Annotated in this window: 58 protein-coding genes (2 of these 58 running past the window's edge); 22 read left to right on the top strand and 36 right to left on the bottom strand. The window is 34.2% G+C overall.

The features are described from left to right. The 4 genes from BM239_RS05980 to xrtF all read right to left on the bottom strand — a co-directional run. On the bottom strand, positions 1-425 hold the 5' portion of the coding sequence (locus tag BM239_RS05980; protein ID WP_092206695.1) for a heavy-metal-associated domain-containing protein. The gene continues 295 nt to the left of window position 1, outside the view; 425 of the gene's 720 nt are visible here — the first part of the coding sequence; the start codon lies at positions 423-425; its stop codon lies beyond the left edge, outside the window. A gap of 101 nt (positions 426-526) precedes the next feature. Beyond that, entirely contained in the window at positions 527-928 is a 402-nt protein-coding gene (locus tag BM239_RS05975; RefSeq protein WP_245758196.1) for an HYC_CC_PP family protein, read from the bottom strand. 58 nt (positions 929-986) lie between these two features. Further along, complete coding sequence (locus BM239_RS05970) at positions 987-1,415, bottom strand: exosortase F system-associated membrane protein (RefSeq protein WP_092206693.1); 429 nt, start codon at positions 1,413-1,415, stop codon at positions 987-989. Further along, positions 1,412-1,960, bottom strand: a complete 549-nt coding sequence (xrtF, locus tag BM239_RS05965; protein ID WP_092206692.1) for an exosortase family protein XrtF — start codon at positions 1,958-1,960, stop codon at positions 1,412-1,414. The genes BM239_RS05970 and xrtF overlap by 4 nt, the downstream gene beginning before the upstream one ends. Before the next feature lie 94 nt (positions 1,961-2,054). On the opposite strand from xrtF, the gene BM239_RS05960 reads away from it, so the two are divergent. The 7 genes from BM239_RS05960 to rodA all read left to right on the top strand — a co-directional run bounded on the left by BM239_RS05960 (position 2,055) and on the right by rodA (position 9,875). Next, positions 2,055-2,510, top strand: coding sequence for a GAF domain-containing protein (locus BM239_RS05960; protein WP_092206691.1), 456 nt, complete (start codon positions 2,055-2,057; stop codon positions 2,508-2,510). Positions 2,511-2,622: 112 nt separating this feature from the next. Beyond that, entirely contained in the window at positions 2,623-4,155 is a 1,533-nt protein-coding gene (purH, locus tag BM239_RS05955) for a bifunctional phosphoribosylaminoimidazolecarboxamide formyltransferase/IMP cyclohydrolase (protein WP_092206690.1), read from the top strand. A 143-nt stretch (positions 4,156-4,298) separates the two neighbouring features. Further along, positions 4,299-5,327, top strand: a complete 1,029-nt coding sequence (locus BM239_RS05950; RefSeq protein WP_066248546.1) for a rod shape-determining protein — start codon at positions 4,299-4,301, stop codon at positions 5,325-5,327. Positions 5,328-5,338: 11 nt separating this feature from the next. Then, positions 5,339-6,166, top strand: coding sequence for a rod shape-determining protein MreC (mreC, locus tag BM239_RS05945; RefSeq protein WP_092206689.1), 828 nt, complete (start codon positions 5,339-5,341; stop codon positions 6,164-6,166). Further along, on the top strand, positions 6,156-6,659 hold the full coding sequence (locus BM239_RS05940) for a rod shape-determining protein MreD (protein ID WP_092206688.1): 504 nt from the start codon (positions 6,156-6,158) through the stop codon (positions 6,657-6,659). Before mreC ends, BM239_RS05940 begins: the two co-directional genes overlap by 11 nt. Then, positions 6,659-8,590 carry a penicillin-binding protein 2 gene (gene mrdA, locus BM239_RS05935; RefSeq protein ID WP_092206687.1) on the top strand — a complete coding sequence of 644 codons (1,932 nt, stop codon included), beginning with the start codon at positions 6,659-6,661 and terminating at the stop codon, positions 8,588-8,590. Before BM239_RS05940 ends, mrdA begins: the two co-directional genes overlap by 1 nt. Positions 8,591-8,597: 7 nt before the next feature. Then, positions 8,598-9,875, top strand: a complete 1,278-nt coding sequence (gene rodA / locus BM239_RS05930; RefSeq protein WP_092206686.1) for a rod shape-determining protein RodA — start codon at positions 8,598-8,600, stop codon at positions 9,873-9,875. A gap of 14 nt (positions 9,876-9,889) precedes the next feature. On the opposite strand, the gene BM239_RS05925 is transcribed toward rodA, so the two are convergent. The 11 genes from BM239_RS05925 to BM239_RS05875 form a co-directional block, all read right to left on the bottom strand. Then, a complete protein-coding gene (locus tag BM239_RS05925) occupies positions 9,890-11,182 on the bottom strand; it encodes a BatD family protein (RefSeq protein WP_092206685.1) in 1,293 nt (430 codons plus the stop codon). Between the two features lie 47 nt (positions 11,183-11,229). Then, a complete protein-coding gene (locus tag BM239_RS05920) occupies positions 11,230-12,981 on the bottom strand; it encodes a VWA domain-containing protein (protein ID WP_092206684.1) in 1,752 nt (583 codons plus the stop codon). Then, positions 12,978-13,973: a vWA domain-containing protein gene (locus BM239_RS05915; RefSeq protein ID WP_092206683.1), complete on the bottom strand. Its 996-nt coding sequence runs from the start codon at positions 13,971-13,973 to the stop codon at positions 12,978-12,980. Before BM239_RS05915 ends, BM239_RS05920 begins: the two co-directional genes overlap by 4 nt. Beyond that, positions 13,966-14,475, bottom strand: a complete 510-nt coding sequence (locus BM239_RS05910) for a DUF4381 domain-containing protein (protein WP_143094895.1) — start codon at positions 14,473-14,475, stop codon at positions 13,966-13,968. Before BM239_RS05910 ends, BM239_RS05915 begins: the two co-directional genes overlap by 8 nt. Before the next feature lie 5 nt (positions 14,476-14,480). Further along, complete coding sequence (locus tag BM239_RS05905; RefSeq protein ID WP_092206682.1) at positions 14,481-15,413, bottom strand: DUF58 domain-containing protein; 933 nt, start codon at positions 15,411-15,413, stop codon at positions 14,481-14,483. A gap of 19 nt (positions 15,414-15,432) precedes the next feature. After that, complete coding sequence (locus tag BM239_RS05900; protein WP_092206681.1) at positions 15,433-16,401, bottom strand: AAA family ATPase; 969 nt, start codon at positions 16,399-16,401, stop codon at positions 15,433-15,435. Positions 16,402-16,481: 80 nt separating this feature from the next. Next, on the bottom strand, positions 16,482-17,465 hold the full coding sequence (locus BM239_RS05895; protein ID WP_092206680.1) for a SphA family protein: 984 nt from the start codon (positions 17,463-17,465) through the stop codon (positions 16,482-16,484). A gap of 29 nt (positions 17,466-17,494) precedes the next feature. Beyond that, the gene (locus BM239_RS05890) at positions 17,495-18,925 is read right to left on the bottom strand and encodes an arylsulfatase (RefSeq protein WP_092206679.1); all 1,431 of its coding nucleotides are present in this window, start codon (positions 18,923-18,925) and stop codon (positions 17,495-17,497) included. 12 nt (positions 18,926-18,937) lie between these two features. Beyond that, positions 18,938-19,594 (bottom strand): hypothetical protein, encoded by a 657-nt coding sequence (locus BM239_RS05885; RefSeq protein ID WP_092206678.1) that lies wholly within the window; start codon positions 19,592-19,594, stop codon positions 18,938-18,940. 50 nt (positions 19,595-19,644) lie between these two features. Continuing rightward, positions 19,645-21,102: an MltF family protein gene (locus tag BM239_RS05880; RefSeq protein ID WP_092206677.1), complete on the bottom strand. Its 1,458-nt coding sequence runs from the start codon at positions 21,100-21,102 to the stop codon at positions 19,645-19,647. Positions 21,103-21,449: 347 nt separating this feature from the next. Continuing rightward, positions 21,450-22,964 (bottom strand): arylsulfatase, encoded by a 1,515-nt coding sequence (locus BM239_RS05875; RefSeq protein ID WP_092206676.1) that lies wholly within the window; start codon positions 22,962-22,964, stop codon positions 21,450-21,452. Between the two features lie 307 nt (positions 22,965-23,271). Between BM239_RS05875 and BM239_RS05870 the strand changes: the two genes are divergently transcribed. The 10 genes from BM239_RS05870 to aqpZ all read left to right on the top strand — a co-directional run bounded on the left by BM239_RS05870 (position 23,272) and on the right by aqpZ (position 31,888). Continuing rightward, positions 23,272-23,994, top strand: coding sequence for a DUF2092 domain-containing protein (locus BM239_RS05870; RefSeq protein WP_092206675.1), 723 nt, complete (start codon positions 23,272-23,274; stop codon positions 23,992-23,994). A gap of 25 nt (positions 23,995-24,019) precedes the next feature. Further along, entirely contained in the window at positions 24,020-25,081 is a 1,062-nt protein-coding gene (locus tag BM239_RS05865; protein WP_092206799.1) for a DUF6515 family protein, read from the top strand. A gap of 175 nt (positions 25,082-25,256) precedes the next feature. Continuing rightward, positions 25,257-26,048: a neuromedin U gene (locus tag BM239_RS05860; protein ID WP_092206674.1), complete on the top strand. Its 792-nt coding sequence runs from the start codon at positions 25,257-25,259 to the stop codon at positions 26,046-26,048. 94 nt (positions 26,049-26,142) lie between these two features. Further along, positions 26,143-26,595 carry an ion channel gene (locus tag BM239_RS05855; RefSeq protein WP_092206673.1) on the top strand — a complete coding sequence of 151 codons (453 nt, stop codon included), beginning with the start codon at positions 26,143-26,145 and terminating at the stop codon, positions 26,593-26,595. 95 nt (positions 26,596-26,690) lie between these two features. Next, positions 26,691-27,494: a hypothetical protein gene (locus BM239_RS05850; protein ID WP_092206672.1), complete on the top strand. Its 804-nt coding sequence runs from the start codon at positions 26,691-26,693 to the stop codon at positions 27,492-27,494. Between the two features lie 36 nt (positions 27,495-27,530). Next, a complete protein-coding gene (locus BM239_RS05845; RefSeq protein ID WP_092206671.1) occupies positions 27,531-28,073 on the top strand; it encodes a porin family protein in 543 nt (180 codons plus the stop codon). 18 nt (positions 28,074-28,091) lie between these two features. Beyond that, entirely contained in the window at positions 28,092-29,126 is a 1,035-nt protein-coding gene (locus BM239_RS05840) for an HAD family hydrolase (protein ID WP_092206670.1), read from the top strand. 59 nt (positions 29,127-29,185) lie between these two features. Next, complete coding sequence (locus BM239_RS05835; RefSeq protein WP_092206669.1) at positions 29,186-29,992, top strand: DUF2490 domain-containing protein; 807 nt, start codon at positions 29,186-29,188, stop codon at positions 29,990-29,992. A 20-nt stretch (positions 29,993-30,012) separates the two neighbouring features. Further along, positions 30,013-31,086 (top strand): formylglycine-generating enzyme family protein, encoded by a 1,074-nt coding sequence (locus tag BM239_RS05830; protein ID WP_092206668.1) that lies wholly within the window; start codon positions 30,013-30,015, stop codon positions 31,084-31,086. A 112-nt stretch (positions 31,087-31,198) separates the two neighbouring features. Further along, positions 31,199-31,888, top strand: coding sequence for an aquaporin Z (gene aqpZ, locus BM239_RS05825; RefSeq protein ID WP_092206667.1), 690 nt, complete (start codon positions 31,199-31,201; stop codon positions 31,886-31,888). 144 nt (positions 31,889-32,032) lie between these two features. Here aqpZ and gldC read toward each other — a convergent pair whose 3' ends face one another. Further along, positions 32,033-32,365 (bottom strand): gliding motility protein GldC, encoded by a 333-nt coding sequence (gene gldC, locus BM239_RS05820; RefSeq protein ID WP_092206666.1) that lies wholly within the window; start codon positions 32,363-32,365, stop codon positions 32,033-32,035. Continuing rightward, positions 32,358-33,323 carry a gliding motility lipoprotein GldB gene (gldB, locus tag BM239_RS05815; protein ID WP_092206665.1) on the bottom strand — a complete coding sequence of 322 codons (966 nt, stop codon included), beginning with the start codon at positions 33,321-33,323 and terminating at the stop codon, positions 32,358-32,360. Before gldB ends, gldC begins: the two co-directional genes overlap by 8 nt. 93 nt (positions 33,324-33,416) lie before the next feature. Between gldB and nadE the strand changes: the two genes are divergently transcribed. Further along, on the top strand, positions 33,417-34,205 hold the full coding sequence (nadE, locus tag BM239_RS05810) for an NAD(+) synthase (protein ID WP_092206664.1): 789 nt from the start codon (positions 33,417-33,419) through the stop codon (positions 34,203-34,205). A gap of 93 nt (positions 34,206-34,298) precedes the next feature. Next, the gene (locus tag BM239_RS05805) at positions 34,299-34,925 is read left to right on the top strand and encodes a response regulator (protein ID WP_092206663.1); all 627 of its coding nucleotides are present in this window, start codon (positions 34,299-34,301) and stop codon (positions 34,923-34,925) included. Here the strand turns inward: BM239_RS05805 and dnaG are convergent. Continuing rightward, entirely contained in the window at positions 34,920-36,881 is a 1,962-nt protein-coding gene (gene dnaG / locus BM239_RS05800; protein ID WP_092206662.1) for a DNA primase, read from the bottom strand. The genes BM239_RS05805 and dnaG overlap by 6 nt on opposite strands. Positions 36,882-37,010: 129 nt before the next feature. Here dnaG and BM239_RS05795 point away from each other — a divergent pair, with 129 nt between their 5' ends. Continuing rightward, positions 37,011-38,840, top strand: coding sequence for a Xaa-Pro dipeptidyl-peptidase (locus tag BM239_RS05795; protein WP_092206798.1), 1,830 nt, complete (start codon positions 37,011-37,013; stop codon positions 38,838-38,840). Positions 38,841-38,902: 62 nt separating this feature from the next. Here the strand turns inward: BM239_RS05795 and BM239_RS05790 are convergent, their stop codons facing one another. The 6 genes from BM239_RS05790 to BM239_RS15395 form a co-directional block, all read right to left on the bottom strand. After that, positions 38,903-39,982, bottom strand: a complete 1,080-nt coding sequence (locus BM239_RS05790) for a hypothetical protein (protein WP_092206661.1) — start codon at positions 39,980-39,982, stop codon at positions 38,903-38,905. A gap of 28 nt (positions 39,983-40,010) precedes the next feature. Next, positions 40,011-40,778 (bottom strand): hypothetical protein, encoded by a 768-nt coding sequence (locus BM239_RS05785; RefSeq protein ID WP_092206660.1) that lies wholly within the window; start codon positions 40,776-40,778, stop codon positions 40,011-40,013. Further along, a complete protein-coding gene (locus BM239_RS05780; protein WP_245758194.1) occupies positions 40,765-41,346 on the bottom strand; it encodes an RNA polymerase sigma factor in 582 nt (193 codons plus the stop codon). The genes BM239_RS05785 and BM239_RS05780 overlap by 14 nt, the downstream gene beginning before the upstream one ends. Positions 41,347-41,407: 61 nt before the next feature. Continuing rightward, positions 41,408-42,385, bottom strand: coding sequence for a polyprenyl synthetase family protein (locus tag BM239_RS05775; RefSeq protein ID WP_092206659.1), 978 nt, complete (start codon positions 42,383-42,385; stop codon positions 41,408-41,410). Positions 42,386-42,450: 65 nt separating this feature from the next. Next, entirely contained in the window at positions 42,451-45,054 is a 2,604-nt protein-coding gene (locus BM239_RS05770) for an alkaline phosphatase family protein (protein WP_092206658.1), read from the bottom strand. Next, positions 45,047-45,208 carry a hypothetical protein gene (locus tag BM239_RS15395; protein WP_177208984.1) on the bottom strand — a complete coding sequence of 54 codons (162 nt, stop codon included), beginning with the start codon at positions 45,206-45,208 and terminating at the stop codon, positions 45,047-45,049. Before BM239_RS15395 ends, BM239_RS05770 begins: the two co-directional genes overlap by 8 nt. Positions 45,209-45,326: 118 nt before the next feature. On the opposite strand from BM239_RS15395, the gene BM239_RS05765 reads away from it, so the two are divergent. After that, the gene (locus BM239_RS05765) at positions 45,327-46,151 is read left to right on the top strand and encodes a T9SS type A sorting domain-containing protein (RefSeq protein ID WP_092206657.1); all 825 of its coding nucleotides are present in this window, start codon (positions 45,327-45,329) and stop codon (positions 46,149-46,151) included. Between the two features lie 59 nt (positions 46,152-46,210). Here BM239_RS05765 and rlmN read toward each other — a convergent pair whose 3' ends face one another. From rlmN to BM239_RS05715, 10 genes are all read right to left on the bottom strand, one after another. Then, positions 46,211-47,251, bottom strand: a complete 1,041-nt coding sequence (gene rlmN, locus BM239_RS05760; RefSeq protein WP_092206656.1) for a dual-specificity RNA methyltransferase RlmN — start codon at positions 47,249-47,251, stop codon at positions 46,211-46,213. A gap of 66 nt (positions 47,252-47,317) precedes the next feature. Beyond that, entirely contained in the window at positions 47,318-48,367 is a 1,050-nt protein-coding gene (queA, locus tag BM239_RS05755) for a tRNA preQ1(34) S-adenosylmethionine ribosyltransferase-isomerase QueA (RefSeq protein WP_092206655.1), read from the bottom strand. A gap of 101 nt (positions 48,368-48,468) precedes the next feature. After that, the gene (locus BM239_RS05750; RefSeq protein WP_092206654.1) at positions 48,469-49,698 is read right to left on the bottom strand and encodes a 3-phosphoshikimate 1-carboxyvinyltransferase; all 1,230 of its coding nucleotides are present in this window, start codon (positions 49,696-49,698) and stop codon (positions 48,469-48,471) included. Positions 49,699-49,701: 3 nt separating this feature from the next. Continuing rightward, the gene (locus tag BM239_RS05745; RefSeq protein WP_092206653.1) at positions 49,702-50,028 is read right to left on the bottom strand and encodes a nucleotide pyrophosphohydrolase; all 327 of its coding nucleotides are present in this window, start codon (positions 50,026-50,028) and stop codon (positions 49,702-49,704) included. Further along, complete coding sequence (dtd, locus tag BM239_RS05740) at positions 50,028-50,480, bottom strand: D-aminoacyl-tRNA deacylase (protein ID WP_092206652.1); 453 nt, start codon at positions 50,478-50,480, stop codon at positions 50,028-50,030. Before dtd ends, BM239_RS05745 begins: the two co-directional genes overlap by 1 nt. 26 nt (positions 50,481-50,506) lie before the next feature. Beyond that, positions 50,507-51,457: a ribosome small subunit-dependent GTPase A gene (gene rsgA, locus BM239_RS05735; RefSeq protein ID WP_092206651.1), complete on the bottom strand. Its 951-nt coding sequence runs from the start codon at positions 51,455-51,457 to the stop codon at positions 50,507-50,509. A gap of 60 nt (positions 51,458-51,517) precedes the next feature. Next, positions 51,518-52,600, bottom strand: coding sequence for a bifunctional 3-deoxy-7-phosphoheptulonate synthase/chorismate mutase type II (locus BM239_RS05730; RefSeq protein ID WP_092206650.1), 1,083 nt, complete (start codon positions 52,598-52,600; stop codon positions 51,518-51,520). Positions 52,601-52,674: 74 nt separating this feature from the next. Continuing rightward, positions 52,675-53,526, bottom strand: a complete 852-nt coding sequence (locus tag BM239_RS05725; protein ID WP_092206649.1) for a prephenate dehydrogenase — start codon at positions 53,524-53,526, stop codon at positions 52,675-52,677. Positions 53,527-53,530: 4 nt separating this feature from the next. Beyond that, on the bottom strand, positions 53,531-54,673 hold the full coding sequence (locus BM239_RS05720; RefSeq protein ID WP_092206648.1) for a pyridoxal phosphate-dependent aminotransferase: 1,143 nt from the start codon (positions 54,671-54,673) through the stop codon (positions 53,531-53,533). Further along, the gene (locus BM239_RS05715) at positions 54,673-55,497 is read right to left on the bottom strand and encodes a prephenate dehydratase (protein WP_092206647.1); all 825 of its coding nucleotides are present in this window, start codon (positions 55,495-55,497) and stop codon (positions 54,673-54,675) included. The genes BM239_RS05720 and BM239_RS05715 overlap by 1 nt, the downstream gene beginning before the upstream one ends. Before the next feature lie 311 nt (positions 55,498-55,808). On the opposite strand from BM239_RS05715, the gene gldA reads away from it, so the two are divergent. Next, on the top strand, positions 55,809-56,708 hold the full coding sequence (gene gldA, locus BM239_RS05710) for a gliding motility-associated ABC transporter ATP-binding subunit GldA (protein ID WP_092206796.1): 900 nt from the start codon (positions 55,809-55,811) through the stop codon (positions 56,706-56,708). 2 nt (positions 56,709-56,710) lie between these two features. Here the strand turns inward: gldA and BM239_RS05705 are convergent, their stop codons facing one another. Together BM239_RS05705 and BM239_RS05700 are read right to left on the bottom strand one after the other, a co-directional pair. Next, positions 56,711-57,460 carry a head GIN domain-containing protein gene (locus BM239_RS05705; RefSeq protein WP_092206646.1) on the bottom strand — a complete coding sequence of 250 codons (750 nt, stop codon included), beginning with the start codon at positions 57,458-57,460 and terminating at the stop codon, positions 56,711-56,713. 3 nt (positions 57,461-57,463) lie between these two features. After that, positions 57,464-57,671, bottom strand: partial view of an acyloxyacyl hydrolase gene (locus tag BM239_RS05700; RefSeq protein ID WP_092206645.1) — the 3' portion only. Its footprint extends 884 nt past the window's final position; only the last 208 of its 1,092 coding nucleotides appear in the window; the start codon falls outside the window, past its right edge; its stop codon occupies positions 57,464-57,466.

Genomic DNA, 57,671 nt, shown 5'->3' with positions numbered 1-57,671 from the left:
TTGAAAGATTCTGGAAAACCTTTTAAGTCTAGTAATTTAAAAAAACTAAAAACCACATAAAATAAACCCATAAAATCCAACATAAAACTGGACCAGTTTAAAGGATTATAGTTTAAAAGGATAGCGGCAATTGTTATGTAAGCAAAAATTAAGAACAAAGGGAAAAGTTGTTTTAATTCCGATTTATTTTCACTTTGTGCTGATTGAAAAACGTTGTTCTCTTGTTTTTCTGAAATGGTGTACTTTTTTGGAAGCGCTTCTTGTAAGGTAGTAACTTCCACATGTTTACTCATGGTAATTATAACTTCTTGAGCTTCTAAATCTACAAGAACACTTTGAATAGCATTCAGTTTCAAAAGAGCTTCTTCAACTGTTTTTTTACAGCTGTTACAAGTCATACCAGTAACGGTATATGTATGTTTCATGATTTTTTATTTTTAAAATTTTAACGAAATATCCAGTACATTCACATCTTACAAAACATGAAGTACTAACTAACTGGCATTTAAAATGCGACGTTAAAAAATCAAATAATAAAAACTTGATCTAAAATCTGGCGATTGAAAATCAAGTTTGGAGGGGAATAATTTTTATGTGGAATTACTAATTCTGGAAGCCCTTCAAATAAATTCAAATAAGAATAAGACATCGCAGTTAAAAACAACTGCTGATCAAAATCTAAATCTTGAAATGTCTTAACTGTCAGTTCATCTTGACCCTTAATAACATCTAAAACATCTTCACAACAATCCATTTTAGAAGGTGCTTCTTGACTCTCTGAAGCACATTTTTCAACACTATTAAAAACAGCAGCATCCATTAAAACATCGCCGCAGAAATGCTTTTCAACTGTAAACGAAACAGTTGAAAACAAGACCAATAATGCCATGCTTACTGAAAAAAGCTTATATAATAGTGTTTTTATCACGTTGCAAATTTACAAAAAATGATGATGATATAATAATTTTTAAAACAGGATTAACAATTTAAAGATTCTTCTTATGATAGAAAAATGCCGGAATAAGTAATAATAAAATTAAGGGTTGAATTAAAAAACGACGGATATTAAAAAACAGGTAATAATCATCCTGTTTTGGGTTAATCACAAAATATAAAAATAATAACATGAGGACGACATAAGCTACGCCATAAATTAAAGCTGAAAACTTAATGATACTGACATCTTTAAAAATGGCAAATAAAATACCCAGAGATAAAACAGTATTGATTAGAAATCGCAAACTTGTAAAAGCGGTCAGTTTAAAAACTTCACGTCTTGGAGAATCCATATAAAGATAATCGTTCTGAAAAAATGCTAAAAATGGATCATAGAACAACTGCTGTTCAAATACACGAATTAACACTAACAATGTAACTAAAACTACAATGGTTAAATATGTTAATACTTTACTCATTTTTTGGAAGCTAATTTAGAAAACCGATTAACCCAAACCACCCAAAGCAAGCAAACCATACCATAAATTATAGCTGGAAAAATAACCGTGTGTAACACATCTTTTCGCCACGGATAATGATATAAACCAACAGAAAGAATAACGACACGAACCAAATTTGCAACATATATTAATACGCTTCCAGCCAAAATATAAATAACAGTTGTTTTAAAACGTCCTGAAAATGCTAGAATAAATGCCATAAATAGAATGATTACACTTACGGAATTACAGCCTTCTATAACACGTGCTACATATTTCTCATTGATAATAAGTTTCATCGAGGCTTCGTTTGGATGTGGTAAAACCTGCGCCTCATATCCCAATGTTTGCAACAAATCCGCACTCTGTAGTGCTACCAAATGGGTCATATAATCTGGATAATAAACCTCACCCGTTGATAATTGCAAATAAAATTTATACCCAAACGTCATAACTGCATAAACCAACAAAAAAGTAAGAATAAACCTAATCACAGACTTGTATTTGAGCACTAATTTTTTCACTATACCTTTTTTGTTATTTCCGTGTTAAAGTTATACAAATTGACACGTATAAATCATTGCAAATTAAATACTTTTGCGAAAACTATAAAAACGAATGACACTCCAAGAACTAAAACCTGCTGTTACTGAAATTATTCAACAAACAGAATTATCTGTAGATAACAGATTACTAGCTATTTGCGCACTTTTAGAAAAAGAAATCTCCTATTACAACTGGGTTGGTTTTTACTTTAAAAATGGTGATAAAAGCGAATTGAAACTAGGTCCTTATGTTGGCGAACCTACCAGTCATACCATTATTCCTTTTGGAAAAGGCATTTGTGGCCAAGTAGCAATTAGCAATCAAAATTTTGTAGTCCCAGATGTGTCTGCTCAGGACAATTACATTGCATGTAGTCTGACCGTTAAGGCTGAAATTGTTGTTCCCATTTTTGTAAATAATCAAAACATAGGTCAAATAGATATTGACTCTAACACACCAGATCCATTCACCGACATGGACGAACGTTTTTTAGAGTTTGTCTGTAAAAAAGTAGCTACCATATTGTAACTGTTAATAACTTCTTTTTTAAGTTGAAAAACAGTCGTGTTTTAGTTTAAAACGTGACTGTTTTTTTTAATGTAATTCCCTACTTTTGCAAGCATAAAACAACACAACACAAATGAGTACAACTAAAACTATTAAATCGGCATTAATTTCTGTTTTCAGTAAAGACGGATTGGCACCAATTGTAAAAACATTACACGAACAAAACGTTACTATTTATTCCACAGGAGGCACTGAAAAATTTATAAAGGACTTAGGTATTCCTGTTGTTCCTGTAGAAGATGTAACCTCCTATCCTTCCATTCTTGGTGGCCGTGTAAAAACATTACATCCTAAAGTTTTTGGTGGAATTCTAAACAGACAGAACAATGAAAGTGATGTTGCAGAACTAGCAGAGTTTGCTATTCCACAAATAGATTTAGTTATTGTTGATTTATATCCTTTTGAAAAAACGGTAGCTTCTGGTGCGGAAAATCAGGATATTATTGAAAAAATAGATATTGGTGGCATTTCACTTATACGTGCAGCAGCTAAAAATTATGCCGATGTAGTTTGTGTGGCTTCCGTAAATGATTATGGCGAATTTTTAGAGTTACTCCAAACCCAAAAAGGAAACACAACGGAAGCTGACAGAAAACGTTTTGCGGCAAAATCTTTCAATGTGTCATCTCATTACGATTCGGCTATTTTTAATTATTTCAACCAAGATCAAAGCATTCCAAGTTTTAAATTAAGTGAAAATAATGGTCAGGTTCTTCGTTATGGCGAAAACCCGCACCAAAAAGGATTTTTCTTTGGTGATTTTGATGCTATGTTTACCAAGCTTCACGGCAAAGAATTAAGCTACAACAACTTATTAGATGTGGACGCAGCTGTGAATTTGATGAATGAATTTAAAGGCGAAGCACCTACATTTGCTATTCTAAAACACAACAATGCCTGCGGTTTTGCGCAAAGAAACACCGTAAAAGAAGCATATGCAGATGCTTTAGCAGGTGATCCTGTTTCAGCATTTGGAGGTATATTAATTTGCAATACCGAAATTGACGAAGCAACCGCAAATGACATTCATAATTTATTCTGTGAAGTAGTCATAGCGCCTTCTTTTTCTGAATCAGCCTTGGAAATTTTAAAAGGGAAAAAGAACCGCATATTATTAATACAGAATGATATTGAACTACCCAAAACAACTGTAAGAACCTGTTTAAATGGCATCTTGGTTCAGGAGCGCGATGGTTTAACTGATACTATTGAAAATTTAACCTATGCTACCAACAATAAACCAAGCGAAAGTGAGTTAGAAGACCTAATATTTGCATCAAAAATTTGCAAGCACACCAAATCTAACACCATCGTATTGGCAAAAAACAAGCAATTATGTGCTAGTGGCACTGGACAAACCAGTCGTGTAGACGCTTTAAATCAAGCCATACATAAAGCACAGTCTTTTAATTTCGATTTAAAAGGAGCTGTTATGGCTAGTGATGCCTTTTTTCCGTTTCCTGACTGTGTAGAAATTGCTGATAATGCAGGAATTTCAGCTGTTATTCAACCAGGTGGCTCCATAAAAGATCAGTTAAGTGTGGATTATTGCAATGCGAATGATGTGTCCATGGTTATGACCGGAACACGTCATTTTAAACATTAATTTTTCACTTTTAAAGTTTTATAGCACGAAAAATTGAATTAAAGTTAAAATCACTCTAAAGGAAAACCAAAGATAATAATTGCATAACTTTTATTACATTTACAAGATTTGATTAACAAACCTCAAATAAACGACTCAAGCACATGGGATTTTTTGACTTCTTAACCGAAGAAATAGCCATAGATTTAGGAACTGCAAACACCCTAATTATTCACAACGACAAAGTTGTTGTGGATAGCCCGTCTATTGTTGCACGCGATAGAATTTCTGGAAAAATAATTGCTGTTGGAAAAGAAGCCAGCTTAATGCAAGGAAAAACTCATGAAAATATTAAAACCATAAGGCCATTAAAAGATGGTGTTATTGCAGATTTTGATGCCAGTGAGCAAATGATTAGTTTGTTTATTAAAAACATTCCAGCTCTAAAGAAAAAATTATTCCCACCTTCGTTACGTATGGTTGTTTGTATTCCCTCTGGAATTACAGAAGTAGAGATGCGTGCTGTTAAGGAATCGTGTGAGCGTGTAAACGGGAAAGAAGTGTATTTAATTCATGAACCAATGGCAGCAGCTATTGGTATTGGCGTAGATATTATGCAGCCAAAAGGAAACATGATTGTAGATATTGGAGGTGGTACTACAGAAATTGCTGTTATTGCTTTAGGTGGAATTGTTTGTGATAAATCTGTTAAAATTGCTGGTGATGTTTTTACCAATGACATAATTTATTACATGCGTACCCAACACAATTTATATGTTGGTGAACGCACTGCTGAAAAAATTAAAATCCAGATTGGTGCTGCCACCGAAGATTTAGAGTTACCTCCAGAAGACATGAGTGTTCAGGGTCGTGACTTACTTACTGGTAAACCTAAACAGGTTCAAATTTCATATCGTGAAATTGCTAAAGCTCTAGATAAATCCATTTTACGTATCGAAGATGCAGTTATGGAAACGCTATCTCAAACACCTCCCGAATTAGCTGCCGATATCTATAACACAGGTATTTATTTAGCAGGTGGTGGATCAATGCTTCGCGGATTGGATAAGCGTTTATCGCAAAAAACAGATTTACCCGTTTATATTGCTGAAGACCCTTTACGTGCAGTAGTTCGCGGAACTGGAATAACGCTTAAGAATTTGTCAAAGTTTAAAAGTGTCTTGATAAAATAGCATACTAAATCATGCAACAAATCATTAAATTCTTTTTAAGAAACAAAACTTTTTTGTTGTATTTTTTGTTGCTCTTTATGGCTATAATTTTTACAATCCAGTCCCACTCATACCATAAAAGTAAGTTTATTAATTCGGCTAATTTTGTTACTGGAGGTGTTTACAATTCCGCCAATAACTTAACCGTTTATTTTAATTTGGAATCGCAAAACTTAATGTTGCAAGAAGAAAATGCACGTTTAAATTCACTGATCCACACACCTAATGACACAATAAACTCTAGTTTCATAACCGATAGTATCTATGGTGGTATTAATTATAAATTTACACCAGCTAGAGTTATTAAAAACAGTTATTCGGTAAAGAACAATGTCCTGCTTATCAATCGCGGAAAACGGGATAGTATAAAACAAGATTTTGGCGTTATTACGCCTAAAGGAATTTTAGGAATAGTAGATCAAACAAGCCATAAATTTGCCACCGTTTTATCTATTTTAAATACTAATATTAAAATTAGTGCCCAATTAAAAAACACCAATCATTTTGGATCCTTAATGTGGGATACCCAACGACCACAGATAGTTCAGTTAAATGAAATTTCAAAAATAGCACCTTTAAAAAAAGGAGATACTATTGTAACATCGGGACGCTCGGTAATTTTCCCTAAAGGCATTCCCGTTGGAACTATTGAAGATTACAGACTAGATTCTGCAGAAAATTTTTACACCATTGATGTGAAACTTTTTAACGACATGACTAACATTGAATATGTATATATTATTGAAAATGTTGATAAATCTGAAATAAACAGTCTCTTAAAAACTACCAATGAAAATTAACGTCATATCCTATAGCGTTCAGTTTATTGTGCTAATTTTGGCGCAAGTTTTGGTTTTAAATCATATTAATTTTTTAGGATATATTAACCCATACTTATATGTTATTTTCGTGCTGTTATTTCCCGTAAATAACAACCGACTCATTTTCCTTTTATTAAGCTTCGCTTTAGGGTTGACTATAGATTTATTTTCAGATTCGGGTGGCATTCATGCGGCAGCAGCATTAACAATAGCGTTTATAAGACCTGTAGTACTTAAATTCTGTTTTGGATCTGTTTACGAACATCACACCATTAAGTTTAAAAACGTGGATTTTGGTGCAAAAGTTATTTATTTTGTCATTTTAGTACTCATTCACCATTTTATTCTATTCGCATTAGAAATTTTTAACCTAAAAGACATAATTTTGGTGCTTCAAAAAACGTTATTTTCAAGTATATTCACTATTATACTTTGTTTAATAGCAACCATTTTATTCAGTAGAAAAACTTAATGCGACAATTTTTACTCTTTTTCATAATCATTCTGGTAGGTCTCACATTTATTGGTAGGCTTTTCTATTTACAAATTTATTCTGCAGAAGCACACGACATATTAAATGATAACGCTATAAGAAAGGTATACGATTACCCAAAACGTGGATTTGTTTATGATAGGAACAACAAACTGTTAGTAGGAAATCAACCATCTTATGATGTGATGGTAATTCCAAGAGAAGTAAAGCCTTTAGACACCACAGAGTTTTGCTCTTTATTGAAAATTACCAAAGAACAATTTATTAAAACATACCAACGCGCATATAACTATTCACCAAGACTACCTTATGTTTTTATAGCCCACTTATCTAAAGAAGATTATGCTGTATTGCAGGAAAAAATGCGAAAATATGAAGGTTTTTATATTCAAAAACGTTTATTACGTGATTATCAAACTACTGTTGGTGCAAATGTTTTAGGATTTATTGCAGAAGCTACCCCTAGTCAGATTGAAAAAAACCCCTATTATAATATGGGTGATTTAATTGGTAAACAGGGTGTTGAATTATCTTACGAAGAAGAATTACGTGGTGTAAAAGGTATAAAATTCATTCAAAAAGATCGCTTCAATCGAGACATAGGACCCTATCAAGATGGCGCGCTTGATACCATACCAAAGCAAGGAAAAGACATTACTATTACTATAGACCAGAGACTACAAGAATATGGTGAATTACTCATGTCAAACAAACGTGGAGGCATAGTAGCTTTAGAGCCAAAAACTGGTGAAATTCTTGCTTTAGTTTCAGCACCATCATATGATCCTAATTTATTAGTAGGACGAAAACGATCTAGAAATTATACCAAACTTCATAATGACAGCATCCATCTACCATTAATAGACAAAGGCCTTTTAAGAGTCCATGAACCAGGCTCGCCTTTCAAAGCCATTGTTGCTTTAACAGCTTTACAAGAGGGCGTTATTACACCACAAACAAATGTTTTTTGTTCCGGTGTTTATCATTATGGTCGTCGTGGAAAAATGGGCTGTCACTGTGGTGGAGGAAACCGCGATTTAGTTAAAGGCATTGCCAAATCGTGTAACTCCTATTTTGCAACTGCTTTCAGACGAAGTTTGGATATCGTTCCAAACTCTAGCAAAGCTATGGATATTTGGAGCAGCCATGTAAAGAGTTTTGGTTTAGGTCAATATTTAGGTACCGATTTACCTATTGGAAAAAAAGGGAATATTCCTGACGGTGCTTATTATGACAAATGGTATCCTGATTTTAATTGGGGAGCAACAACCATTATTTCTAACGCTATTGGTCAAGGAGAAATTCTAGTTACACCTGTACATTTAGCTAATATGACAGCTGCAATTGCTAATCGAGGCTTTTATTTTACACCTCATATTATTAAGCAAATTGAAGGTCAAAAACTAGACTCCAAGTTTACAACACCAAACTATACTACTATAGATAAGAAGTATTTTGAACCTGTAATTGAAGGGTTATTTGATGTGTATGAAAACAATGGTACAGCACGGTCTTTACGTGTCCCAGGAATTGAAATATGTGGTAAAACGGGAACAGCCGAAAATTTTGCAATAATAGATGGCACACGAACTCAATTAACAGACCATTCGTTGTTTATTGCATTTGCACCAAAAGATGACCCTAAAATAGCTATTGCTGTTTTTGTTGAAAATGGGCATTATGGTTCTACCTATGCTGGTAAAATTTCAAGTTTAATGATTGAAAAATATTTAAAAGGAACCATAACAAGAACTGATTTACAAGACTGGATTTTAACCTATAGTCTAGAAAATGAATATCAAAAACCCTATTCTGGCCAACCATTTAAAATTAATAAACAAAGCGCGCTTCAACCCATTTCACCTGAAGAACTCGAAAAATTAAAGAGTAAATTACACACAGACAATTAATTTTTGTATGACCAGAGAAACAAACAGGCATTTTAAATTTGATTGGATAACCATTGTATTGTTCATGATGTTAGTTGGGTTTGGGTGGATGAATATTTTATCTGCTTCACACATTGGTGAGACCATTGATTATTTTGATTTTTCTCAACCATATGGTAAACAACTTATTTTTATCATATTAACGTTTTTTCTTATTGTTTTAATATTATCCATTGAAGCTAAATTTTACGAACGGTTTTCAAGTGTTATTTACCTAATTGGAATTTTGTCACTGGTTGGATTATTTATATTTGGTAAAAATGTAAATGGTGCCACATCTTGGTATGGAATCGGTGGCATGACCATTCAGCCAAGTGAATTCGCAAAAGCAGCAACTGCTCTTGCCGTAGCAAAATATGTTAGCGACTTAAATACGAACATTCAAACATTTAAGGACCAAATTCGCCTGTGTATTATTATTGCTATTCCAGCTATATTAGTATTGCTTCAAAATGATGCAGGTAGCACGCTTGTATACAGCTCCTTTTTCTTTGTTTTGTATCGAGAAGGCTTACCTAAAATATACCTATCCATAATTATTGTTTTAGCACTCATATCCATTGCTGCCCTTAAATTTGGCCCTTTAATTACCATTGTAGCAGCAACATGTTTAATTTTTACATTTCACTTTTTAAGAAAGCGAAAACCGTCTTTATTACAACCTATTTCCATGCTTCTAGCAGCAATGGTAATTACATTTGGTGTTAATTTCTTTTATAAAAATATTTTACAACCACACCAACAAGATCGCATAAGTTTATGGCTTCGCCTGGAAAAAGATCCCGATAAAATTCAAAAAATGCAACGCGACATTTTATATAATTTATATGAATCGGAAAAAGCTATTAGTTCTGGTGGATTGAAAGGAAAAGGCTATTTAGAAGGTACAAGAACTACTGGAAAATTTGTTCCCGAGCAACATACGGACTATATATTTAGCACTGTTGGCGAAGAATGGGGATTTCTAGGAAGTATTTCAGTTGTAATTATTTTTGTATTACTATTGCTACGTTTGCTGCATCTTGCCGAACTGCAAAAATCGCAATTTAGTCGTGTATATGGTTATAGCGTAGCATCCATCCTTTTTTTCCATTTCATGATTAATATCGGCATGGTTATGGGATTAATACCAACCATCGGAATCCCATTACCTTTCTTTAGTTATGGTGGCTCTGGACTTTGGGGCTTTACTATTTTATTGTTTATTTTTATTAAACTGGATTCAAACAGAATCAACGAATGGTAGTGTTATGTCTAATGTCAATCAATTGGGTTTAACCAATTGGCATCTAATGTCAAGGTTTTGTCTGCTTTCTGTTGATTAAAATAATTTTTTCTAGAAGCCTTCAATCCAGCCAAAATGCTATGGTAGTCTATACCTTGTTTTGTTGCTTTTTCAAATAAATCGACATTCAATTGATGGTAGGATTTTTTCAAATCAGAGGTTCCAAAAGTCTTTAAGAAATAGTCAAAATGATGTTCCTTCAAATCTAAATGCAACACCCAAACATTAAGCCTCACATAAAAGTCATGGACATCCTTTTTCTTTAAACTCCTTAAAACCTTTTGAAACAAATAACGCTCGGAGTGAATGTAATTATGATAGGCTTTTTTAGTTGTTTTAACTAACCAAACAGTTAGTTTTATTGCTATATAGAGCGCTAATAGCCCTAAAACCAACACTAACAAAAACCGTTTAGGCGACATACCAAAAATCAAGAAGGGTTTATCTTCAACCACTTCTGCCTGCTCCTGTTCTTGCTCTAATTGCTTTTTAATGGTTGCCAGCATGTCCAAATCGGCATTAGGAGCCACTTGAATAACCGTTGAATCTATAACCTTTTTGTACGATTTTTTAGTGTTGTAGTTCCAATACACAAATTCAATTTTTGGCAAGACAACTTCTCCTTCCTTTTCAAACAGATAATTTACCGTTTCAGTTCGCTTGGCAGACACATAGGTTTTCGTTTTTGTTGTTTCAACTTTAGGCCTTTTAGGATATATGCTTACGCCTGGAACCGAATCCCAACTTTGGGCTGGAATAAATTCCGATAATGTACCACCAGCCGAACGCACAATGGTACGTTGTAACACATCGCCAACTTTAACATTGTTTAATGGCGTATTCCATGTTTCAGAAATATTCAAGGAACTGGATACCAACCAATTGTTAGGATCGAAACCTATAGGAATATCAGTGACCATCAAGGTTTTTGGCTTGGTTTTTAACACATGTTTAATGCCTTGATAACCACCTGGTTTTGGAGACTCCACATGAATGGTTAGTTCTGGAATGGTAATCTCGCCAGGTTTAGTAGGAAACAAATTATAGATAAAATCGACTCCAGAATAGGACTTCCCACTAAAGGTTTTATTGTTTGAAACAGATCTAAAATATACCGTTAATGCGCCTTCTACCTGAATGTTTCCTACGTCCACACCTGTAGTAAACCACGTATTGGTATAAACCGAAACCGTTAATTGAACAGGTTGCCCTATATACGCTGTCTCATGATTCAGATAGGTATAACTAATTAAACTTTGAGCTTGCATTTTAAAGCAGCTAAAAAGCAAAATAAGAATGATATGTTTGAGTTTAATTACCAATCTGTTTGGGTGTTTTGAGCTTCAACTTGTTTTTTATTGATTTGATATCGAAATTTTTTGGTTAAAAATAAAGCTGGATCATCATCTATCTTTCGCATTAATACATTTTTAGGTATTCCGCCACTGCCCAATTTAAAATCATCAGGCAATTCATCCATCTCTTTTCCTTTGCGTTTACCTGTTGCAGCTTCTTCTTCTGTGCGTTCTTTTTCCATGTCCTTTTTTGTAGCTTCCTGTCCTCCACCACTTAAATCTTCCATGGAGTCGTTTTTTTTGTTTTTGGCATTCGGCTTTTCTTCATTTAGTTTGGCATCTTCTGGTGCGGAACTCTCCATCATGGAAAGGGCATTTTTTACTTGATTTAAATTCTTCTGTGCTTCTTCAAAAGAAGGGTCCTTTACTATTAAGGTTTCAAATATGTCTTGAGACTTTTCCAAATCTCCTAATTTGGCGTAGGTTAAACCTAAATTATATAATCCTACTTTAGAACTGTCTTTTTCGAAAGCTGCCTTCGCACTTAAAAAATCGCCTTCCTTATAATAAGCCACTCCTTGATGTATTGGGTCTTGATATAATTTGGCTGCCGATGCATAATCTTTATTATTGTAAGCCTGTTGCCCTTGATAGGCCTTGGTATACCACAAATCTTTAAACGCAAATGTGTCTGAAGGTTCTTTTTCGGATTCAGGTTCTTGAGAGCAGGAAACCATACTAAACATAAATAACAAACTGTAAATAGCCCAACCTTTCCTAAAACTAAAAGCGAACAGGATAATTACTGGTATCACCAACCAATAACCATCGTCTTGCCAGTTGTTTTCGCTATCCAGAGGTTTTTCTTCGAAAATGAGATGTTTGCTGATGTCTTCTGCCAAAAGTTTAACATCGCTATCATCTAAAGACATATCCAAAACATGTACATTTTCAATGGTTTTTAAATTATCTGAAACAGTCTGATTCCGTTTAGACATCACAACCTTGCCTTTTACCTTCAAATCTGCTTTAGAATTATAAAATGAAGGCACCTTGTCTCCAGATAAAGTAGCCATAGGATACACATTTAAAACCACGTTATTTTGTTGCATAAATGCACTCACTTTTTGGACATCCATGCCTTCCAAATCGTCTGTAAAAATTAAAATTTTACCTTCGGCTTTATTGTTGTTAAACAGACTGTCCAGATTGATAAACAAATTATCAAAACCAGTACCTCGTTTAGGCATCATACTAGGCTTTAATCCATCCAAATGGTCTAATATTATTTTATAATCTGTTGTATAGGGAACAACCGTATGTGTAGAAGCTGCAAATACCTGAAGGGCTGTTTCAGCTCTTGGGTTGGCTTCTAAAAAGTCCCTGATTTTAAATTTAGCCCGTTCCAAACGCGATGGAGACACGTCTGTCGTTAACATACTTTGCGATAAATCTAAAGCAATAACCAATCGTGATTCCAATTTTTTGGTTGGCTCCTTGACTTCCCTCCAAGTTGGCCCTAAAAATCCTAAAAACGCCAATCCGAAAAGTATAAATAATGACGCATGAATCACTCTAGATTTCCAAGCTGTTCCTTTTTGAATAACAAAAGGCCTTAAATGCTGTGCAATATGCTTTTTCCATACCGTTTTTTCAGCATAAGCCAAAACACCCAAAAGCAAAATAATGGCCAAAGGAATGGCTAACCACAAGTAATCTGGTCTTAAAAAATGGAATTTATCCCAATCGATATGTTTTAATTCCTCAATCATGAATCCCGTTTAAAACATTTAAAAAGCAAGATTAAATTATTCACTAAAACAACACATCCTGCTAAAGCCAATGCAGCTCCCAAAGGAATATAATACAATAAGGTTTTTGGTACAAAGCTCTCTTCTTCATACTCTAGAGGTTCCAATGTATCCAATTCGGCATAAATACTTTGCAAGGCCTCGGCATCTTTAGCCCTAAAATATTTTCCACCTGTCATGTCTGCAATTTCTTCCAGTGTACGTTCATCTAAATCTGATGATGAAGTTCCTGGATCTCCTATTCCTATGGTATACACAACCGTAGAATCTTTTTTTGCCATATTAGCAGCGTCTAATGGCAGTATGGCTTCACCACTGTCAACGCCATCGGTTAACAATAACATCACTTTACTTTGAATGGTATCACGCTCAAACAAATCCATGCCTTTAACAATGGCTTTGCCAATATTGGTCATTTGTCCGGCCATACCTACATCGGCTTCGTCCAACATGGTTTGAATGGTATTTAAATCGGATGTAAAAGGCGCCTGAATGTAGGCATTGGTTCCAAAAAATACCAATCCCATTCTATCGCTTTTTCGGTTGCCTATAAACTCATGCATGATGTTTTTTACTGCTGACCATCGTGTAACACGCTTTCCATCTAGTACCCAATCGTTATTGGCCATACTAAAACTAATATCGGCAACAATTAAAAAGTTTCTTGCTGTTTTAATTTTCTTTTCCGGTTTACCTACCAATTCTGGAGAGGCTAAAGCTGTGAGTAACAATAACCAAATTATGTACATAATAAGCCAACTGAACCAGTTTCGCTTTTTTATATATGACGCTTTTTTAGGCTTTTGATTGGTAACATCTACAGCCCGGGAAAAATAGGGATACTTTAAAGCACTACTTCTGTTTTTTATTGGTGGCAACAACCAGTAAATTAAAAATGGCAACGGAATTAACAATGCCACTAGCGGATATGCAAATTGAAAATTTTCAGGCATGACGTTTAATCCATTTTAGTGACATGTTAAAAAAATCATCCTTATTGAAACTCTCTTCATTGCCAAGGGCTTCTTTGTATACAGCATTTGCTATGGCTTCTTTGTATTTTAAAAAATCCATTCCAGACACCTGACTGTTCAAAAATTGCAACCAAGATTCTCCCTTTAAAGACGCAACCTGATCTCTTGGATAAGATTGTAAAGCTGTACGTTTTAAAATAAAAACAGATTTTGTAATAAAGGCAACCTCTGATAATTGGGTATTGCCATGAAGGGTTTGTAATTCTGCAATAGCTTCGCGTCTGTATTGATTGTGTTTATACCTTAAGTATAACTTCCAAACACCAAACAGGCATAATAATATTAAAATGACAAACAAAACTTTCCAACCCAAGGTATCAAAAGTAAACGCTATTGGTTCTGGCTCCATAATGCTTCCCAGTTCCAAAGTGGTAGCTTGTGGGTCTTGAAAGGTGTTGATATGTAAAAAAAATGAATTCACAAAGGTTATGGTTTATACCTGCTAAAAAGTTCTATTAACTGATCTTCTAATGAATCTACTGTATTTATTTTGAATAAGGTGATATTATATTTTTCTGTTTCAGATTTAAACTGATCGTAATTGGTTTTGAAATCTTCTGAAAGCTCTTGGACCACTTTTTTTTGTTTCCCATTAACTTGAATTTGGTGTGTGATGTTGCTTAAAGTCATTTTTTCATTTGGCAATTGGGCTTCCAAAGGATCATATATTTTTATAAGCACCACATCATTATGCTCTGATAATTGACTTAAATATTTAATGGTTTGTGCATTGTAACGGTAAAAATCACTTATGATAAGTACCATAAAATCGTGTGTGATTATATTTCGTAGTTTGCCAGTTATCTCATTTAAGGCTTCTGGAAAATCGAAAGCTTCGTAGTTGTAAATGGCCTTATTGGCATCGACAATTTTCTGAAAGAATTGAAGGATGTTTCTTCGGTCGCGCTTTGGTGTGAGCAAATCGTAATCCTTTCCTTTAAATACCATGCCTCCTATTCTATCGCCACCTTTTAAAATTTTATAAGCGGCAATAGCTGCAATTTCGCCTGCAACTACTGCTTTGGTCTTGTGGGTTGATCCAAACCCCATAGTTACGGATTGATCCACAAAAATAAAGGCAGGCTTTTCTTTTTCTTCCGTAAAAACTTTTGTGTGTGTGGTTCCTGTTTTGGCTGTAACTTTCCAGTCTATATTTCTAATATCATCGCCAATAACATAGGGTCTGGCTTCTTCGAAATCCAATCCACGACCTCGCAATCGGGATGCATAACGACCAGAGAGCACACTATTGGATTTTTGAGAACCAGCTTTAAAATTCAAAACCGTATTCAACCACTCAAACTGCAAAAGATGCTCAAGTGTCAAAAAAATCTTGCTATTTTCTACAGGTTTTTTCAAGTTTGGGTTTATTTAGGAATTAGGCGACCACTGCTACCTGTTCTATAATCTTATCTATAACATCATCTACCGTTATCCCTTCTGCTCTTGCCTTGTAACTTAAAGCAATTCGATGTCTCAACACATCTTTTATCACATTGTGGATGTTATCTGGAGACACAAAGTCATTTCCAGCCATCCAAGCATTTACACGACTACAACGGTCCAGTGCAATGGTTCCACGAGGACTCGCCCCAAAATCTATTAAATCGCGTAATTCTTGATTATAGCGTTCTGGGAAACGGGTTGCAGCAATTAAGCTTACCATATATTTTTCCAGTTCTTCGGTAACTTTAACCTTGCTTATTTCTGCTCGAGCATCAAAAATGTGCTGTTGCGAAATGGTAAGTGTTTCTTTAGGTTTTTCTTGTTTACTGTTTTCTTGTTTATTCAGTCTTAAAATACCCAATTCAGATGCATCGTCTGGATAATCTATAACAACGTGCATGATAAAACGGTCCATTTGGGCTTCTGGCAAGGGATACGTCCCTTCTTGTTCTATTGGGTTTTGTGTTGCCATAACCATGAACAAATCGGCCATCTTATAAGTCTCACCCGAAACGGTAACTTGGCGTTCTTCCATAGCTTCCAATAAAGCCGATTGCACCTTAGCAGGCGCCCTATTAATCTCATCGGCTAAAATAAGGTTGCTAAATATTGGCCCTTTTTGAAAGATGAACTTTTCGGTTTCGTTAGGTTGGTAAATCTCGGTTCCTGTAATGTCTGTAGGTAATAAATCTGGTGTAAATTGTATCCGACTTAAATCACAGTCCAAATGTTTCGCCAAAGTTTTAATAGCACGTGTTTTTGCTAAACCAGGTAATCCTTCCAGCAGCATATTTCCATCGGCTAGTAAAATTAAGAGCAACCGATCTATTAGTTGGTTTTGCCCAATAATAGATTCGGACATTTTTGATTTCAGGGTTAGAATGGCTTCGTGTGGCGTCATATTATTAGCGTATTTTTAAAACAAATAGTTAATAAATATAATTATAAATTATGTATTATGTAATAATTTTAAGAAGTATCTTAAAGCACAACTAATAGTTGAACTTCTATACCGTTAAATTGAAAAAACTCCCTACTTCCATAAGAAGAAATCCATTTTAAGTGACTATAAAATGTATCACTTATAAACCAATAACCGGCTCCAGCACTGATTACACTAAACTTATCCTTTATTGAGGTGTTCCAATATACAGAAGCCCCTTTATCTCTTCCAGTTTGCCACATATGCCCAGCTTGAAGCGTGAGTTCAATTTTTTCTGTTAAATATTGACTTATACCATATTCTAAAGCAACACGATCACCAACGGTAACATCTGCATCTTTAAGTTTTCCGTGAAATTCATAGGTTGGTAAAACTAAAAATGCGGTAGATTTATTATTTAAGTAGTAATATCCCCCAATTTGAAAAATATGAGACCAATAACCAAGACCTGTATTAGAATTATCCCCAGTTTTATAGTGACCCGTTGGTGCAACAAAAGAATATCCAAACGTAATATCAAAATTACTAAAAGAGTAACTTAATGTTAATGGAGACACAGTGATGTCATTAAATCCTGAAGCACCACCCGATAGTGTATTGGGCTTTTTTAATAATCCCGTTGCCGCTACTTGAATACTAGTTGTACTGTAAGGTAGGTCTATATATGCCATATACCGAATTCCATTTAAGAATTTCAATTTTGGAGAAACATAGGTGATGTCGAGAATGTTATTATAAGACCGAATATCGACCTTATTAATAGTGACATTTTGTGATGGAGAGGATATGGATGTTATAGCATTCCCGTTGGAGTCGTTGAATCTATTAGAAAAAAGAAAAGCATTGTAATTTGTTAATAAAACCCCTGATTTTACCGGATTCGAAAAATCCCTTACACTTATTAATCCTGGGATATAGGAGCCTGTTTGGAATCGAGAAACCTGTGCGTCTTGAGCCAAACCGTCGTGAAATGAACCACAAAGTAGATAACAGATAAATATAGTTCTAACTTGTTTTTTCATTAACTACTACTTTAGAGTGCTGGTAACTTTTATTTTTTTGGGCTATAAGGTTCTGGTGTACCTAATAAAATTGGAGGTTCTTCATTGAGGGATTGTTGAAACTTGATAACTCTTTTGGTAACAGCAGGCAGTATCCATGTCAAATTCTGCGCTCCTGTAGCACCATTACCACCTGAAATCCCATAGAGCTCTTTAGGGTCTCTTAACAAATCATGAATACGAGGAAAGTTATGTTTTACAGGTTTATCAAACATGCTTTCATGCTCGTAATAATGAATTTTAAAATTTCGCCATTTATAAGCAAACATTTCATCTCCATTATAAACAGGAAATCCTTCTCTGTCAGATTTATCTGTTTCACCCAAAAATAACGGCATTTGATTTACACCATCTATTTTTCTATCCATCGGCACATTATATCCTGCAATTTCAGCCAAAGTTGGTAAAACATCGGTAATGTGAACAATTTCATTAGTTACAGAACCTTTAGGAATGCGGTTAGGCCAACGAATTAAAAATGGCGTACGCAACGATCCTTCTAATGCTGTAAAATAAAACCCTCTCCAATAACCTGCAGTACCAAACCAAGATGGCGCTTCTTCTGGACCGTTTTCACTCATCCAAATAACAATGGTATTTTCTTTTACTTTCAAATCATCTATAGCATCAAATATTTGTCCAGCCCTAAAGTCTACCTCTGTTAATACATCTGCCCATTCGCCTTGACCTGATTTCCCTAAAAAATCGGGATGCGGTAATGTTGGTAAGTGCATTTGCGTATAAGGTAAATACAAAAAGAATGGTTTGTTATTTTTTACTTGTTTTTGCATAAAAGCAATAGACTTATCTGTAAGTTCGGCATCTATTGTTTTACGTGTATCGACATTGTATTCTTTGATATTTTTTGGTATTTCTCCTTTTTTGGCCTGTTGAATTTGTGGTGGTGCTACAACTTTTGAATCAAAATCTGTTTGAGATGTATATTGCGATTCATCTGTGGTATTAGCAATTCCATACCACTCATCAAACCCTTGATCTGTAGGGAACCGTCCTTTCATGTCTCCAAGGTGCCATTTTCCAAACATGGCTGTTGCATAACCTTGTTCTGAAAATAATTCTGCTATGGTTTTTTCCCATCCCACCAATCCATATGGCAAGCCCCAAACAACTTTAGTTGTTCCCGAACGAATAGGATGACGACCAGTCATCAATGCCGATCGACTTGGTGTACATTGCGGCTCTACATTAAAATTTAATAATTGCATCCCCTCTTTAGCAAAGGCATCTAACCTTGGTGTTTCTGCACCTCGTAGCATACCTCCTCCGTAAGCACCAATTTCACCCCAACCCAAATTATCCATAACAATAATAACAACATTGGGTTTTTGTTGCGCTTGAAGACTCATTGTCCAAATTAATGAACAAAATAGTACAACCATTCTTAAAGAAGTAAAATTCATAACGAAAAAGATTTAAAATAACATTTTTACACCAGCATACAACATAACTCTGGTATTAACAACATCATATTGAGGTTCAAAAAACAAGTTAAAAACAGTACCTTCTTCTGCTGGCTTTAAAATTTTACCAAAACCAGCACCTAAAGGGACTTCGTGCTGTCCATTGGTAAAATCGAACAACATTCTCGGGTGGCTTCTAAAATACCAACCTTTATCGAAATCTTTATAAATTCCGGGTTGAAACTCCATCGTGAAGATATCACTTCCGCCCTGAAGGGTTGTTAGTGTAATAGCCTTCCAAGCTCCAAATTTACTCACTGAAACAAAATTAACACCACCAGCAAACCCTTTATGGTTGATATAACTTATTACACCACCTAAACCAAATTGGTGTTTTCCGTTTTTAGAACTAAAAAGTCTAGCTACCAAAAAATTAGCACTTTTAAAATCGTTATCGGCGTTATAGTTAAACTCTTGCTCTGCGGTGGCTCTTAAGAACCATTTGTTTAGGGTCACGTTTCCCAAGATTTGTAACCGGGAAAAATCATCACCATAAAATCGGTTCCAAATTCCTAGTGTTGGACTTGGGTCTATAGGATTATTAGCGTCTTGAGATTGTGCTATATTAAATACAGAACAGATAACTAGCGTTAAAAACAGCTTTTTCATAGTCAGGTAGTTTAATTCATAAATTGATATTTAGTATTCGTTTGAATCCATTAAGATTTTATAAAATTTTGATAATTATCATAGCGTTGAAAAATATCTTTGATGTAATTATAGGTTTCCACACCTCTAGCATATCCGTGTTTTATAATAGCCTTCCGATAAATTTCGGGTTTGCTTAACTCAAGCATCATGGATTCTACATGGTTATCCCAAGAATATTTATCTTTCCCTTTAGATTCAGCCAATCTTTGAGCATCAAGAACATGACCATAACCACTATTGTAGGATGCCAAAGTAAACTTAATACGTTGTTCTGTATTTTCAATCTCTTTAAATTGATTAAATATTTGCTGTAAATAGGTAGCTCCAGCCTTGATATTTTCTTTTGGATTTGTTGGGTCATATAACCCATGTGCTTTGGCTGTTTCAGGCATCATTTGCATTAAACCTACGGCACCAGACCACGATTTAGCATTTGGGTTGAACCTAGACTCTTGATAGATTACTGAAGATAATAACCGCCAATCCCAACCTATTCTAGCTGCCTCTTTTTTTATAATCTTATCATACGGGCTTATTTTACCATGCTTTAAACTATAATATGGGCTTTTTAATCGCTTTTTATAGTACGTTTTGTTTTTAAAATACTTATTGTAAATAACATAAAAATCTGTATTTTTCTTGGCATTATGCAATTGTTCATTAATTCTATTTAATAATTCTTTGGAATCTGGCCTTACAACCCAAGCTATTTGTTGCTCGCCACTTATAGGTGTAACTACATCCAAATCAGGCATATTAGTGGTGTTTATTTTAGCTAAATTATCATCCGCTACGGTATATTTAATAATGTCTCTATTTACCATATCAATAATCTCATCGGTTGAATAAGAACCATCTAAGACCTGTATATTAATAGCATACCCTAAATCATTATTAAGATGATTTAATTGATTTTTATAAGACGAAAGCTCTCTAACCCATACAGTATCTTTATTTAAATCTTTAAGTTCTCTTATCAGGTCTTTTTCAAGCTCACTCGCTTTTATTTGACGCCAATTATGAGGTTTTTTTTGAATGAGCACTTGATGCGTTGAATAAATATAATCTGTAAATAAAACGGTTTTTTTCAGTTCTTCTGTGATAGTAATTCCATGGGCAATAAGATCAGCTTTACCTGAAAGTAAATCAGGTATTAAACTATCAATATTTTCAGAAACAACAACCTCAAGATCCATATCCAACATATCAGAGAGCCTTTCCAATAGTTCGTATTCAAAACCCATTGTTTTTCCACGATAGAGAAAGTAACTCGTAGAACTATAAACCACCAAAACTTTAAGTTTTTGTTTGGCTTTTTTAAAATTTGTGAATTGCTGTTTTTTATTTTTAATTTGATTGCCATAAGCAAAATTACTTAAGGCACTTGAAGATGCTAGGACATTTTGGTTTGAAATAAACCACAAGACCATGGAGAAAATAAATAATTTACGAATTATTTTAAGCATCTTAATTATTCAAATTTAATACGACATTAAAACAATCTTATAAAAGTACTATTCCGAATTATTCAACATGCTTTATTTTGGACTATAATCATTTTCAATTGTAGTATCCAAGACAATATTTAATTCGCTCTTTTAAGTAAGTTGAAATTTTAAATTAGGGCAATTAATACCCAAAAAAGATTATAACGTAATCGCATACTGCCATTACCATCACTTCTCCTTGGTGAATTTTTGGAATAGTTGAAAGATATAACAATAAACCACCAGTTTAAAATATGTTGCTAAATATTATCAATATTAAAAAAGAGTAGTTAAACAACTACTCTTTTTAATATTTGAAAGTTAAATTAGTTTCTAGTTGGTATCTTCATAGATTCAACAACTTCGTCGATTGACAAAGAGGATCCTTGAACCGCTGGATACTTTTTGAAAGATGCTAAAAATTCAGTAGCTATTTGTTGAGCCGGAACAAACATCCACATATTATCTGCATACCATTTTAGATAACCTGCAGACTGCCAACCATCTTCGTACGGATCTGCTCTTAAGTTAATTACAATAGGCCAACTCGGCGACTTGCGGTAAGCTGTAGATATATTTCCTTCTTGAATAGTAAAGTGAATTTTAAAATCCTCATAACGGATAGCGTTTAAGTTTCCGCCTGCATCAAAGTAAAAAATCTCTTTACGTGGTGATTCTTGAACTTGTCCCTTGAAATAAGGTAACATATTATAACCATCTAAATGAGAATTAAACGTCTTACCATTTGCTTGGTATCCATTCAACATTTTTTTAACTAGATCTGGTTCACCCGCAGCAGCAGCTAATGTAGGCATCATATCTTCATGAGAAAAGATGTCGTTGTAAACCGTACCTGGCTTTATAACACCTGGCCAGCGAATAGCACATGGTACACGGAAACCACCTTCCCAAGTCGTTCCTTTCTCACCTGCAAATGGCGTATTACCACCATCAGGCCATGTAAATTTCTCTGCTCCGTTATCTGTAGAATACATCACTATAGTATTGTCAGTAATTCCTAATTCGTCTAATAAATCTAGAATTCTTCCTACTGCTTCATCATGCTCTAACATACCATCTCCATAAATACTAATTCCAGATTTACCGTAGCTCTCATCCGATAAATGTGTCCATACGTGCATTCTGGTAGAATTTAACCAAACGAAAAATGGCTTCCCATCAGCATGTGCTTTTTTAATGAATTTTACAGCGGCTGCTTCAAATTCCTTATCAACGGTTTCCATACGTTTCTTATTTAAAGGTCCCGTATCTTCAATTTTACCATCTGCTGTGCTGTGCAACACTCCTCTTGGTCCAAATTTCTTTTTAAACTCTGGGTTTTTAGGATAATAATAGCTTTCTGGTTCTTCTTCCGCATTTAAGTGGTAAAGGTTTCCAAAAAATTCATCAAAACCATGGTTGGTTGGCAAATGTTCGTCACGATCGCCTAAATGGTTTTTACCAAATTGACCTGATACATAACCATGTGGTTTTAAAACTTCGGCAATAGTTGCTTGACCATCCTGAATACCTTGTTTAGATCCTGGCATCCCAATTGTTAATAAACCTGTTCTAAATGGATGTTGCCCTATAATAAAAGCGGCACGACCCGCTGTACAACTTTGTTGCGCATACCAATCGGTAAAAATAGCACCTTCTTTGGCTATTCTATCAATGTTTGGGGTTTTATATCCCAACATTCCATTATTGTTAAAGCTTACATTACTCCAACCAATGTCGTCTCCCCAAATCACTAAAATGTTGGGCTTTTTTGTTTGTGCAAAGACAGAAACTGTGATAAATAGCAAACTGAAAATGCTTAGCGTGTTTGTTTTTCTCATGTGTTAATAGTTTAGAATTTTTCTTAAAAATAATACAATAAATTAATATTTTCAAAATTTCTTTTTTAATAAATCATTGAATTTGATGAATATTTAACAAAATAATAAACTAGACTTGTTTGTTAACGGATTGAAAATATACCTCCCAAATCACAACTAAAAATATTTTTGAAAATAGAAAGTGTTTTTTCTATCTTTACTCGTAACGCTTTTTTAAAACCTTATTTATTATTACCCAATTAGCGTTTCGCGAGTTACCAAAATTGTATTTCAACAAGTAAAAACCAACCATAAAACAATTAAAACTATGAAAAAACTCTTTTTTGCACTCGCCGTGTTTACTTTTCCCTTTCTGGTTCAAGCACAAGAAAAACAAATAGATTCAACTGCTATTTTCATTTTAGACAAAATGAGTGATGTTATAGGTGATTTAGCCTCTGTGAGCTTTACCTTAAATAGTTCTGTAGACAAGCTTAATGCTGATAGTAATATTGAAAAGCATTATAAACATAGCGAAGTAACCATGGTTGGACCCGATAAATTTGTGTCCCGAACGCAAGGCGACCAAGGCAATCATGCATTTTGGTATAATGGCGAATTCATGACTTACTATTCGTTTGATGAAAACAATTACGTAACCCTTGAAGCGCCTGATAATATCATCACAATGATAGATAGTATGTATACTAGATTCGATTTTAGATTTCCCGCAGCTGATTTCTTTTATCCCTCTTTTACAGATGATATAATGGAAGCTTTTGATAACATTCAATACAATGGCCAAAAAACAGTGGACGGTGAATCTTGTTTCTATATTATAGCAACTAATCCGGATACCAACGTCCAAATTTGGGTCTCAAATACAATGAATATGCTACCAAAACGCATGGTAATCATTCAAAAAAATAAAGAGAATTTGCAATATGAGGCACATTTCACGAAATGGGAATTAAATCCCGAAGTTCCAAATTCAATTTTTGAATTCACACCTCCTCCTGGCGCAAAACTAATTAGCATTTTAGAAAAATAAACACAATCCAACAAACATGACTATTATGAACACATATTTACCAAAATTAAAAACATACGCTGGATTACTTGTTTTATTTCTAGCTTTAGTTCTACCGCTTAAGTCTATTAAAGCACAACGCCTAGGGCATGGTGTTTCTAGAGGCGGTGGACACACCATGTCACGTGGTGGCGGACACACCATGTCTAGACCTTCTAGTAGACCAAAAGCCACTAGAACAATGCCAACAAGAAGCACGCCTTCCCGATCTATAAATGGCGGTCACACAAAAAATAAAAGCAGAAATTTTTCAAAACCTACTACTAAAACACCTAGTAGAACGGCTAATAAAAAAGTATCCACAAACAGAAACAATAGTAAAGTAACTAATAGAAAAGGATCGAATAATGCCCCAAAATTAAACACCAGAAATAAAAAAACATCTAACATTAAAACTAAAAATAACAATCGCGTAGGAAACAAAACCCATATTGGCAATAACAATGTAAACATTAATGTAAACAACAGTCGCCATAATAACATTAGAAACACGCGTGTTAGATCTAGTTCTGTTCGTTATACGAGACCACCTTACAGATACGGAGGTCACCGTTACTACTGTCACAGACCTTATTATTACCATCCGTACAGACCTTTTTATTGGGGACCCGTATGGCATCCATGGGGTTATTTTGTTACTTCTTTAGCTACAACTGCTATTATCGTTAGCATTGTAAATGATGACGACGACGAGGATGAATACCACTATGATAACGGCACCTATTACTTGAAAACTGAAGATGGTTTTGTTGCCGTACAAGCACCTGTTGGTGCAGAAGTTCCATCCATCCCTAAAGAAGCAGAAGAGGTAACCGTAAACGAAACAACCAACAATTACTATTATGGCGGTGCTTTTTACGAAAAAAATGCGGAAGGATATGTTGTTGTCCCTGCCACTGCAGGAACAATCGTCCCAGGACTACCAGAAGGTGGTGAAGAAGTAAAAGTTGGTGAAGTTACTTACGTTCAATTTGGTGATACGTATTATCAACCAATTCAAGTAGATGGTAAAAACATGTATGAGATCGTTGAAGTAAAAGCTGAATAAACATCCAAAAAAATAAATCTACAAAAAAAGCATTGAAGAGCATTTCAATGCTTTTTTTATATATCAATAAAATGAATATCAGGTTTTTACAATAAATTATTATATATTTATAATTCCCTTATAGCTTTTAGCGTAAATCAATAAATTTTAATTCTAACTTAAAGAATATTTATTTATGAAAAAATTTACACTAGTGCTATGCTACACAATATTTTCTATTTCTGGTTTTACTCAAGAAAAATTTGGTAATGAGGATTTTATTCAGGACGGCACAGATTTAGAGGACAAAATTCAAAACCCAATTGCTAATATGGCAAGTATTCCTTTGGAATACAACCTATCTGTGTTTGATAAAAACACCAACGTTTTAAATATACAGCCTATTATACCCGTTAAAATATCTGAAAAATGGGTTTTAATAACACAAACCACGCTCCCTATTATGAACAAACCAACTTCTACAGGATATGAAAATGGCTTGGGAAATATTACATTTTTAACTACAATAACATCTTCAGATCCAAGCAATTTTACTTGGGGAGTGGGACCTGTATTTATGTTTCCTTCTGTAAATGAAAGTTTAGGTTTCAACAAACTATCTATTGGACCTTCAGTAACAGCAATTAAACAAGCCAAAGGATTTACTTTTGGTTTAATGTTACAAAATTTCTTTTCTGTTGCAGGATCTAGTAGTAATGACGATGTTAATTATCTATATTCCCAAATCTTCCTTTCCAAAAAATTAAAAAAAGACTGGTATATTTATTCCAGTCCAATTATTACAGCAAACTGGAAGGCTAAAACCGAACAACAATGGACAATACCATTAGGGGCAGGAGCAGGCAAATTAATTACCCATAATAAATACCTTCCTATAAATTTAAAAGCAGGCATATTTAAATATGTAGCACACCCAACGGATGCCGACTGGCTCATTCAAGCACAAGCAACATTTATACTGAAATAGTTGTACTCTTAAAATTGAAAAAATAATTACATACAAACGCTAATAAAATGTGAAAGATTTTTTTGTTTTCTTTGTGAGTTAAAAATTAAAAAATATGCTATTAGCACTTGTTTTAGGAAGCTTAATTATTACCATAAATGTTGGCATACAAGCCATAGCAAATACCATTTGGCTTAAAAGAATAGCTCCAATTTTCCAGAAGAAAGAGAAATTGTATCCTTCAAAAAAAATATTGCGGCTTTTATCGACCTCTTTTCTTTTTTTTACATTTCTACATGGCTTGCAAACCATAATTTGGGCAATCACCTATATATTAATACCTGATACTAATGGTGCATTTGCAAATTTTACAGAAGCCTGGTATTTTTCTTTAGCAACCTTCACTTCCTTGGGTTTTGGTGATATTGTTTTAATTGGCGATTGGCGCATATTGTCAGGTATAGAAGCTATTAATGGTATCATGCTTATTGTATGGACAACCGCTATGATGTATTCCTTAATACAGTATATTTTTAAAGGCTTAATTACAAAAAAAATAAACCATTAAACATGAGCTATTTGCCACATGCTAATATTTATTTTGACGTCCAAATTAAAAAGTTTATTTTTACTAATACCAAGCAATAATATCTAGTAAAAACCATGAAAAAAATTCCTTCATACTGTCTATTATTTATATTTTTATTTATTACCATTTTATCCAATGCACAAACACAAGAAACTGTATCTGCTGAAGAATTAGCAAAACAACTGGCAAATCCTGTAGCTGACCTAATAAGTGTTCCCATGCAAAATAACTTTGATTTTGGCATAGGTCCGTTGGATGGTTTTAAATACAATTTAAATATTCAACCCGTAATTCCTATTTCTATTAGCGATAATTGGAACATGATTAGCCGATCTATAATACCCGTAATTTCACAAAGTGATGTTACTGGAAAAGGAAATAATGAAACTGGGTTAGGTGATATTGCTCAAAGCATTTATTTCTCACCCAAAGAAGCTAAAAACGGTTTCGTTTGGGGTGTGGGACCTATACTATTGCTTCCAACTGCCACGAATGATGCTCTCGGTTTAAATAAGTGGACAGCAGGACCAAATGCACTTGCTTTAAAAATAAAAGGCCAATGGACGTATGGCGCTATTGTCAACCATATGTGGTCCTATGCAGGCAGTGGTATTAATGATGTTAACGCAACTTTCTTTCAACCCTTTATTACTTACGCTTCTAAAAGTGGTGCATCTGTTACTGTAGCTTCCGAAAACACTCAAAGCTGGGATAATGACATTTTTGGTGGTTTTGCAGGTATTTATTATTCTAAAGTAGTTTCCTTTGGTAAACAAAAGATGCAATTAGGTGGTGGCCCGAAAGTGTTTTATGGCAATAACCCTTTAAATGCAGACTGGGGAATTCGGGCAAATGTTATTTTATTATTCCCTAAATAAGAATAAAACAACACTCATATATTACACTCATAACCAATGATTACTAAAAAGGCATATTTAATTACCGTTTTACTTCTAACAAGTATTTGGATTACTCATGCACAAGAAACAGAACAAGAAAAAGAAAAAAAACATAGTTTACAGTTTTTGTTAGGGCATACACAAATTTTAGAGTCAGTTAACGAAAATGGAAATAAAAACTGGCTATCAACACCCTCTTTTGAGTTAAATTATTATTACGAAATAAATGAAAAATGGGCCATAGGGCTACATACAGACATTGTTTTAGAAGATTATAGTGTCGAAAATTATTCAAAAGAAAACTCTGTAATTGAAAGAAGTACTCCTATTGCACCAGCTTTAGTGGCTTCATATAAATTTTGCAATCATTTTTCTGCTCTTGTTGGTTTTGGTGGCGAGTTTTCAAAAGAGGAGAATTTCACACTGTTCCGTTTAGGAATAGAATATAGCTATGAATTTCACGAAAACTGGGAACTTGTTAGTAACATTACCAACGATTTAAAAATTAACGCGTATAACTCCTTCTCGATAGGGATAGGTGTTGCTAGAAAATTATAATCTAATAAACCAATCTTTATGAAAACATTTTTAACCTTATGCTTGAGTTTTTTTCTCTTTACGAGCTGTGTAGATGAATCAAATAAAAATGAGACAAAAGTAGTTGAGACTTCTAATAATGTTTCAGAAGACCCTTTGCCATCTTGGAATGAAGGAAACACTAAAACGGCTATTATGGATTACGTTCAAGATGTAACGAATGAAACTAGCGAAAATTTTATTCCAGAAATAGACAGGATTGCTACATTTGATAATGATGGTAATTTATGGTCTGAACAACCTGCTTATTTTCAATTGTTTTTTGCTATAGACAGAGTAAAACAACTCGCGCCAGATTATCCCGAGTGGAAAAACACCCAACCTTACCAATCCATATTAGAAGATGACCTCAACACCCTTATGTCTTTTGGCGAAAAAGGTTTATTAGAAATTATAATGGCAACCCATTCCGGATTGTCTACAGAAGCGTTTGAAAAAATTGTAAAAGACTGGCTAATGGTTGCTAAACACCCTCGATTTAACAAACCCTACAACGAACTTATTTACCAGCCTATGTTAGAACTTTTAGATTATTTAAGAGCAAATAACTTTAAAACTTTTATAGTTTCAGGTGGTGGTATTGAATTTATGAGACCATGGGTTGAAGATGCATATGGAATTCCTAAAGACCAAGTAGTGGGCAGCAGTATAGCAACAGAATACGATTATAATAATGGAAGTCCAGTTATAAAACGCCTCCCAAAAATTGATTTTATTGATGATAAAGCAGGAAAACCCGTTGGAATAAACAGGTTTATTGGCAGAAAACCTGTGTTTGCTTCAGGAAATTCAGATGGCGATTTACAAATGTTACAATGGACAGATTCTAATAGATACAAATCATTTCAGTTATACCTCCATCATACCGATGCTGATCGCGAATGGGCTTATGATCGAGACTCTCATATTGGCAAATTAGATCAAGGTTTGGATGAAGCTCGAGAAAAAGGTTGGACGGTTATTAATATGAAAGAGGACTGGAAAATCATTTATCCATTCCAAAAAAGCAAATAGTTCCAATTATCCCTATAAATTCGGTGATATGGTAAGTGCCTAAATTTCCAAAGTCAGTTATGAAACCTAGCATTCTGTTTATTCTAACATGTATTTTTAGTTTATACACAGTGCAAGCACAAGACAGTTTGGTTAATCAGGATATTAAAGTAAATAGCCAGCTATGGTTGGATTATAATTTTGCTCATTCAGTTTTTAATGCTAAAAAATTACAAACTCAAGTAAGCTTCAGAAAAATTTTTCCAGAAGCTTTTAACCGATTTGTAGTAATGTCTGCACTAGAAATACCACATGAAAAAAGTTTGAGTTTTTTAAATTTAGAAAAACCCGTAGTACAATCATTTCATTTAGGAACTGGATTGTTTTACACACAAAACTTTGATGCTAAAGATAACCTGGAATTTCGCTTATTCCAAGGCTTTAAATTTGATATCCCAACCATAAAAAGTATTACTTTAAACAATTATGTTCGTTTAGAAGAACGTTTTCAAAACAACTTTAATAACTCGGGTTGGACATCTGGATTTAGACTCAGATACCGTTTATCAACTATATTAGAATACAATAAACACTTAACCGATTTTGTTGACGGATTTTATATTCCATTAAGCGCGGAAGTCTTTTTCAATTTAAAAAAGTCTGACCGATATAACGACTTAATACGTTTAGAACCAGGCTTAGGATATAAATTAAAAAACAATTGGAAATTTGAAGTATATTTGATTTTCAATGAAACTAAAAATAACACGGCTACAAATAACAGTTCTAGTGATTTTATTTTGAGACTACGCGTTTTTGATGGCAATATTGTTACAGCATCAAAAAAGAACCAAATAAACAAACACAAAGACTTACAAAATAATTGAATTTTTAAACTTAAGTACTCATGACGCAACTAACAAAACACATCGGGATCGCTATATTACTAATAGTTGTTTATTCGTGTAAAAACAATAATGAGCAATCAAGTGAGCAGGATTCAGCAAAAAACACAAGCCTAAATAAAGCCACACCATTAGGAATGGTTTATATTCCTGGAGGCACCTATATTATGGGCAGTGGAGAATCTTACGCTGAAAATCATGAAGGACCTGAAGTTTTAGTAAAAGTAGATGCGTTCTATATGGATGAAACGGAAGTAACCAATGCTCAATTTAAAAAATTTATTGACGAAACAGGCTACAAAACAGTATCCGAAAGACCTATAGACTGGGAACAAATAAAAAAAGATTTACCACAAGGCACTCCTAAACCTCATGACTCCGTTTTAAAGCCTGGTTCTTTAGTATTTTCTCCACCAAACCATAGTGTTAATTTAAACGATTTTAGCCAATGGTGGTCTTGGGTTTCTGGTGCCGACTGGAAACACCCAGAGGGTCCAGAAAGCTCAATTGACGGAAAAGACAACCATCCTGTGGTTCAAATAGCATTTGAAGACGCACAAGCCTATGCTAAATGGGCTGGCAAGCGCCTACCAACAGAAGCTGAATGGGAATTTGCTTCCAGAGGAAGTGACAATAACAACCAATTTGTATGGGGTAAAGAATTAACACCGCAAGGAGCGTATCTAGCTAATTTTTTTCAAGGAGACTTTCCTCATAACAATACAAAACTAGATGGTTTTGCAGCATCTGCTCCCGTTAAAACTTATCCCGAAAATATTTTTGGACTTTATGATATGATTGGGAACGTGTGGGAATGGACTACAGATTGGTACAGACCTGACACTAAAAAAATGTATTTAGCTAATGGCACAAAATTATGCTATAATCCTACAGGTCCTGATTCAAGTTACGATCCAAACGACCCTTACGTTACTGAAAAACGTGTTATTAAAGGCGGTTCATTTTTGTGTAGCGATCAATACTGCTCCAATTACAGATCCACATCTAGAATGGCTACATCTGTAGATTCTGGACAAAATCATTTAGGATTTAGGTGTGTTCAAGACATTAAATAACATATTTTTATTTATAATTTCCATATTAAAATAATACCGTTTTTGCTTAAGTTTTTTTTGTAAATTTAATTATCTACTAATCAAATAATTAAACTAACTAAACATTAAAAACATGAAAAAAATTTTAGCAGAATTTATTGGAACCTTTTGGCTGGTTCTAGGAGGTTGTGGGAGTGCTGTTTTAGCAGCTGGAATTCCAGAATTAGGAATTGGCTTTGCAGGTGTAGCTGCCGCATTTGGTTTAACTGTACTTACTGGTGCTTATGCGGTTGGGCATATATCTGGCGCTCATTTTAATCCCGCTGTATCTATTGGATTATGGATTGGTGGTCGTTTTGACGGCAAGGAGTTACCAGGTTATATAATTGCCCAAGTTTTAGGCGGTATTGCTGGTGCAAGTATTCTATATTTAATAGCCAGTGGCCATCCAGATTTTTCTTTGGCAGATGGGTTTGCTGCAAATGGTTACGGAGAACATTCTCCAATGGGTTACGACATGACTTCCGCTTTAGTAACCGAAATTGTCATGACGTTTATGTTCCTCATTGTTATTTTAGGTGCTACTCATAGAAATGCCTCTCCTGGAATTGGTGGCATTGCCATAGGTTTAGCCCTTACTTTAGTACACCTAATAAGTATACCCGTTACAAATACATCTGTTAATCCTGCTAGAAGTACCAGTCAAGCTTTATTTGTTGGCGATTGGGCTACGAGCCAGTTATGGTTATTTTGGGTTGCACCAATAGTGGGTGCTATTCTAGCTGGATTACTTTATAAGTATTTAGCGCCTAATAAGGATTAATAAAACCCCTAATCAAGCGTATTAAAGAAGCTATCTAAAAGTAATTACCCTTTATAAGTTGCGCGTAGCAAAAGTTTTAAAAAACTAAAGTATTTCTACTACGCGTCAAGTAACTTTTGGGATTTATTACTTATGGCTAGCTTCTTATTTTTTTAATTCTAATTTTTCAGCAAAATAATCGCAAAAATCCTTCATAGTTGCGGTCATTTTCTCATCTTGAGTAGCCCGATTAAACGTATCACTCATAGCAACTAAAGTTTGATGAAAAAACAATTTCATTTCGTCTACAGGCATATCTTTAGTCCACAAATCAATTCGTAACGTTTCTTGTTTCTCACTGTCCCAAACGGAAAGCAACATTGCTTTAGCCTCTTCATTGTCTATACCACCATCTTGGGCAGTCCATGATAAATGTTCTGGCACACGGTTTTCATCTAATTCAACCGTTAATTCTATTGTCGATTTCAAATTAGCCATTCTCTTTTGGTTTATATTTACTATTATTAAAAATTTCTAGTGGTTCTGCAGTTAACAAACTTTTTATACTAACTGTATTGTTATCCATATAAGATTTTACTATCTGCCAGCCAATGAATTGACCGATTCTTCCTGGCGATTCATTATCTACTTGCTCTAAATAAAATTTAGAAAAAGGCGCTGGATTTATGAATCTAGATGGTATTTTAGCATTGGTATCATATAACAGTTCTTTGCCTATAAAATAATTCCAGATAAACCATTCATTCTCTTGAGCCCAATTTAATTGGTCTTCCGTGTAACCAATTTTATCGTGTTCTGAAACAAATGGAATCATGACGTCTTTAAAATAAAGTTGCTTCCCAAAATAAATCATTTCATCCAAAAGCGTTTTCCTTGCCATCTGAAAGGTTTGCTTCTCGGCATAAGCTGCTGCTAAATCTACTACAATTTGGTTGCGTTCAAAATTAGCTTTTAGGTATTTAGAAATCCCATTATAAAACTCATGATCCTTTCCTAAATAAGTATCAATAGAAATAAGCACCAATGTATCAGTAACAATTACTTTATTTCTATAATCTACAGATGAAGTAGTTGTAATAACACGCGGAACTCTAAATTCAGGAAAATAATACTTTAAATGTTGGAAAAGCCTCGTAATGTCGTCCTTTTCAGTACTAAAATCATCAAAAATTTGACTGCTTTCTGTTATTAATTGCTGTTGGAGTGTATCTTGCATGCGCGCTTCCCAAAATTCATCTGGATATTGTTCAGGAAACATAAACGGAAAGGCTTGTTTTAATTTGGGTAAATCTTCAGGAGTTGCATCTCCAAAAGCCTTGTCAAAGCGTTCTACTGTAAAATCAACTTCAATTTTTTCTATATCCTTTTCAACTTGACTTTCTTGTTCACAAGACAAAAAACAAAGAACGATAAGAAAATTCACTAAATATCTCATAAAAACTTATAGGTTGTTAATTTTTATTAATCCTATGATTGCTATATTTTTGTTACGCAAAGGTACATCACTTTGCTTTAAAAATCCATTAAAATGCAAACAGAAAAAATCGTCAATCATATTGTATCTTGGTTAAACAATTATGCTACAAACGCTAAAGTTAATGGTTTTGTTGTAGGCATTTCTGGAGGAATAGATTCTGCTGTTACCTCTACGCTTTGTGCCAAAACAGGATTAGATGTTTTATGTGTAGAGATGCCCATACATCAAGCTGAAAGTCATGTATCTAGAGGCCAAGAACACATACAATTTCTAAAAGAAACATATCCGAATGTTCGAGCTACTATAGCCAACTTAACGCCTGTATTTGAAGCGTTTAAAAAGGAAGTTTTAATGGAAGGTAAACAAGACATTGTAGATATGGTGCTTGCAAACACTCGAGCTCGCTTACGAATGACAACCTTATATTATTATGCGGGACTTGAGAAACTATTGGTGGCAGGAACTGGCAATAAAGTTGAAGATTTTGGTGTGGGTTTTTATACAAAATATGGTGATGGCGGTGTGGATTTAAGTCCAATTGCCGATTTAATGAAATCGGAAGTATATGCTTTAGGCGAGTATTTAAATGTAGCCAAATCCATTATGAAAGCCGCACCAAGCGATGGCTTATTTGGTGACACGCGTAGTGATGAAGACCAAATAGGCGCCTCGTATCCGGAATTAGAATGGGCAATGATGATGAATGATGCTGGTAAACAGGAAACTGATTTTGAAGGTAGAAACCAAGAGGTTTTTAAAATATTTAAACGCTTCAACAATGCTAATAAACACAAAATGAACCCAATACCAATTTGTGAAATTCCAAATAAATTTAAATAATTGCAAACTTTGTATAAGATATTTCTTATCTTTATAAAGTACTCTCAACAAATAGCAACGCCTCATAAGTATTAACTTCAAAATTCATTTATAATGATAAAATTGTTGGTAGTTGATAACCACCCTATTGTTAGAAAAGGGCTTGAGTTATTGTTTGTAACATCTCCTCAAATTCAAGTTGTTGGAGGTGTCAATAACGGAGAAGCTATTTTTGATTTCCTAAAGCAACATCCTGTTGATATTATTTTAAGTGAAATTGATTTGCCAAAACTAAATGGAATTACAGCCTTACGCCGATTAAGAAAAGAATTCCCAAAAGTTAAAACCATCATATTCAGTTCGCAACCTGAAGAAATTTACGCTATAAACACCATAAAATCTGGTGCAGAAGGCTACTTAATGAAAACGGCAGATATTATGACTGTTAAAGAAGCTATTTTAAAAGTGAATGATGGAAACGTCTATTTGAGTCATGAGATTGCAGAGCAAATGTCTTCTAAAAAACGTGGTTCAAGATCTGGATCGTACTATAAAAAACTATCCATGCGAGAAATTGAAGTCTTGAAATTACTAGCTTCTGGCCGAAAAAACAAGGAAATAGCTGAAGAGTTGGATATTAACGAAAAAACCGTAAGTACTTACAAAGCAAGACTTATGAAAAAATTAAATGTTTCTAATATTGTTGATTTAATTAGTCGAGCAAAACTTTTAGAACTATAAAACACGGTTTAACTTCCTAGATAATAACATTTTTAATCCCGAGTAATCTTTAACTTCTTCCAATATATTCCTATTGGTATCACTAGCATTTCTTAATGTTTCCTGTTGGAATTCACGAACTTTTAAATCTATTAAGTAACAACGTAAACTTAAAATTGTTTCGCTTACCAGTTGGGCTATAGTGGTATTTTTAGGTTTAGGAAAAATATTTTTACGTTCCCAATCTGACAAGGTGTGACGCTCATCTTCCATTAAAATAGTTGTGATTTCTGTTGCCATGACAGGCTCCACAGTATTTACTATATTTTCAATTACAAAATCAGGATTCTGATTTAGGGTTTCAATAATGGTGTAATATAAATCCCTAAATGTTTCATTTGTAAACTGCATTTCATCCTCTTGTAAATCTAAATATATTTTTTCAAATACTTTTGCTTGATGCTTTACAGGTTCTAAAACCAATTCATTAGCGTCGTTTTCTTTCAAAATTAAATCTTCAAAATCTTCCGTTTTATTTCCATACAACAACAGTATTTGGATAATTTTTCGTTCTAGTTCATACTGTATATCCACTTTTTTAGCAGACTGCTGTTCATTTTTAATAACATCGAAAGCTTTTTGTTCTTGTTTGTATTGCTTGTTGCTTTCTTGAGTTTCTTTTTTAGTAATCTGGGCAAGTGTACTAAATAAAACAGCCTCGCTAATATCCATAATTCGGGCACATTCCTGAATATATATTTCAGTTTTAATGCGATCGGGAATTTTAGCAATACTATTCACAATATCACGAATGGTTTCTGCTTTTTTAATCGGATCGTTTTTAGCTTCTTTTACAAGTAAGGACGCCTTAAACTGGATAAAGTCTTGTGCTTGTTCTTCTAAATAAGAAGTTATGTCATCTAATGAGTTTTCCTTTGCAAAACTATCTGGATCATCACCTTCAGGGAACGTACAAACCTTAACATTCATACCTTGCTCCAAAATTAAATCTATACCACGCAATGAAGCCCTTAATCCTGCTGCATCACCATCAAACAACACAGTTATATTTTTAGTAAGCCTATTTATTAGTCGAATCTGTTCGGGTGATAAAGCCGTTCCAGATGAGGAAACTACATTCTTTATACCACGTTGGTGAAACTGAATAACATCGGTATAACCCTCAACCAAATAACAGTTATCTTCTTTAGCTATACTTTGTTTTGCATGAAAAATACCATATAACACTTTACTTTTATGGTAAATATCACTTTCTGGTGAATTTAAATATTTAGCAGCTTTTTTATCAGAAATTAAAATACGACCACCAAATCCTAGAACGCGACCACTCATACTCTGAATAGGAAACATAACCCGACCTTTAAAACGGTCAAACTGTTTATCTCCTTTAACTATGGTTAATCCTGTTTTCTCTAAAAATTCTAACTGATAACCTTTTTTTAAAGCGTCATCAGTAAATGCCTGCCATTCATCTAAAGAGTACCCTAGATCAAATTTCTTAATGGTTTCTTCAGTAAATCCACGTTCTTTAAAATAACTTAAACCTATGGCTTTTCCAGGATCCGTTTTATGTAATATATTTTGAAAATACTTGCTTGCATATTCACTCACTAAATATAGGCTTTCACGGACATCAGCCTGTGCTTTTTCTTCATTAGACTGTTCGGTCTCCTCAATTTCTATGTTGTATTTATTGGCTAAATATTTTATAGCCTCTGGGTATGTAAAATGCTCGTGTTCCATTAGGAAAGCAACAGCATTTCCACCTTTCCCACTTGAGAAATCTTTCCAAATTTGCTTTACTGGCGATACCATAAAACTAGGAGAACGCTCATCACTAAACGGGCTTAATCCTTTATAGTTACTACCCGATTTTTTTAATTGCACAAAATCACCTATTACCTCTTCAACACGAGAGGTTTCAAAGACTTGATCTATGGTAGATTTTGATATCAAAGTATGGATAAATTTAAGATTGGTAAAAGTACTATAAACTTATATGAATTAAAATTTATTGTAAACCCTAATTTGAGATTGTTGATAAAAACAGCTAACTTGTTATCCTTATTTTTACAAACTATTTTTATGAAAAAACACTCAAACTTCCTTTTTGTTTTATTAAGCTTTTTAGGGCTTTACAACATTCAGGGGCAAGAAAAAGCCATTCCAGTTTTTGAAAATGGCGAAGCTCAAATAGTTGAAGCTTTTAGCAATCCTGACGATTGGGTTCGTCATGATTTATGGGTTGAAACGACTTTTGACACCGATGGTGATGGGAAAATGGACAGAATGCATGTGGATGTTACACGGCCGAAACAGACCGATACCGAAGGTTTAAAACTACCTATTGTTTACGAATCCAGTCCATATTACGCAGGTGTAGCAGGTGATGCTGATGGTTTATTCTGGAATGTTAATCATGAGCTTGGTGAAATTGAAAAACCACGAACACATGTGGAAGTCAAACGAACAGGTAAGCGACCTGTTATTTCAAATTCACAAATTAGAACTTGGGTTCCACGTGGTTATATTGTAGTTCATTCCTCATCTCCAGGAACAGGCTTATCACAAGGCGCTCCAACGGTAGGTGGTCCAAATGAGTCTTTAGCACCAAAAGCCGTAATAGATTGGCTAAATGGTCGTGCTAAAGGATACACAACGCCAGATGGCAATGAAACTGTGGAGGCATTTTGGAGCACAGGAAAAGTAGGCATGACTGGCACAAGTTATAATGGAACAATCCCTTTAGCAGCAGCCACAACAGGCGTTAAAGGTTTGGAAGCCATTATTCCAGTAGCCCCAAATACATCTTATTATCATTATTACCGCTCTAACGGATTGGTGCGTTCACCAGGTGGTTATCTTGGAGAAGATATTGATGTCCTATACGATTTTATCCATAGTGGCGATGAATCTAAACGCGCTTATAATAACAAAACCGTTCGTGATACCGAAATGAAAAATGGGATGGATCGTGTAACAGGCGACTATAATGATTTCTGGGCTGGACGTGATTATTTAAATCAGATGAAGCCAATGACAGCAGCATTATTAATGTCTCATGGTTTTAATGATTGGAATGTGATGCCTGAACATAGCTACCGTATTTATCAAGCTGCCAAAGACATGGGTTTACCGGTTCAAATTTACTATCATCAATTTGGTCATGGAGGTCCGCCTCCCTTGTCTATGATGAATCGTTGGTTCACGCATTATCTACATGGTATAGATAATGGTGTTGAAAATGATGCGAAAGCATGGATTGTTCGTGAAAATGATGACAGATTAAAACCCACAGCTTATAAAGACTATCCTAATCCTGATGCCGAACACGTAACACTCCATTTAGGAAAAGGTGGCAAAACTTCTGGTCGACTTTCACCAACAACAATTAACAATCAAGGCACAGAAGTTTTAACTGATGATGCTACGATTTCAGGAACAGATTTAGCGCAGGCTAAAGAATCTAACAATAGGTTATTATATACATTACCCACTTTAACGGAAGACTTACATATTTCTGGTTTAGCAAAAATATCCGTTACACTTGCTAGTAGTAAGCCTGCTGCCAATTTATCTATTTGGCTGGTATCATTACCTTGGAATACAGAAAAAGGGGCAAAAATAACCGATAACATTATTACACGTGGCTGGGCAGATCCTCAAAACCATAAATCTATTACCGAAAGTGACCCTCTAAAACCAGGGACATTTTATACCGTGAATTTCGATTTACAACCCGATGACCAAGTTATTCCTAAAGGACAACAAATAGGTTTAATGATTTTCTCAAGTGACAATCAATTCACTATTTTACCAAAACCCGGAACGGAACTAACCATTGATTTGGATAAAACGACTTTACAACTTCCAATTGTGGGCGGAAAAAATGGTTTGGAAAAAGCAATCAAATAAAAAAAAGGCTTCAATTAAATTGAAGCCTTTTTTATAATAACTAATTCAAATAACACTTAATATTAATCCATATCAAAGCGCAATCCTAGTGAAATATTGTTTTGGTCAATGGCTTGATCTTTAAATATGGTTGACAAATCATATTTAGCATAAATACCAACATTTCCCCAAGACACATAACTACTTAATCCGTACACGAAATTATTGGTGTTGTAATTCTTAAATTTATCCTTTTGCTTACTCCCATTTTCATCATACTTCAATTTTTGTAAAGACTGCAATACAACTCCGCCATAACCACCTATTCCAAATTTGAATTTTTTGTACGTCGAGTACCTAAAATAATCATCACGCTCAATTTTTTTAGATGGACCAAATTCAAAATGTAAAGGGACGACCAAATTGGTAGTTCTAAATTTAGATTTACTCAAGTTTAGTGGATATTCTTCTAAAGTAACTACATCATTTTCTTCTGCGAAATATAAATTATCTTTAATATCTAATTTGTTCCACTGTACAGACAATCCATATTTAAAGCGAACAGCGTTGGAGTTTTCAAAAACACGTGTTTTCCAAGCCCAACCTAACTCCACAAATCCGGAACCACCTATTTTGTATGGAGAATCATTTAAAGACTGTCCTTCAATAATGGCATTATTAAACCCAATTGCAAATACTAAATCACTTGTTGTACGTTTATCGTATACACGTGGTTTCTTTTTCGTTTTTGGACCTACGTAAATACTACCTGTATCATAGGTGTCTGAATCTTTATTCTTTCCTATTTCAATTACTAATCCATCTAAATTAGCACCCGTGTCTTGTGTAACCGTTTCATTACGCTCTAATAAAGCTATCCGATTATCAATAATTGCCAACCTATTTTCAATATTTAAAGCATGTTTTTCAGCAGCAGCAGATTTTAATTCGGAAGCTTCTTCTTGCGAAATTTCATTCGTATCTAAACGCACATTTATGGCCTCGACCGCTTCTTTTAATAACGCCTTTTCTTCATTTTGAACCAACATTTTCTGATTCTCCAACTGTGTAATTTGCTCCCTATTATTAACCTCTTGAGCATAACTAAACTTTAGAACACAGAAAAGTATAATACCTACTAAAAATTTGATATTGTTTTGCATAACTGTTTGATTTTAAATTGATGAAATATTAATTATTACGGTCTGCAACCGCTGTTTTTACAATAGTGAAATTTGTTTTTATAGTCTCAAAAACCTTATCGCGAAATGATTTATCCAAATCCATTTCCACATCCTCTAACAAATGTTTAGGGTTTATAGTGTATTTTTTTTCATCAGAACCTGAAACAGAAGAAACCTTGGAAGTTGCTTGTTTCAATAAAGCATCTACTTCTAAATTAATATCGGATGCATCAACTACATCTGTAAGCGCATTGTTAAGTATGCTATTTTGAGGTGTCGTATTAGCGGTTTGTCTTTCATTTTCAGATCCATTTTTAAAGTCTTGCATGCTATTAGTATGGCTTTGACTTACCTTATCTTTATTAACCATAGCGAAACGGGAAGCTGCCCTATTTTTTCTTTTTATAGTTTGTTTTTTTTGAAGACTATCACTGGCTAAATCGTTAATTAGATTTTTATTTTCGTCTTCAGAATTAGCAACTGCATTAAGTGTTTTTGATGTGGAATCAATTTTTAACTTATTTTTGGAAGTCGTTTCAACTACTGTTGGTTTGGTAGCTTTTTCAATATCCTTAAAAGGTTGAAATGTATTTACAATAAATAATAAACCAACTACACTAGCAGCAATACCTATTAACCAAATATATTTACGAGAGGATTTTTTATCCTGTTCATCCAGGACATTGGATAGCTGATTCCAAGCGTTTGATGACGGTGAAATTTGCCGCTCCTCCAATGTTTTCTTAATATTATTTTCAAATTTATTTGGTACCATAGTGTGTAGTATTAAATACGTGTAATGCTTGTTGGAGTTGTTTTCGGGCTTTAAATAGTTGTGATTTAGAAGTGCCTTCAGAAATATTTAGCATGTTAGCAATTTCGTGATGCTTATATCCCTCAATAGCATACATTACAAACACTATTTTATAACCATCTGGAAGCTGATCTATTAATTGCTGAATTTGATCTACATTCATATTACTATGAATATTATTATAGCTATCATGATACCATTCTGATTCAGTAACATCTACTGGAAACTCTATTTTTTTGGCTTGCCGTAAATAGGAAATAGCTTCACGAACCATAATTTTACGTAACCAACCTTCAAAACTTCCAAAATCTTGAAATTGTTTTAAATGAGTAAACGCTTTAAGAAAACCGTTCAGCATAACCTCCTCGGCCTTTTGAAAATCTTTTAAATAATACCTACAAACACTCAACATTTTAGGCGCATGGGTATCAAACAGCACTTGTTGTGCTTCCCGATTGTTTTTAGCAGCCTTTTTAATTAGGGTCGTATTATTTTTATGTAGTTGAATAACCTTCAAAATCGCTTTCATTAGAGCTTCTATTAATTAAGACGCAAATTTTATACGAAAGGTTGCCTGACGTTAAAAAAAATTATTTTTTACGTTGAATAACGTAATTCACCATAAGCTCTAAAGAATCACGAAAATCAGATTTGGGGTAAGTATTGAGTATATCTAAAGCTTCTGCCTGAAAGGCTTTCATTTTTGTAATTGCGTAATCTAAACCACCGTTTTCTTTAACAAATGTGATTACTTCATTCACACGCTTTTTATCTTTATTGTGGTTTTTTATGGAGTTGATAATCCAATTTTTATCTTTTTTAGAAACCGTATTCAAAACATATATTAAAGGCAAAGTCATTTTCTGCTCTTTTATATCAATACCAGTAGGCTTTCCTATTTTTTGAGTTCCATAATCAAACAAATCATCTTTAATTTGGAACGCCATACCAATCAGTTCTCCAAATTTACGCATGCGTTCAACATGCTCGGAGTCTGGTTTTACAGAAGCAGCTCCCAGACTACAACAAGCCGCAATTAAGGTTGCCGTTTTTTGTCGAATTATTTCATAATAAACCGGTTCTGTTATATCGAGTTTTCGAGCTTTTTCTATTTGAAGCAACTCGCCTTCACTCATTTCTCGAACAGCTATGGAAATAATTTTTAGTAAATCGAAATCATTATTATCTATAGATAGTAACAACCCTTTGGATAATAGAAAATCACCAATAAGCACTGCAATTTTATTTTTCCAAAGCGCATTAATAGAAAAGAACCCACGACGCCTGTTGCTATCATCTACAACATCATCATGAACCAATGTTGCTGTATGAATTAGCTCTATAACAGCAGCTCCACGATAGGTACGTTCGCTTACTTCGCCATTGGAAACCATTTTAGCGACCAAAAACACGAACATAGGTCGCATTTGTTTACCCTTTCTATTTACTATATAATGGGTAATCCTATTAAGAAGTGCTACTTTAGAAGACATTGACAATTGAAACTTTTGTTCGAAAAGTTCCATTTCAAAATCTACGGGTTGTTTTATTTGTTCTACTATTTTCAAAAGCGAATCTGCAAATTGTGCGCTAGCGAAATTACTGAAAAAGCCGTTAAATGCCTATTTTAAGGTTAATTCTTATTTCTATACAAAGATTTATCAACACATTTAATCATATCTGAAACATGTAAATCTAAACCTATAAATTTAGTAAGTTTAGTAACGACCTCTTCAGGTTTGTTTAGAGCGTCTTTGTAATCAATATAAATAAGCTCAACACCTGGTTCCTTATCTTTCCACTTTTCAACCTGATTTAATTGTTTATTATAAGCTTCAAAAAGATTTAACGGTAATACATCTGGATTTTTACCTATCATTTTCTGTTGTGATTTTACGACTTCTGTTAAATCTCTATTCATAAAAATAACTTTATATCGATATTTAGGATCTAGGTGTTTTAACAGTGGCGCTACAACCTTAATAGCTTTATTTTGAGCCAAATTTAGCCAAGAATTATCCTTATGCAGCCTCATAACTGGATCATATTCAAAATATCCTTTTGGATTAGATTCGTCTGGCTTTCTATTGGCATCAGTTAAAGCATTTACGCCTCCAGAATGAAGCATTTGCATCATCAAAGATGTTCCTGATCTTGGTAATCCAGAAACAATTACAATTTGATTTTCTCTATACTTGAAATCAGATTTATCTGTAAATTCAGTTGGATTTATTAATCTTTCTTCAATATTTTCAATAGCTTTTTCAGCACGATGATGGGTAACTGGTTTTAATTTGGCAGCAGTGCTGTAAGCTAATTTAGCATTTTCTAAATCACCCATTTTCTCCAAAGCTTCTGCTAAAACGTAATGCGCTTCGGGATAATATTTAACTAGTTCAATGGCCGTTAAGGCATGTTCAGCAGCAGTTTCAAATTCTTCTAACCGTATTAAAGTTTCGGCTAAAGCTTGATGCAGTTTTGCTCTATCTAACTCTAATTCTATTGCATTTTCGAAAGCATTTTTTGTCTCCTCCAATTGGTTTAATCTCCTATGAATTTTACCTATTTGATACCAAACTTCAGAATTGGGTTTTTTATCTTTAGCATCTTTTAAAAGCTTTAACGCTTGCTTTGCTTGACCTTTATTGACTAAAATTTTAGCTTCGGAGAAATACAAATTAATTTCTAACCTTTTATTTTGAATTTTTATCTCGTTTAAATATTCTTCTGCTAGAATAAAGTCTTTTTCTATTAAGGAAATATTAAGTAATTCTAGATAATAGGGAACTTTATCTATCATGGAATCACCTATTTTAAATCCCTGTTTTTTTAATTTATCAGCTTTTTCACCTTCAAAGTCGTCTTGCTTATATGCTGGATAATCAGTTTCAACAAGTTCTTTCAATATTTTTTTTGATTGCTCAAAATCTTTTTTTCCTAAATAAACTCGTGCTAAATTATGTTTTAAATCACATGTTGTTTTTAATACGGCTATTTCTATATCTTGATCAGGTTTCTCGATATACCCCAAATCAATGAGTTGCTGCATAGCTTCTTCATCGTCCAACACTGCATTTTCATTACTATTTTTAAATTCTCCAAAATCTCCAGCTATATGATCCCAGCTTTCAATATACTCGGGCTGTTTTGGGTCTATAAAAATATCCAATGCTATTTTGCCATCCATATCTTTTCCTACTGGCAATCCAAACATATGAAGTAAGGTCGGTGCTATATCAATTAAACCGAGTCCAAAAACTTTTTCATTTTTCTTAATATTTGGCCCAGCGGCAACAAACATCCCAAATTGCCTATGCTCTAAAGCTGGAGCTGCTTGATATTTAGGCATTTTAACTATGCGTTTATGATCTGATTCAAATCCATGATCAGACATAACAATTATTGTGGTGTCGTCGTCCACCAACTCCATAGTACGTTCCAACATCATATCCTGAATACGATAAGAACTTACAACGGCATCTTTATAAATATCAAAAAGATCTTGAGGAACACTCTGTAGCTTTGGTGGATGATATTTCATAAACCCATGACAAAAATGATCAATCAAGTCATAATAAACAGCCATAAAATCCCATTCAGTGGTTCGCATTAAATTTGTTGCTGCCGCATGGACAGATGTATTTTCAGCTAAAATTTTAGAAAAGGTTTTTAACCCATTGTCTTTTTCTTGATCAATTTCTATTGCTCTGGGTATGCATGGTAGAATATGAGCATCAGTAACCTCCCAAGGAAACATTCTTAAATCTCCTAAATCTTTGATTTTAGCTTCTGGATGTATGGTCCCTTTTAGTATAGGTGATTTTTCTTTTGGATTTAAATTAACTTTCTGAAATTTATCAGAGACAACAACTCCGTTTATTGGTTCAGCAGGAAAGCTTGGCCACCAACCAACTAAATTGCTTTTAAATCCTTTATTATGTAATATATTCCATATCGCTCTAGTTTTTCTAGATTCTACCGTGACTGGACGTATACCTTTCATATTTTTTGTGACCTCAATAAAACCTATAACCCCATGTTTATCAGGTGTTTTACCAGTAGCAACAGATGTCCACAACATAGGTGAATATGGTGGATTCATTGTACTCATATTACCATAAACTCCCTTGTCAATTAATTTTTTTAAAGCTGGCATGTGTCCTTTTGCTAATAGAGGTCCAATGATTTTCCAGTCTGCAGCATCCCAACCTATTAATAAAACTTTGTTTTTACTCATTATTATTGCCTTCTTTGTTTAATATCTCTTTTTTTTTAGCCTTTTTTACTTTACGCCATTCCCGTAATCCAATATCACCCATAGCTAATAATCCTAAAGATCCTTTCTCAGTAATAACGAATTTATGTTTTAATTGTGTGTTATCGTAATCCATATTAATAAGTACATAATTTGTTTAAAAAAAATTAAATATATAAATTGCTTTAAATATAGAAGCATGAAGTTGTGAATTTTACACAAATATGCCATTATTAATTTAAAAGCTGAAGATTATGAAAAAAATTACAAGTAAAAATCTTACCAATAGATTATCAAAATACGGAGCTTTGTCTGTTGCTATTGCTGGCGTAGCCAATGCAAATGGACAAATTGTTTACACGGATATTGCCGATGTAACTTTAGACGGTACAAATGTTTCATATGCTCTTGATTTGGATAATAATGGAGTTCAAGATTACCTATTAAGAGTTAACCCTACATCTGGAACTCCATTTGCATTTATTATTCCAGTAACGGGAAGCTACTATAATTCTAATGGAGTTGTAGGCTTTTCTTCAGGCCCATACAATTACCCTTCAAATTTAGCTAACGGAGAAAACATAGCAAATACAAGCCCTTTTATGGCAACTAGCCAGAGAGGTGATTTAAATTTTAACGGTTGTGCATATTCAGGTAGTCAATTTTGCGATGGAATGGATGGCTTTTTAGGTTTTAGCTTTGACATTTCTTCCAACACTCATTATGGTTGGGCAAGAGTACAAGTTTCTTCCGATGCAACCACAATGATTATTAAAGATTATGCCTACAATTCTGTTGCAGACGCACCTATTAATGCAGGCCAGACTTTAAGTACTGATGAATTTGCTTTAAATTCAGTACATATTGCCTGTAAAGATAAAATTGTAACCATTTCAAATATTCAAGGTGAAACTAACTATCGAGTATTAAACTTAACAGGACAAGAAGTTCTTAACGGTAATACACGTTTAGAGTCTCAAAATATTGATGGTAGTAATTTAGCTTCTGGAGTTTATATTGTTGAAGTTACAGATGCTGTTTCTAATGCACAAAACAGAAAGAAAATTATTATTGAATAATCAATTACTATTGATTTAAGAATTAAAAAAAAAGTGGCTTTAAAAATAAGCCACTTTTTTTATGAACTCTTATTGGCCAACTGTCCACAAGCTGCATCAATATCTTTTCCGCGAGAACGCCTAACTGTTACAGTTATGTTATGTTGTTCTAACATATTGACGTACATATCAATAGCCTCATCTTGAGCTTGTTGAAACATACCATCATCTATTGGGTTATATTCAATTAAATTCACTTTACTCGGTGCAAACTTGCAAAAATCAATTAAGGCATCTACATCCTTTTTCTGATCATTAATTCCTTTCCAAACTACATATTCGTATGTAATTCTATTTTTTGTTTTGGCATACCAATATTCCAATGCTTCTCGTAAATCTTTTAAGGGAAACGTGGCATTAAAAGGCATTATAGAAGTTCTAACGTCGTCAATAGCAGAATGTAATGATACGGCTAGCTTAAATTTCACATTCTCATCTGCCATTTTTTTTATCATTTTAGGAACACCAGACGTGGATACCACAATGCGTTTTGGTGACATACCTAAACCATCAGGTGATGTGATTTTTTCAATGGCTTTCAGCACATTATTGTAATTCATAAGCGGCTCACCCATGCCCATGAATACAATATTACTCAATGGCCTGTCATGGTATAGGCGACTTTCATTATCTATAGCTACCACTTGGTCATAAATCTCATCGGGATTTAAATTTCGCATTCGTTTTAAACGAGACGTAGCGCAAAACTTACAATCTAAGCTACAGCCAACTTGACTAGAAACACAAGCTGTTGTTCTAGATTTTGTAGGAATTAAAACAGACTCAACAGTTAAACCATCGTGCAATTTAACAGCATTCTTTATGGTGCCATCACTACTCCTTTGCATATCGTCCACCTTTATATGGTTGATAACAAAGTTATTCTCTAGCATAGCCCGTGTTTCTTTGGATATGTTTGTCATATCTGCAAATGAATGTGCAGATTTACTCCAAAGCCACTCATATACCTGATTTCCACGAAATGCCTGATCACCTTCCTTCTCAAAAAAGTCTCGCAATTGGTCTTTAGTTAAAGCGCGTATGTCTTTTTTATGACTCATATAAAATTGTAACAGGTAAAACTAAATAAAAAAGCCTTGTAAAAACAAGGCTTTTAAAACATGTTATTATATAATTAGCATGGCATCACCATAGCTATAAAACTTATATTTCTCTTTCACTGCCTCTTCATAGGCTCTCTTTATAAAATCATGACCAGCAAAAGCAGATGCCATCATTAAGAGCGTTGATTTTGGCGTGTGAAAATTTGTTATCATACAATTAGCAATACTAAAGTCGTAAGGCGGAAAAATAAATTTGTTAGACCAGCCATCAAACTCGTTTAGAGTTCCACTAGAAGAAACAGAGCTTTCAACAGAACGCATGGCTGTAGTTCCTACTGCACACACACGTTTTTTATTTTTTAATGCCGTGTTAATAGTATCAACTGCAGGTTTTTTGATAATAATTTCCTCACTATCCATTTTATGCTTCGATAAATCTTCAACCTCAACGGGATTAAATGTTCCTAAACCAACGTGAAGTGTTACTTCAGCAAATTTAACACCTTTAATTTCTAAACGCTTTAACAAATGTTTAGAGAAATGTAAACCGGCAGTTGGAGCTGCTACAGCACCTTCGTTTTTCGCAAAAATGGTTTGGTAACGTTCTTGATCTTCAGGCTCAACATCACGCTTAATGTATTTTGGAAGCGGTGTTTCACCTAATTCATTTAATTTTGCTCTAAAGTCTCTGTAAGATCCGTCATATAAAAAACGTAGTGTTCTTCCTCTAGAAGTTGTATTATCAATAACTTCGGCTACTAAAGACTCCCCTTCACCAAAATACAGTTTATTTCCAATACGAATTTTTCGTGCTGGATCTACCAACACATCCCAAAGGCGTTGTTCTTCGTTTAATTCACGCAATAAAAACACCTCAATCCGCGCACCTGTTTTTTCCTTGTTACCATATAATCTGGCAGGAAAAACTTTGGTGTCGTTCAAAATCATGACATCATCTTCATCAAAATAATCGATGACATCTTTAAACATTTTGTGTTCAATTGTTTGATCTTTTCTGTTTAATACCATTAAACGTGACTCATCCCTGTTTTCAGAGGGATATTCCGCTAATAACTCTTCAGGTAACTCGAAGTTAAAATGCGATAGTTTCATTTTTTTGATAGACCTATATGTTTTAGAAGTTAATAATTTTACTTACAAAAGTTGCAAATATACAACCTGAAAGTAGGCGTTGTCAAGTATTTAGCCAATTATTATTCAGATAGCCTAATTCCAGTGGCTTTCAAGTCGCTCCAAAAAGACGGATACGATTTTGAAACTACTTCAGCTTCATTAATAATAAGGTTTGTTTTTAATGCTAAAGGTGCAAAAGCCATAGCCATTCTATGATCCTTATAAGTATCTATAGCGATATCTTTTTTAATCATAGATGTTGCTTTTAATTGCAAACTATCTTTTGAAATAATAACAGTTGCGCCTAATTTTTCTAATTCCCTTTTTAAAGCTACCAACCTATCGGTTTCTTTAATTTTCAACGTGTGCAACCCTGTTAAGTGACAAGCTATTCCTAATCCGAAACAAGTTACTGCAATGGTTTGTGCAATATCTGGCGCGTTAACTAAATCTAATTTTATGTTTACGGAAGCATTTACTTTGCTTATTTTTTTTAATGAAATACTGTTTCCTTGAAAAGCTGTTGACACGCCAAACTGCTTGTAAATTTCAGCTAAAACAGAATCGCCTTGCAAACTATCCATTTTATAAGAAGTTAAAGAAATTTCAGTTTGATTATCACTTAAGGCAATTAAACTATAAAAATAGGACGCTGAAGACCAGTCGCTTTCTACGGTAAGTTCGGTTTCCTTTAATTCTTTTAACGGTTTAATTTGAATGACATTCTTTTCAAAAGAGGTTTCAACACCAATTTGATTCAACAATTGAAGGGTCATTTTTATATATGGAATAGATGTTATTTCACCATCTAACGTTACATATAATCCATTTTCTAATTTTGACCCTATGAGTAACAAAGCCGAAATGTACTGACTGCTTACACCTGCTTTAATGATCACTTGATTGTTAGTTAATTTCTGACCTTTTATCTTCAAAGGTGGAAATCCTGGGCTTTCAAGATACGAGATATTTGCACCTAATTGATTTAAGGCATCCACCAAAATTTGAATAGGACGTTCTTTCATGCGCTCGGAACCGGTTATGGTAATCGTTCGGTTTTCTTGAACCGCAAAATAGGCCGTTAAAAATCGCATGGCTGTTCCAGCATGATGCACATCTATAGCATTAGACTCGGAAGACAACGCTTTTGCCATAAAAACCGTATCATCTGAATTGGATAAATTATGAATCTGAATTTCAGGATACAAGGCTTGCAGCAATAACAACCTGTTGGATTCGCTTTTAGAACCTGTAATGTTGATTGGAGATTGCTGGTTTTTGATTCCTGATTTTTGGAGTTTGAGATTCATAACCTACTTCAACTTCGGGTTATTCTGATGACGCTCATGGTCGCGTTTCGTTTTAATATCTAATTTTTTATCGAAAGCAGCTTGCAAGTCAACACCTGTTTGATTTGCTAAACATAAAACCACAAAAACAACATCGGCTAATTCTTCGCCTAAATCCTTATTTTTATCGCTTTCTTTTTCGCTTTGTTCGCCATAACGACGGGCTATAATCCGGGCAACTTCACCAACTTCTTCCGTAAGTTGTGCCATATTGGTTAATTCGTTAAAATACCGAACGCCATGTTCTTTTATCCAATTATCGACGGCTTTTTGTGCATTTTCAATATTCATTAGTCTTTATTTTTAGTATCTATAATTATCGTAACAGGGCCATCATTAATTAACGTGACTTGCATATCGGCACCAAACTCACCCGTTTGAATTGGTTTGCCTAAATCTGATTCAATTCGTTTAATAAAATCTTGATATAATGGAATAGCTACATCAGGCTTGGCCGCTTTTATATAACTCGGTCTATTGCCTTTTTTAGTATTAGCATGCAAGGTAAATTGACTAACCAAAATAACATCACCATGATTATCGATTATAGAATTATTCATAACACCTTCCACATCCGGGAAAATGCGCATATTCACGATTTTATTGGAGAGCCAAGTAATATCTTCCTGTGCATCATCATCTACAACACCTAATAACACCAATAAGCCTGAATTAATAGACGCTACTATTTTTTCATTAATAGTAACACTTGCTTGAGAAACCCTTTGAATAACTGCTTTCATGTAAATAATAAATTAATTTTAAGACATTATTTCATCCATTCTTCCGTTCGGAAATGGTCTTCATCACCTTCTAGAATTTGCAGATAACTTCGGTAACGTGATGCAGCAATTTCATTCGCTTCCAAAGCCTCTTTAACGGCACATTGTGGTTCTTCAATATGAATACAATTGTTAAATTTACAATCTTGTTTTAAAGCGAAAAACTCTGGGAAATAATCACTAATTTCCTCCTTATCCATATCTACCACCCCAAACCCTTTAATGCCTGGTGTATCTATAATTTTGGCATCAAAACACAAATCGAACATTTCAGCAAACGTTGTGGTGTGTTGCCCTTGCATATGTTGCGTTGAAATGGCTTTGGTTTTTAAATCCAATTCTGGCTCAATAGCATTAACTAAAGTAGATTTCCCTACACCTGAATGCCCAGCAAACATACTAACTTTTCCTGTCATTAAGGCTTTAACTTTTTCAATGTTTTTTCCAGTTGATGCCGAAATACCAATGCATTCATACCCAATTTTCCGGTACACGTGTGCAAGATATTTCACCTCGTTTAACGTGTTTTCATCATAACTATCTACTTTATTAAAAAGCAGAATGGTTTTTATGGAATACGCTTCGGCAGTCACCAAAAACCGATCGATAAAACTGGTAAATGTGGGTGGATTATCAATGGTGATTAATAAAAATACTTGATCAATATTAGCCGCAATTATATGGGTTTGTTTGGATAGATTTACCGATTTTCGAACAATGTAATTTTTCCTATCGTGTATAGCGGTAATCACACCAACAGGTTCGTCGTTGTTATCATGATCTAGATCAAAGTCCACACGGTCACCAACAGCAACAGGATTGGTGCTTTTTATCCCTTTCATGCGAAATTTCCCTTTTATACGACATCGATAAATAGCACCTAAATCCGTTTTAACGGTGTACCAACTTCCTGTAGATTTATAAACGATTCCTGTCATTATTACAAAGATGCGATATTAATTTTTAGCGAAAAATTAATCGACTAAAAAACACATAAATTACTTATTGATGATTTTTTCCTGGTGGTTAATCGATTCTTGATGAACAGCTTTAAAAACTCGTAAAATAAACTCTTCGCTTAAATTCTTTTCTTCGCCTTGGAGAATCATTTTACCTAAAATTTCATTCCAACGTTTGGTTTGTAAAACAGCAACGTTATGTGCTTTTTTAAGTGCTCCAATATCATCAGCTACTTTCATACGCTTTCCTAAAATCTCAATTAATTGATGATCAATCACATCAATTTGCGTTCGCATGGTGTTAATTTTATTTTTGAATTCGGTAGCTTCGCCTGTTTCTTTTCGAATCTTTAAATCGTCCATAAACTGAACAAGTGTTGCTGGTGTAATTTGCTGTGCAGCATCACTCCAAGCATTGTCTGGATCAAAATGGGTTTCTACCATTAAACCATCATAATTTAAATCGAGAGCCGTTTGGCATAAATCGAAAATAATATCACGACGACCAGCAATATGCGAAGGATCTAATATTAGCGGTAAATCTGGAAACCGATGTTGTAAATCGATTGGCAGTTGCCATTCTGGATTATTTCTGTAACGCGTTTTTTCATAGGTAGAAAAGCCACGATGTATAACTCCTAAATTTTTAATATCAGCTGTATAAAAACGCTCAACCGCACCTAACCATAAGGCTAAATCTGGATTCACAGGGTTTTTAACCAAAACAGGCTTATTTGTTCCTTTTAGCGCATCTGCAATTTCTTGAACTATAAACGGGCTAACTGTTGTGCGTGCACCAATCCAAAGCACATCAACATCGTGCTTTAAAGCTAACTCCACGTGATTGGCGTTAGCAACTTCGGTTGCAATTAACATCCCAGTTTCTTCTTTGGCTTTTTGTAACCATTTTAATCCTAAAGCACCAACACCTTCAAAATTACCAGGTCTTGTTCTTGGTTTCCAAATGCCTGCTCTTAAAACGGTTGCATCGGTATCTTTTAGTTGATGTGCTATTTTTAAAACTTGCTCTTCTGTTTCTGCACTGCAAGGCCCAGCAATAACCAACGGATGGTCTAATCCGAAGTTATGCAACCAGCTCCCTAATTCTTTTTTATTTTCCATAATCTTTTTTTTTAAAATTTGATATTCAAAAACGTTAATAGCTCTTCAATTGCATTGAAATTAAGTTTTTGAGTTTACGCTATACCGTTTAATATGTCTTTTATGTGATTTGTATCTGACATTTCTTTGTGGATTTCTTCAAAAGAATCCGTTTCCAAATAGGCCTTAAACATGATTAAATTTTGAATATATTCGTCTAAAGTCTCTATAACATTGGTTTTATTTTGTTTAAAAATGGGTGTCCACATATTTGGTGAACTTTTTGCTAACCGTACTGTAGATGCAAACCCACTTCCTGCCATATCAAAAATATCGCGTTCGTTTTTTTCTTTTTCCATAACCGTTTTGCCTAACATGAACGCGCTGATGTGCGATAAATGCGAGACATAAGCAATATGTTTATCATGTGCCTCCGGATTCATATACCGAATGCGCATACCCATAATTTTGAAAATACTTAATGCACGCTCCTGCAATTGAAATGCTGTTTTTTCAACTTCGCAAATAATATTTGTTTTTCCTTGAAACAAACCTGCTAAAGCTGCTTTTGGCCCTGAAAACTCGGTTCCAGCAATAGGATGAGTTGCTAAAAAATTTCGTCGTTTTGGATGATTTTCAACAGCCTTACAAATAGCCACTTTCGTAGAACCCGCTTCCATAACTAAAGCATTATCATGCACTAAATCCAATACTTTTGGCAAAACCGCTACAGCTGTATCTACAGGAATGGTTAAAATAACGGCATCTGCATATTTTACATCTGTAAACTCTGCTTTTTTATCTATAATTTTTAGCGCTAAAGCATCCTCTAAATGCGCATCATTTGTATCAATTCCGAAAATGGTAATTTCAGGATTCAAATGTTTGATATCTTTGGCAATACTTCCGCCAATTAATCCGACACCTATTATGTATATTTTTTTCATAATATTAAATTCTTGCTAACGCTTCTTCAATTATTTCGGTACTAGCACATAATGAAAAGCGCACGTAACCTTCGCCATTACTCCCAAAAACGGTTCCTGGTGCAATAAAAATATTGTTTTCTTTTAGTAACAAATCAACAAACTCTTCCGATTTTATAAATGGCGGTAATTTGGCCCAAACAAACATCCCACTGGCATTTTTATTATAGGTACAATTAAGTGTATCAGCCAACTTCCAAATCAGTTGCCGTCGTTCTTCATAAACTTGATTCAAACTCACATACCATAATTTAGAGCAATTTAAAGCTTGAATGGCTGCTTTTTGTATGCCAAATAACATTCCAGAATCCATATTACTTTTCACTTTTAAAATAGCGTTTATATATTCTGCTCGACCAAGCACCATTCCCACGCGCCATCCAGACATATTAAAGGTTTTGCTCAGCGAATTTAATTCCAAACACACCTCTTTAGCACCTGCAATTTGAAGCATACTTTTTGGTTCCTTGTTTAAAACAAAACTGTATGGATTATCATTAATTATTAAAATAGTATGCCGTTTGGCAAATGCAATGAGTCGCGTAAAAAAAGCATCACTGGCATTGGTTCCTGTTGGCATGTGCGGATAATTCACCCACATCATTTTTACTTTCGATAAATCCTGTTCTTCTAAAGCCTCAATATCTATAAGCCAATTTGAGGATTCCGTTAAATCGTAAAAAACAGGTTCCGCACCTACTAAGTTAGTGACCGATGTATAAGTTGGATAACCAGGATTAGGAATTAAAACTTGATCGCCTGGATTTAAAAACGCCATAGAAATATGCATGATACCTTCTTTGCTTCCCATTAACGGAAGGACTTCTGTAGAAGGACTTACATACACATCATACTGATCTCTGTAAAAAGACACAATGGCTTCACGAAGTTCTGGCAACCCTTGATAACTTTGATACTGATTTGCTTTCGGATGTTTAAAACTTTCACCTAAAGTATCTATAACTTTTTGGGGTGGATTTAAATCTGGACTTCCAATACCTAAATTAATTATAGGCTTTCCGTTTGCCATGAGTAATGCGACTTCTCGCAATTTTTTCGAAAAGTAGTATTCCTCCACAGTTTGTAAGCGATTGGCTAATTCAATCATTATTTTGTGTGTTTATATTGTCCTAAAACTTTGAAGTCTTCGGCCATAATTTGTAATAGAGTGCGTGCTTTTTTAAAATAGCTACAGGTATCAAAAGTAACATCTACAAAAAAAGCATATTTCCAAGGGGTTTCAATTTTTGGCAGCGATTGAATTTTGGTTAAATTCAGTTGGCAATCACTCATCACATTTAAAATAGCTGCTAAACTGCCACGTTTGTGTTCTAATTCGAACTTTATTGATGCTTTATTATAGCCTTCAGTTATAGAACCCTCATGATCCCGTTTTACAATTACAAAACGGGTTTCATTATGGTGAATGGTTTGAATGCTTTTCGCTACAATTTCTAATTCAAATAAATGGGCTGCTAACTGACTCGCAATAGCTGCAACGCCTTTTAATTGTTGCTTTTGAATGCGTTGCGCCACTTCAGCTGTATCTTTATCTTCAATTAACTTTATATGTGGGTGTTTTTTGAAAAATGCTTTACACTGCAGCAAAGCCATAGGATGCGAATACACCTCTTGAATATCCTCAATACTCTGTCCTGACAAAGCCATTAAATGGTGTTGAATATCCAAATACTGCTCGCCAACAATATGTAAATCATGTGTATCAATTAACGCATAATTAGGAATAATAGAACCTGCTATAGAGTTTTCAAGCGCCATAACAACCGCATCTGTTTCCTTATTTAGCAGAGAGTTTATAGCGTCATCAAATGATAAACACTCTAATAACGGAACTGCATCTCCAAAATAGTGCTGCGCTACTATATGGTGAAATGATCCTTGTACGCCTTGTATGGCTACTGCCTTTGTCATCGTTTTTTTTTGTTTTAAAACCTCAAACCAAACTAGTATAAACAAAAAAAGTCCCGATTTACATCGAGACTTTAAATAGTTTAATTTTATGGTTAAAAATTACACATACAGCGTCTCGTTCCTTTTGTTAAAAAAGAAATAATACCAATTGTGATATGTGTTATTCGTACTTGTGTTCATAATTTGAAAGGCTAAAGTAGTTAATAAATTGAAAAAACAAAATCTTTTTCAATTATTTTAAAAATATAACGTTTTCGTCGTGCATTCCGTTTCATATTTATATGTTATTTTTGAAAAAACGAATTTACTTTATGTCTATTGAAGTTGAAAACATCACCAAATTATACGGCTCACAGAAAGCGTTAAACCATGTATCTTTTAAGGTTAATAAATCGGAAATTGTGGGTTTTTTAGGACCTAATGGCGCTGGAAAATCAACCATGATGAAGATTTTAACCACCTTTATCGAAGCCTCTGAAGGTACCGCAAAAGTAAACGGTTTTGATGTTCAATCTGAAAAACAAAACGTGCAACAAAGTGTTGGGTATTTACCAGAACACAATCCGCTATACTTGGATCAATACGTAAGGGAATATTTGGCTTTTAATGCTGCGGTTTATGGCGTGAATAAAAAGCGTATTCAAGATGTTATTGAAATTACCGGATTAACACCGGAATCTCATAAAAAAATTGGTCAACTTTCCAAAGGTTACAGACAACGTGTAGGTTTAGCAAATGCTTTATTACACAATCCGGATGTGTTGATTTTAGATGAACCAACAACAGGATTGGACCCAAACCAATTGGTGGATATTCGGAATTTAATTAAATCGTTAGGGAAAGAAAAAACCGTGTTCTTGTCTACACATATTATGCAGGAAGTGGAAGCCATGTGCGACCGTGTTATCATTATCAATAAAGGTGAAATTGTAGCTAATAAAACATTAAAAGAACTGCGCGACGACAAAGAACAGGTTGTTGTGGTAGAGTTTGATTATCGTGTAGAAACCGTTTTTCTACAAAAATTACCACATGTAAAAGACGTTGTGAATGTGCATGATTTTATTTATGAAATTACTTTTGCAACCGCTGAAGATATGCGTTCTCATGTATTCGATTTTGCACATGATAATGAACTAAAAATTCTGCAACTGAATCAGAAAAACGCGAGTTTAGAAAGTTTGTTTCAAGAATTGACAGCCAATAAATAATACTACTCCAAAATAAGGCGACCTTGATAATGCTGTGTTACTTCAAGTGTTGGAGGCGTATTTACGGAAATCAGATTTCCCGTTCCATACAAATCACCTGTAAGTAATTGAATTGGATTCACAATAATATCATTGCTTCCACGATGATAAATTTTCACTTTTTGAGCTATTAAATCACGACCTTCAAAACGGCCTATTCCAGAATAGAATCCAATTGTTGCATCATCAACCGTTCCTGTTAGGTAAAATGATGATAAATTATTAGAGGTCACAATTAAGTTTGTGGTGTTTACAGTCATTCTGAAATCACCAATTGTAAAGGCGTCCGTTTGATTGAAGTTTTCGGAAATAAGTTTTAATTCAGGATAATTCAATACCCCATTTGATGACACATCAAACTGTGACGAATTTCTAATTTCTTTAATATTTGGAGCGGACACATAAATTTTTGTTGTACCATAATCCCGAACCATATTACAGGTATTGTTATCGGTTAATTGTAATTGATTACCAATAACAACAGCGTGCACGTCATTCAATAAATTTTCACCAGTTTCAATAATAACAGAAAAATCTGGTGCTTCGTTTAGAATAAGTTCCACATCACGATTAACAAGGATACGTTCAAAATCTGAAACGAGCACTGTTTGCTGAATAGTGGTTCCTGCGTTTTGAAAACAATCATTAGCATCTTCAGTATTGCATGAGAAAACAAGAACTAATACAACGAGATATGTGAGTTTTTTAATCATAAATTACAATCTGATTCCGACACCAAATTCAACAGCTTCGGCTTTAGCGCCATGAGATTTTAAAGTTAATGCACCAAACCATTTTTTTCCAAAATAACGTTTCAATCCAATACGAATGTAGGTTTGTCCTTCAAAATCATACGGATAGTACACATAATAGCCCAGTTGCGTTTCAATGGACATTTTATTAATAAATAATTCGTGACCTACA

Source organism: Algorimicrobium echini (assembly GCF_900115185.1).
GTDB classification, from domain to species: domain Bacteria; phylum Bacteroidota; class Bacteroidia; order Flavobacteriales; family Flavobacteriaceae; genus Algorimicrobium; species Algorimicrobium echini.
This window is presented reverse-complemented; position numbering and strand designations above follow the sequence as displayed.

Coding starts and splice junctions, on each gene's coding strand:
- BM239_RS05890 (WP_092206679.1), bottom strand. CDS start 18,925: ATGAATTTTACTTCTTTAAGAATGGTTGTACTATTTTGTTCATTAATT.
- BM239_RS05730 (WP_092206650.1), bottom strand. CDS start 52,600: ATGGAAAATAAAAAAGAATTAGGGAGCTGGTTGCATAACTTCGGATTA.
- BM239_RS05870 (WP_092206675.1), top strand. CDS start 23,272: ATGAAAAAACTCTTTTTTGCACTCGCCGTGTTTACTTTTCCCTTTCTG.
- BM239_RS05770 (WP_092206658.1), bottom strand. CDS start 45,054: ATGAGTAAAAACAAAGTTTTATTAATAGGTTGGGATGCTGCAGACTGG.
- BM239_RS05865 (WP_092206799.1), top strand. CDS start 24,020: ATGAACACATATTTACCAAAATTAAAAACATACGCTGGATTACTTGTT.
- BM239_RS05720 (WP_092206648.1), bottom strand. CDS start 54,673: ATGATTGAATTAGCCAATCGCTTACAAACTGTGGAGGAATACTACTTT.
- BM239_RS05845 (WP_092206671.1), top strand. CDS start 27,531: ATGATTACTAAAAAGGCATATTTAATTACCGTTTTACTTCTAACAAGT.
- BM239_RS05805 (WP_092206663.1), top strand. CDS start 34,299: ATGATAAAATTGTTGGTAGTTGATAACCACCCTATTGTTAGAAAAGGG.
- dtd (WP_092206652.1), bottom strand. CDS start 50,480: ATGAAAGCAGTTATTCAAAGGGTTTCTCAAGCAAGTGTTACTATTAAT.
- BM239_RS05785 (WP_092206660.1), bottom strand. CDS start 40,778: ATGGTACCAAATAAATTTGAAAATAATATTAAGAAAACATTGGAGGAG.
- nadE (WP_092206664.1), top strand. CDS start 33,417: ATGCAAACAGAAAAAATCGTCAATCATATTGTATCTTGGTTAAACAAT.
- purH (WP_092206690.1), top strand. CDS start 2,623: ATGAGTACAACTAAAACTATTAAATCGGCATTAATTTCTGTTTTCAGT.
- BM239_RS05970 (WP_092206693.1), bottom strand. CDS start 1,415: ATGAGTAAAGTATTAACATATTTAACCATTGTAGTTTTAGTTACATTG.
- BM239_RS05860 (WP_092206674.1), top strand. CDS start 25,257: ATGAAAAAATTTACACTAGTGCTATGCTACACAATATTTTCTATTTCT.
- BM239_RS05780 (WP_245758194.1), bottom strand. CDS start 41,346: ATGAAAGCGATTTTGAAGGTTATTCAACTACATAAAAATAATACGACC.
- gldB (WP_092206665.1), bottom strand. CDS start 33,323: ATGAGATATTTAGTGAATTTTCTTATCGTTCTTTGTTTTTTGTCTTGT.
- BM239_RS05885 (WP_092206678.1), bottom strand. CDS start 19,594: ATGAAAAAGCTGTTTTTAACGCTAGTTATCTGTTCTGTATTTAATATA.
- BM239_RS05835 (WP_092206669.1), top strand. CDS start 29,186: ATGAAACCTAGCATTCTGTTTATTCTAACATGTATTTTTAGTTTATAC.
- BM239_RS05940 (WP_092206688.1), top strand. CDS start 6,156: ATGAAAATTAACGTCATATCCTATAGCGTTCAGTTTATTGTGCTAATT.
- rlmN (WP_092206656.1), bottom strand. CDS start 47,251: ATGAGTCATAAAAAAGACATACGCGCTTTAACTAAAGACCAATTGCGA.
- BM239_RS05750 (WP_092206654.1), bottom strand. CDS start 49,698: ATGAATCTCAAACTCCAAAAATCAGGAATCAAAAACCAGCAATCTCCA.
- BM239_RS05790 (WP_092206661.1), bottom strand. CDS start 39,982: ATGCAAAACAATATCAAATTTTTAGTAGGTATTATACTTTTCTGTGTT.
- rodA (WP_092206686.1), top strand. CDS start 8,598: ATGACCAGAGAAACAAACAGGCATTTTAAATTTGATTGGATAACCATT.
- BM239_RS05715 (WP_092206647.1), bottom strand. CDS start 55,497: ATGACAAAGGCAGTAGCCATACAAGGCGTACAAGGATCATTTCACCAT.
- BM239_RS05840 (WP_092206670.1), top strand. CDS start 28,092: ATGAAAACATTTTTAACCTTATGCTTGAGTTTTTTTCTCTTTACGAGC.
- mreC (WP_092206689.1), top strand. CDS start 5,339: ATGCAACAAATCATTAAATTCTTTTTAAGAAACAAAACTTTTTTGTTG.
- BM239_RS05925 (WP_092206685.1), bottom strand. CDS start 11,182: ATGCAAGCTCAAAGTTTAATTAGTTATACCTATCTGAATCATGAGACA.
- mrdA (WP_092206687.1), top strand. CDS start 6,659: ATGCGACAATTTTTACTCTTTTTCATAATCATTCTGGTAGGTCTCACA.
- BM239_RS05705 (WP_092206646.1), bottom strand. CDS start 57,460: ATGATTAAAAAACTCACATATCTCGTTGTATTAGTTCTTGTTTTCTCA.
- BM239_RS05795 (WP_092206798.1), top strand. CDS start 37,011: ATGAAAAAACACTCAAACTTCCTTTTTGTTTTATTAAGCTTTTTAGGG.
- BM239_RS05950 (WP_066248546.1), top strand. CDS start 4,299: ATGGGATTTTTTGACTTCTTAACCGAAGAAATAGCCATAGATTTAGGA.
- BM239_RS05830 (WP_092206668.1), top strand. CDS start 30,013: ATGACGCAACTAACAAAACACATCGGGATCGCTATATTACTAATAGTT.
- BM239_RS05900 (WP_092206681.1), bottom strand. CDS start 16,401: ATGACGCCACACGAAGCCATTCTAACCCTGAAATCAAAAATGTCCGAA.
- BM239_RS05855 (WP_092206673.1), top strand. CDS start 26,143: ATGCTATTAGCACTTGTTTTAGGAAGCTTAATTATTACCATAAATGTT.
- BM239_RS05745 (WP_092206653.1), bottom strand. CDS start 50,028: ATGAATATTGAAAATGCACAAAAAGCCGTCGATAATTGGATAAAAGAA.
- BM239_RS05875 (WP_092206676.1), bottom strand. CDS start 22,964: ATGAGAAAAACAAACACGCTAAGCATTTTCAGTTTGCTATTTATCACA.
- gldA (WP_092206796.1), top strand. CDS start 55,809: ATGTCTATTGAAGTTGAAAACATCACCAAATTATACGGCTCACAGAAA.
- queA (WP_092206655.1), bottom strand. CDS start 48,367: ATGAAACTATCGCATTTTAACTTCGAGTTACCTGAAGAGTTATTAGCG.
- BM239_RS15395 (WP_177208984.1), bottom strand. CDS start 45,208: ATGGATTACGATAACACACAATTAAAACATAAATTCGTTATTACTGAG.
- BM239_RS05960 (WP_092206691.1), top strand. CDS start 2,055: ATGACACTCCAAGAACTAAAACCTGCTGTTACTGAAATTATTCAACAA.
- BM239_RS05920 (WP_092206684.1), bottom strand. CDS start 12,981: ATGATTGAGGAATTAAAACATATCGATTGGGATAAATTCCATTTTTTA.
- BM239_RS05880 (WP_092206677.1), bottom strand. CDS start 21,102: ATGCTTAAAATAATTCGTAAATTATTTATTTTCTCCATGGTCTTGTGG.
- BM239_RS05895 (WP_092206680.1), bottom strand. CDS start 17,465: ATGAAAAAACAAGTTAGAACTATATTTATCTGTTATCTACTTTGTGGT.
- rsgA (WP_092206651.1), bottom strand. CDS start 51,457: ATGACAGGAATCGTTTATAAATCTACAGGAAGTTGGTACACCGTTAAA.
- BM239_RS05765 (WP_092206657.1), top strand. CDS start 45,327: ATGAAAAAAATTACAAGTAAAAATCTTACCAATAGATTATCAAAATAC.
- BM239_RS05915 (WP_092206683.1), bottom strand. CDS start 13,973: ATGCCTGAAAATTTTCAATTTGCATATCCGCTAGTGGCATTGTTAATT.
- gldC (WP_092206666.1), bottom strand. CDS start 32,365: ATGGCTAATTTGAAATCGACAATAGAATTAACGGTTGAATTAGATGAA.
- BM239_RS05850 (WP_092206672.1), top strand. CDS start 26,691: ATGAAAAAAATTCCTTCATACTGTCTATTATTTATATTTTTATTTATT.
- BM239_RS05725 (WP_092206649.1), bottom strand. CDS start 53,526: ATGAAAAAAATATACATAATAGGTGTCGGATTAATTGGCGGAAGTATT.
- aqpZ (WP_092206667.1), top strand. CDS start 31,199: ATGAAAAAAATTTTAGCAGAATTTATTGGAACCTTTTGGCTGGTTCTA.